General features: G+C 64.0%; 53 protein-coding genes (2 of these 53 only partly in view). 25 read left to right on the top strand and 28 right to left on the bottom strand.

Annotated features, from left to right (window positions below):
- Positions 1-213, top strand: the final stretch of a protein-coding gene (locus AC1DS6_RS12065; RefSeq protein WP_045237649.1) for an acetylornithine transaminase. Its footprint begins 975 nt before the window's first position; only the last 213 of its 1,188 coding nucleotides appear in the window; its start codon lies beyond the left edge, outside the window; its stop codon occupies positions 211-213.
- A gap of 102 nt (positions 214-315) precedes the next feature.
- Here AC1DS6_RS12065 and AC1DS6_RS12060 read toward each other — a convergent pair whose 3' ends face one another.
- From AC1DS6_RS12060 to AC1DS6_RS12030, 7 genes are all read right to left on the bottom strand, one after another.
- Positions 316-1,032, bottom strand: coding sequence for an ABC transporter ATP-binding protein (locus tag AC1DS6_RS12060; RefSeq protein WP_441626391.1), 717 nt, complete (start codon positions 1,030-1,032; stop codon positions 316-318).
- Positions 1,033-1,047: 15 nt separating this feature from the next.
- Positions 1,048-1,824 (bottom strand): ABC transporter ATP-binding protein, encoded by a 777-nt coding sequence (locus AC1DS6_RS12055; protein WP_045237647.1) that lies wholly within the window; start codon positions 1,822-1,824, stop codon positions 1,048-1,050.
- A 13-nt stretch (positions 1,825-1,837) separates the two neighbouring features.
- On the bottom strand, positions 1,838-2,998 hold the full coding sequence (locus AC1DS6_RS12050; protein ID WP_441626389.1) for an ABC transporter permease subunit: 1,161 nt from the start codon (positions 2,996-2,998) through the stop codon (positions 1,838-1,840).
- A 13-nt stretch (positions 2,999-3,011) separates the two neighbouring features.
- Positions 3,012-3,947: a branched-chain amino acid ABC transporter permease gene (locus tag AC1DS6_RS12045; protein ID WP_276287479.1), complete on the bottom strand. Its 936-nt coding sequence runs from the start codon at positions 3,945-3,947 to the stop codon at positions 3,012-3,014.
- Positions 3,948-4,155: 208 nt separating this feature from the next.
- Complete coding sequence (locus AC1DS6_RS12040; RefSeq protein WP_035867344.1) at positions 4,156-5,358, bottom strand: branched-chain amino acid ABC transporter substrate-binding protein; 1,203 nt, start codon at positions 5,356-5,358, stop codon at positions 4,156-4,158.
- Between the two features lie 767 nt (positions 5,359-6,125).
- Positions 6,126-7,088, bottom strand: a complete 963-nt coding sequence (gene ispH, locus AC1DS6_RS12035) for a 4-hydroxy-3-methylbut-2-enyl diphosphate reductase (protein WP_441626386.1) — start codon at positions 7,086-7,088, stop codon at positions 6,126-6,128.
- 46 nt (positions 7,089-7,134) lie between these two features.
- Positions 7,135-7,626 (bottom strand): FKBP-type peptidyl-prolyl cis-trans isomerase, encoded by a 492-nt coding sequence (locus AC1DS6_RS12030; protein ID WP_441626384.1) that lies wholly within the window; start codon positions 7,624-7,626, stop codon positions 7,135-7,137.
- Between the two features lie 90 nt (positions 7,627-7,716).
- Here AC1DS6_RS12030 and radC point away from each other — a divergent pair, with 90 nt between their 5' ends.
- The 4 genes from radC to nadB all read left to right on the top strand — a co-directional run bounded on the left by radC (position 7,717) and on the right by nadB (position 10,792).
- Positions 7,717-8,391, top strand: a complete 675-nt coding sequence (gene radC, locus AC1DS6_RS12025) for a RadC family protein (RefSeq protein ID WP_441626382.1) — start codon at positions 7,717-7,719, stop codon at positions 8,389-8,391.
- 188 nt (positions 8,392-8,579) lie between these two features.
- On the top strand, positions 8,580-8,813 hold the full coding sequence (rpmB, locus tag AC1DS6_RS12020; RefSeq protein WP_035867349.1) for a 50S ribosomal protein L28: 234 nt from the start codon (positions 8,580-8,582) through the stop codon (positions 8,811-8,813).
- A 13-nt stretch (positions 8,814-8,826) separates the two neighbouring features.
- Complete coding sequence (gene rpmG, locus AC1DS6_RS12015; RefSeq protein WP_006157508.1) at positions 8,827-8,997, top strand: 50S ribosomal protein L33; 171 nt, start codon at positions 8,827-8,829, stop codon at positions 8,995-8,997.
- A gap of 196 nt (positions 8,998-9,193) precedes the next feature.
- Positions 9,194-10,792, top strand: a complete 1,599-nt coding sequence (gene nadB, locus AC1DS6_RS12010; protein ID WP_441626380.1) for an L-aspartate oxidase — start codon at positions 9,194-9,196, stop codon at positions 10,790-10,792.
- A 96-nt stretch (positions 10,793-10,888) separates the two neighbouring features.
- On the opposite strand, the gene nadC is transcribed toward nadB, so the two are convergent.
- From nadC to purN, 6 genes are all read right to left on the bottom strand, one after another.
- Entirely contained in the window at positions 10,889-11,776 is an 888-nt protein-coding gene (nadC, locus tag AC1DS6_RS12005) for a carboxylating nicotinate-nucleotide diphosphorylase (protein ID WP_441626378.1), read from the bottom strand.
- Entirely contained in the window at positions 11,773-12,924 is a 1,152-nt protein-coding gene (gene nadA, locus AC1DS6_RS12000; protein WP_441626376.1) for a quinolinate synthase NadA, read from the bottom strand. The genes nadC and nadA overlap by 4 nt, the downstream gene beginning before the upstream one ends.
- A 149-nt stretch (positions 12,925-13,073) precedes the next feature.
- Positions 13,074-14,264 (bottom strand): DesA family fatty acid desaturase, encoded by a 1,191-nt coding sequence (locus AC1DS6_RS11995; RefSeq protein ID WP_441626374.1) that lies wholly within the window; start codon positions 14,262-14,264, stop codon positions 13,074-13,076.
- Positions 14,265-14,658: 394 nt separating this feature from the next.
- The gene (locus AC1DS6_RS11990; RefSeq protein WP_441626372.1) at positions 14,659-16,062 is read right to left on the bottom strand and encodes a mechanosensitive ion channel family protein; all 1,404 of its coding nucleotides are present in this window, start codon (positions 16,060-16,062) and stop codon (positions 14,659-14,661) included.
- 218 nt (positions 16,063-16,280) lie between these two features.
- The gene (locus AC1DS6_RS11985; RefSeq protein ID WP_035867358.1) at positions 16,281-17,681 is read right to left on the bottom strand and encodes an RsmB/NOP family class I SAM-dependent RNA methyltransferase; all 1,401 of its coding nucleotides are present in this window, start codon (positions 17,679-17,681) and stop codon (positions 16,281-16,283) included.
- Complete coding sequence (gene purN, locus AC1DS6_RS11980; RefSeq protein WP_441626368.1) at positions 17,681-18,334, bottom strand: phosphoribosylglycinamide formyltransferase; 654 nt, start codon at positions 18,332-18,334, stop codon at positions 17,681-17,683. Before purN ends, AC1DS6_RS11985 begins: the two co-directional genes overlap by 1 nt.
- Before the next feature lie 241 nt (positions 18,335-18,575).
- On the opposite strand from purN, the gene AC1DS6_RS11975 reads away from it, so the two are divergent.
- The gene (locus AC1DS6_RS11975) at positions 18,576-19,235 is read left to right on the top strand and encodes a response regulator (protein WP_441626366.1); all 660 of its coding nucleotides are present in this window, start codon (positions 18,576-18,578) and stop codon (positions 19,233-19,235) included.
- A gap of 82 nt (positions 19,236-19,317) precedes the next feature.
- Here AC1DS6_RS11975 and AC1DS6_RS11970 read toward each other — a convergent pair whose 3' ends face one another.
- Positions 19,318-21,147, bottom strand: coding sequence for a hybrid sensor histidine kinase/response regulator (locus tag AC1DS6_RS11970; RefSeq protein WP_441626364.1), 1,830 nt, complete (start codon positions 21,145-21,147; stop codon positions 19,318-19,320).
- Positions 21,148-22,423: 1,276 nt separating this feature from the next.
- On the opposite strand from AC1DS6_RS11970, the gene ltrA reads away from it, so the two are divergent.
- The 7 genes from ltrA (at position 22,424) to dut (ending at position 31,872) form a co-directional block, all read left to right on the top strand.
- Positions 22,424-24,127, top strand: coding sequence for a group II intron reverse transcriptase/maturase (ltrA, locus tag AC1DS6_RS11965; RefSeq protein ID WP_441626362.1), 1,704 nt, complete (start codon positions 22,424-22,426; stop codon positions 24,125-24,127).
- A 117-nt stretch (positions 24,128-24,244) separates the two neighbouring features.
- The gene (locus AC1DS6_RS11960; protein ID WP_441626360.1) at positions 24,245-25,252 is read left to right on the top strand and encodes a bifunctional riboflavin kinase/FAD synthetase; all 1,008 of its coding nucleotides are present in this window, start codon (positions 24,245-24,247) and stop codon (positions 25,250-25,252) included.
- Positions 25,253-25,396: 144 nt separating this feature from the next.
- Positions 25,397-28,276: an isoleucine--tRNA ligase gene (ileS, locus tag AC1DS6_RS11955; RefSeq protein WP_441626358.1), complete on the top strand. Its 2,880-nt coding sequence runs from the start codon at positions 25,397-25,399 to the stop codon at positions 28,274-28,276.
- Positions 28,276-28,806, top strand: a complete 531-nt coding sequence (gene lspA, locus AC1DS6_RS11950; protein ID WP_035867371.1) for a signal peptidase II — start codon at positions 28,276-28,278, stop codon at positions 28,804-28,806. Before ileS ends, lspA begins: the two co-directional genes overlap by 1 nt.
- 241 nt (positions 28,807-29,047) lie before the next feature.
- On the top strand, positions 29,048-30,244 hold the full coding sequence (coaBC, locus tag AC1DS6_RS11945) for a bifunctional phosphopantothenoylcysteine decarboxylase/phosphopantothenate--cysteine ligase CoaBC (protein ID WP_441626355.1): 1,197 nt from the start codon (positions 29,048-29,050) through the stop codon (positions 30,242-30,244).
- A gap of 49 nt (positions 30,245-30,293) precedes the next feature.
- Complete coding sequence (locus tag AC1DS6_RS11940; RefSeq protein WP_441626353.1) at positions 30,294-31,316, top strand: LLM class flavin-dependent oxidoreductase; 1,023 nt, start codon at positions 30,294-30,296, stop codon at positions 31,314-31,316.
- Positions 31,317-31,371: 55 nt separating this feature from the next.
- Positions 31,372-31,872, top strand: a complete 501-nt coding sequence (dut, locus tag AC1DS6_RS11935; RefSeq protein ID WP_035867378.1) for a dUTP diphosphatase — start codon at positions 31,372-31,374, stop codon at positions 31,870-31,872.
- Between the two features lie 19 nt (positions 31,873-31,891).
- Here the strand turns inward: dut and AC1DS6_RS11930 are convergent, their stop codons facing one another.
- The 4 genes from AC1DS6_RS11930 to clpS all read right to left on the bottom strand — a co-directional run bounded on the left by AC1DS6_RS11930 (position 31,892) and on the right by clpS (position 36,544).
- Complete coding sequence (locus AC1DS6_RS11930; RefSeq protein WP_441626402.1) at positions 31,892-32,734, bottom strand: VOC family protein; 843 nt, start codon at positions 32,732-32,734, stop codon at positions 31,892-31,894.
- 27 nt (positions 32,735-32,761) lie between these two features.
- Positions 32,762-33,775 (bottom strand): Bug family tripartite tricarboxylate transporter substrate binding protein, encoded by a 1,014-nt coding sequence (locus AC1DS6_RS11925; protein ID WP_441626351.1) that lies wholly within the window; start codon positions 33,773-33,775, stop codon positions 32,762-32,764.
- 151 nt (positions 33,776-33,926) lie between these two features.
- Complete coding sequence (gene clpA / locus AC1DS6_RS11920) at positions 33,927-36,221, bottom strand: ATP-dependent Clp protease ATP-binding subunit ClpA (RefSeq protein WP_276291161.1); 2,295 nt, start codon at positions 36,219-36,221, stop codon at positions 33,927-33,929.
- Positions 36,218-36,544: an ATP-dependent Clp protease adapter ClpS gene (clpS, locus tag AC1DS6_RS11915; protein WP_006157525.1), complete on the bottom strand. Its 327-nt coding sequence runs from the start codon at positions 36,542-36,544 to the stop codon at positions 36,218-36,220. Before clpS ends, clpA begins: the two co-directional genes overlap by 4 nt.
- Before the next feature lie 503 nt (positions 36,545-37,047).
- Here clpS and AC1DS6_RS11910 point away from each other — a divergent pair.
- Entirely contained in the window at positions 37,048-37,254 is a 207-nt protein-coding gene (locus tag AC1DS6_RS11910) for a cold-shock protein (protein ID WP_017229665.1), read from the top strand.
- A 244-nt stretch (positions 37,255-37,498) separates the two neighbouring features.
- On the opposite strand, the gene AC1DS6_RS11905 is transcribed toward AC1DS6_RS11910, so the two are convergent.
- From AC1DS6_RS11905 to icd, 3 genes are all read right to left on the bottom strand, one after another.
- On the bottom strand, positions 37,499-37,990 hold the full coding sequence (locus tag AC1DS6_RS11905) for an SRPBCC family protein (protein ID WP_441626347.1): 492 nt from the start codon (positions 37,988-37,990) through the stop codon (positions 37,499-37,501).
- Positions 37,987-38,289, bottom strand: coding sequence for an ArsR/SmtB family transcription factor (locus AC1DS6_RS11900; protein ID WP_477102537.1), 303 nt, complete (start codon positions 38,287-38,289; stop codon positions 37,987-37,989). Before AC1DS6_RS11900 ends, AC1DS6_RS11905 begins: the two co-directional genes overlap by 4 nt.
- Before the next feature lie 525 nt (positions 38,290-38,814).
- Positions 38,815-40,065: an NADP-dependent isocitrate dehydrogenase gene (gene icd, locus AC1DS6_RS11895; protein WP_477102529.1), complete on the bottom strand. Its 1,251-nt coding sequence runs from the start codon at positions 40,063-40,065 to the stop codon at positions 38,815-38,817.
- Between the two features lie 337 nt (positions 40,066-40,402).
- On the opposite strand from icd, the gene AC1DS6_RS11890 reads away from it, so the two are divergent.
- From AC1DS6_RS11890 to AC1DS6_RS11880, 3 genes are all read left to right on the top strand, one after another.
- Entirely contained in the window at positions 40,403-41,080 is a 678-nt protein-coding gene (locus tag AC1DS6_RS11890) for a pseudouridine synthase (RefSeq protein ID WP_441626398.1), read from the top strand.
- A gap of 105 nt (positions 41,081-41,185) precedes the next feature.
- Positions 41,186-41,416, top strand: coding sequence for a hypothetical protein (locus tag AC1DS6_RS11885; protein WP_035867390.1), 231 nt, complete (start codon positions 41,186-41,188; stop codon positions 41,414-41,416).
- Positions 41,417-41,629: 213 nt separating this feature from the next.
- Positions 41,630-42,079 (top strand): DUF192 domain-containing protein, encoded by a 450-nt coding sequence (locus AC1DS6_RS11880; RefSeq protein ID WP_276291158.1) that lies wholly within the window; start codon positions 41,630-41,632, stop codon positions 42,077-42,079.
- Positions 42,080-42,124: 45 nt separating this feature from the next.
- Here the strand turns inward: AC1DS6_RS11880 and AC1DS6_RS11875 are convergent, their stop codons facing one another.
- A complete protein-coding gene (locus AC1DS6_RS11875; RefSeq protein WP_035867396.1) occupies positions 42,125-42,610 on the bottom strand; it encodes a YajQ family cyclic di-GMP-binding protein in 486 nt (161 codons plus the stop codon).
- A gap of 169 nt (positions 42,611-42,779) precedes the next feature.
- On the opposite strand from AC1DS6_RS11875, the gene murB reads away from it, so the two are divergent.
- Complete coding sequence (gene murB, locus AC1DS6_RS11870; protein WP_441626343.1) at positions 42,780-43,796, top strand: UDP-N-acetylmuramate dehydrogenase; 1,017 nt, start codon at positions 42,780-42,782, stop codon at positions 43,794-43,796.
- A 19-nt stretch (positions 43,797-43,815) separates the two neighbouring features.
- On the opposite strand, the gene ppnP is transcribed toward murB, so the two are convergent.
- The 3 genes from ppnP to argF form a co-directional block, all read right to left on the bottom strand.
- Positions 43,816-44,127, bottom strand: a complete 312-nt coding sequence (gene ppnP, locus AC1DS6_RS11865) for a pyrimidine/purine nucleoside phosphorylase (RefSeq protein ID WP_045237620.1) — start codon at positions 44,125-44,127, stop codon at positions 43,816-43,818.
- Positions 44,128-44,279: 152 nt separating this feature from the next.
- Positions 44,280-45,509, bottom strand: coding sequence for an argininosuccinate synthase (locus tag AC1DS6_RS11860; protein WP_035867543.1), 1,230 nt, complete (start codon positions 45,507-45,509; stop codon positions 44,280-44,282).
- A gap of 196 nt (positions 45,510-45,705) precedes the next feature.
- Positions 45,706-46,629: an ornithine carbamoyltransferase gene (argF, locus tag AC1DS6_RS11855; RefSeq protein ID WP_035867400.1), complete on the bottom strand. Its 924-nt coding sequence runs from the start codon at positions 46,627-46,629 to the stop codon at positions 45,706-45,708.
- 397 nt (positions 46,630-47,026) lie between these two features.
- Here argF and AC1DS6_RS11850 point away from each other — a divergent pair, with 397 nt between their 5' ends.
- Positions 47,027-47,326 carry a DUF3579 domain-containing protein gene (locus tag AC1DS6_RS11850; protein ID WP_035867403.1) on the top strand — a complete coding sequence of 100 codons (300 nt, stop codon included), beginning with the start codon at positions 47,027-47,029 and terminating at the stop codon, positions 47,324-47,326.
- 259 nt (positions 47,327-47,585) lie between these two features.
- On the opposite strand, the gene rpsT is transcribed toward AC1DS6_RS11850, so the two are convergent.
- On the bottom strand, positions 47,586-47,852 hold the full coding sequence (gene rpsT / locus AC1DS6_RS11845) for a 30S ribosomal protein S20 (RefSeq protein WP_006157537.1): 267 nt from the start codon (positions 47,850-47,852) through the stop codon (positions 47,586-47,588).
- A 370-nt stretch (positions 47,853-48,222) separates the two neighbouring features.
- On the opposite strand from rpsT, the gene murJ reads away from it, so the two are divergent.
- Together murJ and AC1DS6_RS11835 are read left to right on the top strand one after the other, a co-directional pair.
- Positions 48,223-49,776 carry a murein biosynthesis integral membrane protein MurJ gene (gene murJ, locus AC1DS6_RS11840; RefSeq protein ID WP_045237619.1) on the top strand — a complete coding sequence of 518 codons (1,554 nt, stop codon included), beginning with the start codon at positions 48,223-48,225 and terminating at the stop codon, positions 49,774-49,776.
- Positions 49,777-50,001: 225 nt separating this feature from the next.
- Positions 50,002-50,850 carry a SirB1 family protein gene (locus AC1DS6_RS11835; protein WP_035867410.1) on the top strand — a complete coding sequence of 283 codons (849 nt, stop codon included), beginning with the start codon at positions 50,002-50,004 and terminating at the stop codon, positions 50,848-50,850.
- A 37-nt stretch (positions 50,851-50,887) separates the two neighbouring features.
- On the opposite strand, the gene AC1DS6_RS11830 is transcribed toward AC1DS6_RS11835, so the two are convergent.
- Entirely contained in the window at positions 50,888-51,529 is a 642-nt protein-coding gene (locus AC1DS6_RS11830) for a VTT domain-containing protein (protein WP_477102536.1), read from the bottom strand.
- A 140-nt stretch (positions 51,530-51,669) separates the two neighbouring features.
- Between AC1DS6_RS11830 and mutL the strand changes: the two genes are divergently transcribed.
- From mutL to AC1DS6_RS11815, 3 genes are all read left to right on the top strand, one after another.
- A complete protein-coding gene (gene mutL / locus AC1DS6_RS11825; RefSeq protein ID WP_441626337.1) occupies positions 51,670-53,685 on the top strand; it encodes a DNA mismatch repair endonuclease MutL in 2,016 nt (671 codons plus the stop codon).
- 51 nt (positions 53,686-53,736) lie between these two features.
- On the top strand, positions 53,737-54,717 hold the full coding sequence (miaA, locus tag AC1DS6_RS11820) for a tRNA (adenosine(37)-N6)-dimethylallyltransferase MiaA (protein WP_441626335.1): 981 nt from the start codon (positions 53,737-53,739) through the stop codon (positions 54,715-54,717).
- A 61-nt stretch (positions 54,718-54,778) separates the two neighbouring features.
- Positions 54,779-55,282 (top strand): GNAT family N-acetyltransferase, encoded by a 504-nt coding sequence (locus AC1DS6_RS11815; protein WP_441626333.1) that lies wholly within the window; start codon positions 54,779-54,781, stop codon positions 55,280-55,282.
- 76 nt (positions 55,283-55,358) lie between these two features.
- Here the strand turns inward: AC1DS6_RS11815 and purM are convergent, their stop codons facing one another.
- The gene (gene purM, locus AC1DS6_RS11810; protein WP_035867420.1) at positions 55,359-56,411 is read right to left on the bottom strand and encodes a phosphoribosylformylglycinamidine cyclo-ligase; all 1,053 of its coding nucleotides are present in this window, start codon (positions 56,409-56,411) and stop codon (positions 55,359-55,361) included.
- A gap of 278 nt (positions 56,412-56,689) precedes the next feature.
- Between purM and hda the strand changes: the two genes are divergently transcribed.
- Positions 56,690-56,891 carry the 5' portion of a DnaA regulatory inactivator Hda gene (hda, locus tag AC1DS6_RS11805; protein WP_035867422.1) on the top strand. It continues 506 nt past the right edge of the window, so 202 of the gene's 708 nt are visible here — the first part of the coding sequence; the start codon lies at positions 56,690-56,692; its stop codon lies beyond the right edge, outside the window.

Raw genomic sequence — 56,891 nt, 5'->3', positions numbered from 1 at the left:
GAACGCGGCGAAGGCCTGCTGCGCGCGCTGGTGCTCGACAAGGACATCGGCCCGCAGCTGGTGGAAGAAGCACGCGACATGCAGCCGGAAGGCCTGCTGCTGAACTCGCCGCGCCCCAACCTGCTGCGCTTCATGCCCGCGCTGAACGTGACCACGGAAGAGATCGACCTGATGATCGGCAAGCTGCGCACGCTGCTGAAGAAGCTGGCCTGAGTCTCATCTGCAGCCCGGCCCATCGCCGGGTCACACGTAAAGAAAAAGCCCCGCAAGCTGTTGCGGGGCTTTCTTTTTCAAACGTGAGTTAAACGGGCAGCATCACTCGCCCAGATACGCCGCGCGCACCTTCGGATCGTCCAGCATCTCCTTGGCGTCGCCGCTCATGGTGACCAGACCCGATTCCATCACATAGCCGCGGTGCGCGGCCTGCAGCGCCAGCCGCGCATTCTGCTCCACCAGCAGCACGGTCACGCCCAGCGCGGAGACGTCGCGCACCACCTCGAAGATCTTCGCGACCATGATCGGCGACAGCCCCATCGACGGCTCATCGAGCAGCAGCAGCTTGGGCTGGCTCATCAGCGCGCGCGCCATGGCCAGCATTTGCTGTTCGCCGCCCGACATGGTGCCCGCCAGCTGGTTGGCACGCTCTTTCAGGCGCGGGAAGACGCCGAACATGCGGTCGATGTCGGACTTGATGCCGGCCTCGTCATTGCGCGTATACGCGCCCATCTGGAGGTTCTCGGTGATGGTCATGCGCGCGAACACGCCGCGCCCTTCCGGCACCATCGCCAGCCCTTGCTTGAGCAGCGTGTAGCTGGGCACGCCCTTGATGGACTTGCCCATGTATTCCACGTCGCCGCCAGCCCAGCCCTGCAGCCCGGTGATGGCCTTCATGGTGGTGGTCTTCCCAGCGCCGTTGGCACCGATCAGCGTGACCAGCTCGCCTTCCCGGATCTCGAGGTCGATGCCCTTGACGGCCTGGATGCCGCCGTAAGCGACCTTCAGGCCGGATATCTTCAGTAGCGTTTGTTTCATTGTCTGTTTCCCCCGTCAGTGCGCCGGGGTACCGAGGTAAGCCTCGATCACCGCTGGATTGCTCTGAACTTCGTGCGGCAGGCCCTGCGCGATGACCTTGCCGTAGTCGAGCACGGTCAGGCGGTTGCACAAGCCCATCACCAGCTTTACGTCGTGCTCGATCAGCAGGATGGTCTTGCCGTCGGCGCGGATCTTGTCGAGCAAGCCACGCAGTTCCACCTTTTCGGTTGCGTTCATGCCGGCGGCGGGTTCATCCAGCGCCAGCAGCTTTGGCTCGGTGGCGAGCGCCCGCGCGATTTCCAGGCGGCGCTGATGGCCGTAGGAAAGGTTGCGCGAGGTGAAGTGGGCGTACTTGCCGATGCCGACATACTCCAGCAGGTCGTGCGCCCAGTCTTCCACCGACTCTTCTTCGCGCCGCACCGAGGGCGGACGGAATACCGCGCCGAGCAGGCCCGCCTTGGTGCGCACATGGCGCCCCACCATCACGTTTTCCAGCGCGGTCATCTCGCCGAACAGGCGGATGTTCTGGAAGGTGCGGGCAATGCCCGCCTTGGCGACTTCGTGTACGGCGGTGGGCTGGTAGGGCTTTCCGCCCAGCACGAACTCGCCGGAATCCGGCGTGTACAGGCCGGTGATCACGTTGAAGAAGGTGGTCTTGCCGGCCCCGTTGGGACCGATCAGGCCGTAGATTTCGCCCGGATTGATCTGCAGGCCCACATCGGACAGCGCCTGCAGGCCGCCGAATCGCTTGTTGACCCCCTGTACCGACAGGAGGAAATTCTCGTTGCTCATGATGTCCTCCGGGTCAGAAACGGCCAACGCTGCCCGGGCGGCGGATCACCGGCCGGTCTTCCTTGCGCGGCGACGGCCACAGGCCTGCCGGGCGATACAGCATCACGCCAACCAGGGCCAGCCCGAACAGCAACTGGCGCAGCACTTCGGCGTCGACGATGGTATGGCCGAAGAGCATGTTCTGCGCCGGCTCCGCCACGGCGCGCAGCAGTTCCTGGAAACCCACCAGCAAGATACCGCCGAGGATCACGCCGGGGATGTGGCCCATACCACCCAGCACCACGATGGCGAGGATGTAGATGGACTCCCACAGCACGAACGACTCAGGCGAGACAAAGCCCTGGAAGGCGCCGAACACCGCGCCCGAGGCACCACCAAACGACGCACCCATGGCAAAGGCCAGCAGCTTGATGTTGCGGGTGTTGATGCCCATCGCCTTGGCGGCGATCTCGTCTTCGCGGATGGCCACGAAGGCGCGGCCGATGCGCGAATTCTGCAGGCGCAGGCAGATGAACACGATGGCGATCACCAGCACCACCAGCAGGTAGTAGTACATGAACACCGGCGTGAACTTCAGCCCGAAGATCTCGTGCGACTTGGAGAAATCGAAGCCGAAGATGTGAACCGGGTCCACCGCCGTGATCCCCTTCGGGCCGTTGGTGATGTTGAGCGGACGGTCGAGGTTGTTCAGGAAGATGCGGATGATCTCGCCAAAGCCCAGGGTCACGATGGCGAGGTAGTCGCCGCGCAGCTTGAGCGTTGGCGCGCCAAGCAGCACGCCGAAGGTTGCCGCCACCAGCACGGCCAACGGCAGCACGAACCACATGGAAAGGTGCAGGCCATTCGGGAAAAGCTGGTGGATCCACTCAAACTGGTTGGCCAGGTGGGGCGAGCCCAGCAAGGCCATCATGTACGCCCCTACGGCGTAGAAAGCGATGTAGCCGAGGTCGAGCAGGCCGGCAAAGCCCACCACGATATTCAGGCCGAGCGCCAGCATGATGTAGATCAGCGCGAAATCAAGCACGCGCACCCAGTAGTTGCCGCCCAGCGTCTGCACGAGGAACGGCGCGCACAGGGCGATCACCAGGAAGGCCATCAGGGCGGCCATGGTCTTGGCCGGGGTCTTGGTTAGCGGCGCTGCCGGCGCCGCCGGGGATGGAATCGGGGTATTCATGGATTCTCTCTCCTCAGGCGCGTTCGGAAACCCGCTCGCCCATGATGCCGGACGGACGGAACACAAGGACGATGATCAGCACGATGAAGGCGAACACATCCTGGTAGTTCGAGCCAAATACGCCACCAGTGAGATCGCCGATATAGCCGGCGCCCAGCGCTTCGATCAGGCCCAGCAGCATGCCGCCGACCATGGCGCCCGCCAGGTTGCCGATGCCGCCCAGCACTGCGGCGGTGAACGCCTTCAGGCCCGGGATGAAGCCCATGTAGAAGTGCGCGTTGCCGTAGTTGGTCGCCATCATCACGCCGGCCAGCGCAGCCAGCGCGGCACCGATCATGAAGGTGGCCGAGATCACGAAGTTCGGGTTCACGCCCATCAGCCCCGCCACCTTCTGGTTCTCGGCGGTGGCGCGCATCGCGCGGCCGAGCTTGGTGCGGTTGACGAGAGTCAGCAGGCCCGCCATCACCATCAGCGCCATGCCGATGATGACGATTTCCTTGCCCGTGATGGTCGCGCCGGTGGCACCGATATCGATCGGCTCCGAGGGCAGCAGTTGCGGGAAGGTAAGGGGGTTACGCGACCAGATCATCATCGCCACGGTCTGCAGGATGATGGAAACGCCAATGGCGGTGATCAGCGGGGCCAGCCGTGGCGCGTTGCGCAACGGCCGGTAGGCCACCCGCTCGATGGTGTACGCCAGCACGGCGCAGACCGGCATGGCGATCAGCGTCGCGATCACCAGCGTGAGCCATTCGGGTAGCCCGGGGGCAAATTTCTGCAATCCCAGGATAGCTGTCAAAGCGGTCAGTGCGCCGATCATCAGGACGTCGCCGTGGGCGAAGTTGATGATCCCGAGAATGCCGTAGACCATGGTGTAGCCGAGTGCGATCAGCGCATAGATGCTGCCTAGCACCAGACCGTTCACGATCTGCTGGATAAGGATATCCATGAAAACTCCTTGCTTCCGTCCAATTTCCCTCGACATGGTGTGGATGCCGGGGGGACGTTGATATGTGGGTGGCTTGGTAGTGCGGTTGTTTGCTGGTAAGCGGCCTGCCTACTCCACCCATGGTAAGGATGCTGCATGTAAGGCAAGGCTAAAAAAACGGCACCGCAACATACTCGCGGTGCCGTTCGGATGGGCCGGTAAGCCCGGATTACATCTTCACGACGTCAAGGACGGTCTTCTTCTTGTCCTTGTACTCGTACAGCGTGATGGTGCCCTCCTTCATGTCGCCCTTTTCATCGAAGGCGATGGTGCCGATCAGGCCCTTGTAGTTCGTCTTGGGCATCTCGGCCAGGATGGCCGCCGGTTCGGTCGAGTTGGCGCGCTTCATGGCGTCGACGATGACCATCACGGCGTCATAGGTGAACGGTGCATAGATCTGCACCGGCGCATTGAAGCGAGCCTGGTAGCGCTTGTCGAAATCCGCTCCCTGCTCCATCTTCGACAGTGCCAGGCCAGCTTCCGAGCAGATGATGTTTTGCACGGCATCGCCGGCCAGCTCGGCCACCTTGTCGGTACATACGCCATCGCCGCCAACGATCTTGGAGGTGATGCCGAGTTCCTTGGCCTGCTTGGCGAACGGCCCGCCGGTGGCGTCCATGCCGCCGTACATGATCACATCAGGCTTCTTGCCCTTGATCTTGGTCAGAATGGCCTTGAAGTCGGTGGCCTTGTCGTTGGTGGCTTCACGCGCCACCACGTTCACGCCGGAAGCCTTGGCGGTCTTCTCGAATTCGTCGGCCAGGCCCTTGCCGTAGGCAGTGGCATCGTCAACGATGGCCACGCTCTTGGCGTGCAGGCTCTTGGTGGCGTAGTTGGCCAGCGCCGGACCCTGCTGGGCATCGGTGGCGACCACGCGGAAGGTCGTCTTGAACCCTTGCTTGGTGTAGTCGGGGTTGGTCGACGACGGCGAGATCTGCACGATGCCGGCATCGCTATAGATCTTGGAGGCCGGGATCGATACGCCCGAATTCAGGTGACCGACCACGGCCACGACCTTCGCGTCCACCAGCTTCTGCGCCACGGCGGTGCCGGTCTTCGGGTCGCCCGCATCGTCTTCGCCGACCAGTTCGAGCTTGACCTTCTTGCCGTTGACTTCCAGGCCGGCCTTGTTGACTTCTTCCACGGCCAGGCGAGCGCCGTTTTCGTTGTCCTTGCCAAGGTGAGCGATACCGCCGGTGAGCGGTGCCGCGTGGCCGATCTTGACTACAACTTCGCCGCCACCCGCTGCGGGCGCAGCCGCGGCAGGCGCCGACGCTGCCGGCTCGGCCGGCTTTTCTTCTTTCTTGCCGCAAGCAGTAACCAGCGCCACTGCGGCTGCGATCGGCAGAATCTTGGCAAACGTGATTTGCATGAGTGATCTCCTAGGATTCACATGATCAGGGTAAACCAACGCCCCCCGGACGTTTCCCCTGAACCGCCATAGTTTAGTTTCAATTTGAAACGCGCGAATTGTATTCCCTTTTTATACGGATGCAATATGCGACGCAACAACCTGAAGGATTAACCCACCAAATGAGCTAGGGAATTTCCCCAATGCACAAATTGGGGCAATTCCCGCCTACATGGAGGCTAGCCGTTGACACTAACAAGATTCGTGCCTACCGCAGGCCAGAGGCCGCATTTGCAGCGTTTGCATCACTCATTCAGGCGCCGTATTAAATAGGTGTTTCATTTAATATGGCCCACCTCATTCATATACAACGAGCGAGCACGCCGGCACCATAATAGGGAAATCCCCAATTACAGGGATTTCCCTTGGTTGTCTTTTAGTGCAGACAGGTACAAGGGCCGCGGCGGCAAGTATGCGCATTATCCAAGGAATACCGGGCTATATATCGATGCGATATATTGGTGCAACCGTGGCAATGGAGTGGTGCGAAGCAGGCCGCAACCAGTTGCACCAGCCTGGACTGGATTGCGACGGGCATGCCTGCGCGCGTGGACGGGCGTGGACGGGAAAGTGGGAAGCAAGACGAGCGCCAGCCGCAGCGGGCGCGCTGCGGCCCCGGCCAGGGGCCGGCACGGGGATGATGCACCAATCTGGAAAGGAGGGTCTGCGCCAGCCGGTGCCGGCAGCGCCATGAGACAGCCGCCGGCCGCTACGGAATCAGCAGCGAATCAGGCGGGAGTGACTTGCTGCAGGCCCCGCGGCAGGGGGAACGACATCTTCTCTTCGATGCCATCCAGCGCACGCACGTTGCGCACTCCCAGCAGGTGCAGGCGCTCGACGATGGACTGCGCCAGCGCCTCCGGTGCGGACGCGCCGGCTGTCAGCCCGATGCGGCGCTTGCCCGCGACCCACTCCGCACGCAGCTGATCCGGCGAATCGATCATGTAGGCCGGCACACCGAGGCGTTCGGCGAGCTCGCGCAAGCGGTTGGAGTTCGAACTGTTGGGACTGCCCACCACGATCACCACCTCCACCTGCGGCGCCATGAACTTGACGGCATCCTGGCGGTTCTGGGTGGCGTAGCAGATGTCCTGCTTCTTGGGTTCGCGGATCAGCGGGAAGCGCGCCTTGAGCGCAGCGACGATCTCCAGCGTCTCGTCGACCGAGAGCGTGGTCTGGGTCACGAAGGCGAGCCGCCCGGGGTCGGCCACCTGCAGCTTCGCCACATCTTCGGCGGACTCGACCAGCAGCATGCCGCCTTCGGCCTGCCCCATGGTGCCCTCGACTTCGGGATGGCCCTTGTGGCCGATCATGATGATCTCGCAGCCCTCGGCGCGCATCTTGCCGACTTCCACATGCACCTTGGTCACCAGCGGACAGGTGGCATCGAAGACGTTGAGGCCGCGCACCGTGGCGTCGGCACGCACTTCCTTTGATACGCCATGCGCACTGAAGATCACTGTGGAGCCCGGGGGCACCTCCTCCAGTTCCTGCACGAAGACAGCGCCCTTGCGGCGCAGGTCTTCCACCACGTAGGCGTTGTGCACAATTTCGTGGCGCACATAGATAGGCGCGCCGTAGCGTTCAAGGGCGCGCTCGACGATCTCGATGGCACGATCCACACCGGCGCAGAAGCCGCGCGGCTGCGCCATCAGGATCTCGGCATCGGTGGCTGTGGTGAGCTCAGACATGCAAGGATTCGATTCAAGGATGCCGGCGGTTGCCGGCCGGTGGTGCTTAGAGAATGCCGATCAGCTGGACATCGAACAGGATGGTCTGCCCGGCCAGCGGGTGGTTGAAATCGAACAGCGCCGACGTCGCCCCGATCTCCTTGAGCACACCGGCGTACTTTCCGCCTCCCGGCGCGTTGAACTCCACCAGGTCGCCCGGGGCGTAGTCTTCTTCGAACGAGCTGTTCTCGCGCAGCGTCGCCAGCGAAACCCGTTGCAGCAGCTCAGGGTTGCGCGGACCGAAGGCATGCTCCGCCGCCAGCCGGTAAGTCATGCGCTCGCCCTCCGGCATGCCCAGCAGGGCCTGCTCCAGGGTGGGCGCGAACTGGCCTTGCCCCAGCAGCAACGTGGCGGGCTTCTCGTCAAAGGTACTGATGATCTCAGTGCCATTCTCGAGGGAGATGCTGTAGTGAAGGGTCAGGAAGGAATCCGCCTGCACGGTCTTCCGACCGTCCGCGGCGCCGTCCTTCGGACCGGAAGCAATAGTTTGCAAATTCATGAGTGCTCAACCTGTCGACAACCCGTATTGTAAGCGACTCGACCGAGCGCCGCCTTGTCCGCGGTGCCATTGTTCCGGGGGGATCGTGTCATGCGTATTACCGACTGGCCCAGCAACGAGCGGCCACGCGAGAAGCTTCTCTGTAGCGGCGCCGCAGCACTCTCGGATGCCGAGCTGCTCGCCGTATTCCTGCGCGTGGGCGTCGCCGGAAAAAGTGCAGTGGACCTGGCATGCGAGCTTCTTAACCATTTCGGCTCGCTGAGCAGCCTGCTTTCCGCCAGCGCCGGGCAACTGGCCAGCATCAAGGGCATCGGCAGCGCCAAGTACGCGCAACTGCAGGCGGCGCAGGAACTCACCCGGCGCACGCTGGCTGAGCAACTGCAGTTGCCGGGCGCGCTGAACTCACCCACGGCTGTGCGCAACTACCTGCGCCTGACGCTGGCGAGGCTTCCCCATGAAGTCTTTCACTGCCTCTTTCTCGACGCGCGCAACGGGCTCCTGGCCAGCGAAGAACTATTTCGCGGCACCCTGACCCAGACCAGCGTCTACCCGCGCGAGGTAGCGCGAAAGGCACTTTCACACAACGCCGCGGCTGTGATCGTCGCCCACAACCACCCGTCGGGCAACGCCACGCCCAGCCCGGCCGATCTAGCCATGACCCGCGCGCTGTGCCGCTCCCTCGCCTTGATCGACGTACAGGTACTCGACCATTTCGTCGTGGCGGGCAGCAGCATTCACTCCTTCTCCGAGCACGGCCAGTTGTGACGCGACATGTGACGCCAACCGCATGAATGCACACCCCTGCACGGTAAACGACGGAAGGCATTGATTCATCATCGCTTTCCGGTCTATAATGCTCGTTTGCTGAAGTCTCAACCGCTGCAGTCCGGGCCAGCGCGCCTTTTGTTGATCTGTTGCGAACATTGTCCACGTAGAAGAGTTAGGAGTGCTTCATGGCACGCGTCTGTCAAGTGACCGGGAAAGCGCCGATGGTCGGCAACAACGTTTCCCACGCAAACAACAAGACCAAGCGCCGTTTTCTGCCCAACCTGCAGAATCGTCGTTTCTTTGTTGAATCGGAAAACCGCTGGGTGAGCCTGCGCGTCTCGAACGCCGGCCTGCGCCTGATCGACAAGAAAGGCATCGACTCCGTGCTCGTAGATCTGCGCGCACGCGGCGAAGTCTAATTAGGAGCACATCATGGCCAGCAAAGGCGGACGCGATAAAATCAAGTTGGAGTCGACTGCAGGTACGGGTCACTTCTACACGACCACCAAGAACAAGCGCACGATGCCGGAAAAGATGGAGATCATGAAGTTCGATCCCGTCGCCCGCAAGCACGTGTCGTACAAGGAAACCAAGATCAAGTAATTGATCCTGTCTTCCACATGCCGATCGCGCGGCATGTTAGTAGAAACCCCGCTCAGGCGGGGTTTTTGCTTTTTACGCGGCGCAAAAGCCGCATCACTGGCGCGACTCCGCAGCACTGCCCACGCAAGCGCGCCGCCGGTGTACACTTTCCAGCTTTCCTGCCTCCCGACCGCGCCACGCGCGCGTCTCTCGCATCATGAACTTCGATGTCGCCATTGTCGGCAGCGGACTGGCCGGTCTGACGGTCGCGCTGCAACTGGCCGACACCCATCGGGTTGTCATCATCTGCAAACGCGCCATGACGACGGGCGCCAGCGACTGGGCACAGGGCGGCATCGCCGCGGTGCTGGACTCGGGCGACAGCCATGACGAGCACCATCAGGACACCCTGGTGGCAGGCGCGGGCCTGTGCGATGACAGCGCAACGCGTTATATCGTCGAGCACGGGCGCGAAGCCATCCAGTGGCTGATCGACCGCGGCGTGCCGTTCACGCGCGACGACCAGGCCGAACTGGGCTACCACCTGACGCGGGAAGGCGGACACAGTCGGCGGCGCATCATCCACGCCGCGGACGCGACCGGCCACGCCGTCGTGTCCACCCTCACCGAGCAGGCACGCCAGCACCCCAACATCACGATCATCGAAGACCACTTCGCGGTGGACCTGATCACCTCGCGCAAGCTCGGCTTGCCGGGCAACCGCTGCTATGGCCTTTACGTGCTGGATGACGCCAGCGGCGAAGTGCAGACCATCACCGCTACGCACACCGTGCTGGCCACGGGTGGCGCGGGCAAGGTCTACCTCTACACCACCAATCCCGACACGGCCACCGGCGACGGCATCGCCATGGCCTGGCGGGCGGGTTGCCGTGTATCGAACATGGAATTCATCCAGTTCCACCCGACCTGCCTGTACCACCCGTACGCCAAGTCCTTCCTGATTTCGGAGGCAGTGCGCGGCGAAGGTGGCCTGCTCAAGCTGCCCGATGGCACGCGCTTCATGCCCGAGCACGACGAGCGCGCCGAGTTGGCTCCGCGCGACGTGGTGGCGCGCGCGATCGACTTCGAAATGAAGAAGCGCGGGCTGGACTACGTGCACCTCGACATCAGCCACCAGCCCGAATCCTTCCTGCGCGAGCACTTCCCGACCATCCATGCACGTTGCCTGGAGCTGGGCATCGACATTGCGCGCGAACCGATCCCGGTGGTGCCGGCTGCGCACTACACCTGTGGCGGCGTGGTGACCGACACGGCGGGCCGCACCGACCTGGCCAATCTCTACGCCGTTGGCGAAACCGGTTGCACCGGATTGCACGGCGCCAACCGCCTAGCCTCCAACTCACTGCTCGAGTGCATGGTGATCGGGCGCGCGGCGGCACTCGACATTGCCGGCCAGGACAAGGCTGGTCAGCCGGACATCACCCTGCCCGGCTGGGATGAAAGCCGGGTGGCGGATGCCGACGAGGAAGTGGTTGTATCGCACAACTGGGACGAGCTGCGCCGCATGATGTGGAATTACGTCGGCATCGTGCGCACCAGCAAGCGGCTTGAGCGCGCGCAACACCGTATCAGCCTGCTGCGCGAGGAAATAGCCGAATACTATGCCAACTTCCGCGTGACGCGCGACCTGCTGGAATTGCGCAACCTGGTGGAAGTCGCCTCATTGATCGTCGATAGCGCCTATTCGCGCCACGAAAGCCGCGGTTTGCACTTTAGCCGCGACTATCCGGAGACCTTGCCAAAAGCGCTGCCGACCGTGATGCAGCCGTTGTTCAAGCGCGAGCGGGCGAAGTAGCGTTCCTCGCTTTCCATCACGCAAAGAAAAAGCGCGCCTCGCAGCGCGCTTTTTCTTTCCGGACAGCCAATTTACCGATGTGCTTCAAACGCCAGATTACTCGATGATGCGCAACGAATAGTCCGTGGCGCGCACATCCTTGGTCAGCGCACCCACCGAGATCCGGTCGACACCGGTCTCGGCAAAGGCGCGAATGGTATCCGCATTGACGCCACCCGAGACTTCCAGCAACGCGCGCCCAGCATTGATACGCACGGCATCGCACATCATCGCCTCGGTAAAATTGTCGATCAGGATCGATTTCGCATCGGCCGCCAACGCCTCCTCCAGCTCCGCCAGGCTTTCCACCTCCACCTGCACCGACACGCCCGCATCGAGTGCGGCTGCTGCCCGCATGGCCGCGGTAATGCTGCCTGCCGCGGCGATGTGGTTCTCCTTGATCAGGATGCCATCGTACAGCGCCAGACGCTGGTTATCACCGCCACCGACCTTGACCGCGTACTTCTGTGCCAGGCGCAGGCCCGGCAAGGTCTTGCGGGTATCCAGCACGCGCGCGCGCGTCCCCTCGACCAGATCGGCATAACGGCGCGTAGCGGTAGCCACGCCGGACAGCAACTGCAGGAAGTTCAGCGCTGGCCGCTCCGCGGTCAGCAGCGAGCGGGCCGGTCCCGTGATCTCGCACACCACCGAGTCCGGTGCCATGCGGGCGCCTTCGGCTTGCTGCCAGCGAACCTGCAGCGCGGGATCCACCGCGCGCATGCAGGCCTCGAACCACGGCTGACCGCATAGCACGGCTTGCTCGCGCACGATCACGCGAGCCCGTGCGGACTTGGCTGCGGGCACCAGCAAACCGGTCAGGTCGCCGCTGCCGACATCCTCGGCGATGGCCGCGCGTACATTGGCTTTCAGGGCCTCGGCCAGCGCCGCGCCGTAGCTGTCGAAAACTGGATTGACGTTTGCGTTCACGTTTGCATTACTGCTCATGCCGGACCGATTCCCTTGAACAAAGCCTGCTCGCTGGCCAAATCGGCCTTGGGCCGCACATTGGCCTTCTGCCGCGCGGCGAAATCGAGCATGCGGTCGATGCAGATCACAGCCTGGCGGCCGATGGCGGCATCGACATGAATTTCGTTATGGCCGCGCTCAAGCACCTCAGCCAGGTTGGTCAGTGCATTCATCGCCATCCACGGGCAGTGCGCGCAACTCTTGCAGGTCGCACTGTTCCCGGCGGTGGGCGCCTCGATGAAATGCTTGTCGGGTGCGGCCAGCCGCATCTTGTGCAGGATGCCGTTATCGGTCGCAACGATGAATTCGCGGGCATCCAGCTCCTGGACCGCCGCGATCAGCTGCGAGGTCGAGCCAACCACATCGGCCTGCTCCACCACATTGGCCGGCGACTCCGGATGCACGAGGATCTTGGCCTTGGGGAACTCGCGGCGCAGCAGATCCAGCTCGATACCCTTGAACTCGTCGTGCACCAGGCAGGAGCCCTGCCACAACAACATGTCCGCGCCGGTCTGCTTCTGGATATAGCCGCCCAGGTGCTTGTCCGGTGCCCACAGAATCTTCTCGCCGCGTGCGTGCAGGTGCTCGACGATCTTCAGGCCGATGCTGGAGGTCACCATCCAGTCCGCGCGTGCCTTCACGGCCGCGCTGGTATTGGCGTAGACCACCACCGTACGGTCGGGATGCGCATCGCAGAACGCGGCGAACTCGTCGGCCGGGCAACCCAGGTCGAGCGAGCACGTCGCGTCAAGGTCGGGCATCAGGATGGTCTTTTCCGGACTGAGGATCTTGGCGGTCTCGCCCATGAAGCGAACGCCAGCCACCACCAGCGTCTTGGCCGGGTGGTCGCGGCCGAAGCGCGCCATTTCCAGCGAATCCGACACGCAGCCGCCGGTTTCTTCCGCCAGGTCCTGCAGGTCCGAATCGACGTAATAGTGCGCTACCAGCACCGCATTGCGCTGCTTGAGCAAATCCTTGATGCGCGCCTTCAGCGCCGTGCGCTCCTGTGCCGACAGCACCGGGGGCACCTTGGCCCAGGCATGGGCGACGCAGCTGCCGCCATCAGGGGACTCCGTCGACAGGTTCGGTTTCTCGAACTCGACGGTCTTGATCGTTTGGGGGGTCATCTCCGATACTCCTCTGGGGCCGCGCGCCTGGATTTCGCAGCCAGCCCTTACATTGGGGGAGTTTAGCGAAAACAAAAGCCCCGCCAGGGGCGGGGCTTTCGGGCGAGCTAAATTGTATCAGGCCACGCCGGGTCAGGCATCAAGCCTCATCAGGCATAGCGGCGCAGGCGCAGCGAGAAATCGTGCAGCGCCTCGATGCCGCTGGCCTCGGCGCGATGGCACCAGGCCTGCAACTGCTGCAGCAGCTGTTCGCGCGTCAAGTTGGAGCGGCCCCAGATCGCGGCCAGTTCGCGGCGCATTTCCACAAAAGTATGCAGCGACTTGTTCTGCTCGACGATGCTGGCCAGTTGCTGGCGTTGCGGATCGGCCAGCTTGGTTTCCTCGCGGTGGAACCACTTGCGGGCGGGCTTGAAGCTGCTGTACTCGGCCACGCGGGCTTCCTTCAGCTTTTCCAGTTCCTGCTTGTAGGCGCTCTTGACCGCCTTGGCATAGCGGGCCATCACGTCATAGCGATTGGCGATGATGGCTTCCAGCGTGTTGTGGTCGACCGGGCGAGCCTCCACCAGGCGTGCCTTCGGCGGGGTCTTCTTGACCCTGGCCAGGCCAACGGCCTGCATGGCGCGGATATAGCCCCAGCCGATATCGAACTCGTACCACTTGATCGAGAACTTCGCCGACGTCGGGTAGGTGTGGTGGTTGTTATGCAGCTCTTCGCCGCCGATGATGATGCCCCACGGCGAAACATTGGTCGAAGCGTCCTCGCAATCGTAATTGCGATAACCCCACCAGTGGCCCAGGCCATTGATGATGCCGGCGGCGTGGATCGGGATCCACAACATCTGCACCGCCCACACGGTCATGCCGATCACGCCGAACAAGGCGAGGTCGATGATCAGCATCAGGCCAACGCCCTGCCAGCCGAAGCGCGAGTAGACATTGCGCTCGACCCAGTCGTCAGGCGTGCCGTGACCGAACTTGGTGATGGTTTCCTTGTTCTTGGACTCGGCGCGATACAGCTCCGCGCCTTCCAGCAGCACCTTGCGGATGCCGCGAGTCTGCGGGCTGTGGGGATCGTCTTCGGTCTCGCACTTGGCGTGGTGCTTGCGGTGGATGGCGGTCCACTCCTTGGTGACCATGCCGGTGGTCAGCCACAGCCAGCCACGGAAGAAATGCGAAACGATAGGGTGCAGGTCCAGCGACCGGTGCGCCATGCAGCGGTGCAGGTATATCGTGACGCCCGCGATGGTGATGTGAGTCACCACCAGCGTGTAGATCACGATTTCCCACCAGGACCAGTTGGCGAGGCCGTTGGCGGCCCAGTCAAGAATAGTGTCGAACAAACTGTTCTCCGTCGATTAAACAGGGGGATTCAGTGCGGCACGACATGGCGGGCCACAAACAATGTGCAGAAAAAGGACTGCAAATTCAATGATTGCGTCATATGGCGCCTGCCTGAAACCCCGGCAATCGCCGGAGCCCCCAGGCATGCGCGTCTGGCGCCTTGGGCAACTGCTGCCTGCCGGCGGGACTGGACACGAGCCGCTGCAATCTGGCGGCTGTCTGGTGGGGGCGGGAGGTCGATAAACTCACCCGGACAAAATCCGATTCCGGACGAACCCGCAACTACCTCGGATTCTACCGCACCCGGATCGAGCGGACATCCGCTTTTACCCCGATTTTGACGTTAAGCAACACGGATCGTTCCACAAGGTGGCTCCAGCGCCGCGCGAAAAGTCAGGATTTGCTGCCCGCGGTGCCATCCAGCGGCGCAAGTAGCGCCTCATGATCCACGTCATCAGTCTCACCCCGTCCACCGGCGTCCGCCCTGCCCAGCACCCGCACTTCCCGCTGTGGATACGGGATCGAGATGCCATGCTCCCGGAATTTCCTCCATATGGCCCGGTTCAGTGCCGATTGCACGCCGAGCTTCCCGTTCTGGGGATCGGCGATGTAGCCAGCAAGCTCGTATTCGATGCCATTGTCTCCGAACAGCACCAGAAAAGCCGACGGCGCCGGCTCAACCAATAAACGCGGGATGTCTTGGGCCGCCTCGACCAGCAAAGCCAGCACCTTTTCGGGATCGGCCGCGTAATCGGCCTGCACACGCGTTGCAACACGCACATTGGTATTGGAGAACGAGTGGTTCTGCACGGCCTGCGCGACCAGTTGCTCGTTGGGCACCAGGGTTTCGCCATCACCATTGCGGACCACCGTGTAGCGCGTGCGAATCTGCGAGACGATGCCGGTGTACTTGTCCACGGTGATCTGGTCGCCCAGCTTGACCGAGTGGTCAAGCAGGATGATGAAGCCCGAAATATAGTTGCTGGCGATTTTTTGCAAGCCCAGGCCCAGACCCACACCCAGCGCGCCCCCAAATACGGACAGCACCGTGAGATCGATGCCTACCAGCGACAAGCTCAGCAAGAGCGAGACCAGCAGCAGCAATGCCTTGGAAAGCCTGGTCAAAACCACTTTCAGGTTGCTGTCCAGGCCGCTCGAGCGCATCAGGCGCTCTTCCAGCCACGAACCAAACCACATGGCCACCAGCACGGTGAGCAAGATCCATACGGCTGCCACCAGGGTGTCGGCGAGGTTGATCTTCTGCTTTCCGCCCAGCGAAAAGCGTACGGATTCCATCCAGTTCACTACATCAGACAGCAATCCCAGCACATATAGCGCCATTGCCACCCAAACCAGCGTCGTCAGTACCTTCTCCACCAGCAGCAGCATGCCGTGCAGCTGGCCACTGCCGGAGAGCACGCGGCGCAGTATATAGAAGGCGAAATAGAGGAACGTGATGCCAAAGAGCGGCACCAGCGCCAGACGCAGCACGCTGGTCGACATGACCAGTTCCAGCCCGTAGCGCGCGCCCATCACCAGCAGCCAGCCAAACAGTGGGAACATGGCGCGTTCCAGGCTGGCTGCGGCAAAGCGCAGCGCGAAGCTGGATCCGGCGTAGCCGGCTTCGACTCGCTTGACGACCAGCCTTGCCAGCGGCCATGCCAACGCGAGGCAGGCGGCGAGTACCACCAGTTGCCAGATAAAACCGGGGCCGCCCGCATCGCGGATCAGGTCATTGAGCATCTTGCCAAATGCCGGATGCGAGGCGTTGAGTTCGTTCAAGGGATTGGGATTCATGCTCTGGAATAACTGGGCGGCGCGCGCCGGGCGACAATCGAACGGCCCCGGCAAACACCCGATAACGGACCGCAAGAGCACAATGAGCAAGGCAACGCACCGCAAGCAGCGGGCCGGACACTTGTGGCCGGTCCCGCGCCGGAAATGCAGCCGGGACCGGGCGGTCCTCGGCATTGGAGCCGCCAGTCCCAAGCCGGGCACTGGCGGCGGTTCAGACGTTAGCTGACGCGTTCCAGTACCGCGGCGAAGAAGCCATCGGTCTGGTGCAGATGCGGGTAAAGCGCCAGCATCTCGGCATCTTCCGGCAAACCGGGCACCGTGATCTTTTGCTCGGCCAGCACCTGTGCGGCAGGGACCAGGCGGAAGGCAGGATGCGCGGCCAGGAAACCGCGCACGATGCCTTCGTTCTCGGCTTCCAGCACGCTGCAGGTCGCATAAACCACCCGGCCGCCCACCTTGACCAGACGCGCCGCGGATTCGAGGATGGCCGCTTGCTTGGCAGTCAGTTCCAGCACCGATTGCGGCGATTGGCGCCATTTCAGGTCCGGGTTGCGCCGCAGCGTACCCAGGCCGCTGCAGGGCGCATCCACCAGCACGCGATCGATCTTGCCGGCCAGACGCTTGATCTTGGCGTCATGCTCGGAGTCGATCAGTACCGGATGCACGTTCGACAGTCCGCTGCGCGCCAGGCGCGGCTTGAGGTTGGCCAGGCGCTTCTCGGACACATCGAACGCATACAGGCGCCCGGTGGAGCGCATCTGCGCCCCCAGCGCCAGCGTCTTGCCACCGGCACCCGCGCAGAAATCCACCACCATTTCGCCGCGCTTGGGCGCAACCAGGTTGCATAGAAGCTGGCTGCCTTCGTCCTGCACTTCGACCAGGCCGTTGACGAACAGCGGCAACTGGTTGAGCGCCGGCTTGCCGGCCAGGCGGATGCCGGCGGGGGCCATCGGCGTCGGCTCGGCCTTCAGGCCAGCGGCGGTCAGCTCGGCCAGCGCGGCTTCCTGGGTGGTCTTGACCAGGTTGGCGCGCAGGTCCAGCGGCGCGGGCCGCAGCCACGCGTCGCCCAGTGCTTCGACAAAGGCTTCGTCGTGGCGGGCGGCCAGCTGGTCGAACAGCCACTCAGGCAGGTTGGCGCGCACGCGCGGCGCCAGGCTGGCACGCTCGATTGTCGTCAGGCGATCGAGCCATTCGCCCTCTTCCGGCAGCAGGAACGGCGTCAGCGCATCCCGGCCCAGCGTGGCGGCTAGGCCGAGCAGGGCCAGTCGGCGCTGCGAGGCGCCCGTGCCGCTGGCAGCGAACTGCGAAAACTCGACACGCCGGCGCAATACGGCAAATACGGCTTCGGCGATGATGCCGCGTTCGCGATGGCCAAGCTTGGGGTTTTCGCGGAAGTAGTAGCTCACCACCACGTCGGAGGGGCGCGTGAACATCAGCACCTTGCCCAGCAGGCGGTCGATGTGCTGGATATGAACGGCGTGCAGGCCGCCATGCGGCCCGCGGCCCTGCTGCGGAGCATGGCTGTCGCCCGCGTCGCGCGGCCGGGCGGCCTGGCGGATCGGGGTACCCTTGTGCTTGTTGCGAACGGGCTGGCGCGCCCCTGCGGTATTCCGGCTCATTACTGCACCTCCGTAGCGGCAGCAAAGGCCGTAAATAACTGGGATTCGGGTGGTTCGACCCGGACTGCGCCGGCATGCACGCGCAGCCGGTCTTCGACAAACCAGCGCACCGCGCGCGGGTAGATCACGTGTTCGCTTGGCAACAGGCGCGTGGCCAGGCTCTCGGGCGTATCGTCCGGCAGCACGTCGAGCGCGGCCTGGACGATGACGGGGCCGTGATCGAGTTCCGGCGTGACGAAATGCACGCTGGCCCCGTGGACCTTGACACCCGCCTCGATGGCCTGCCGGTGCGTATGCAGCCCCGGAAAGCATGGCAGCAGCGAGGGGTGGATATTCAGCATGCGCCCGGCGTACTTGTCGACAAAGCCCGGCGTCAGGATGCGCATGAAGCCGGCCAGCACCACCAGGTCCGGCGCGAATGCGTCGATGGCCGTGGCCAGCGCCACATCGAAAGTGGCGCGATCAGCATATTGCGTGTGGTCCACCACACCGGTGGCCACGCCGTGCTCAGCGGCAAATTTCAGGCCTTCGGCGTCCGGCCGGTTCGACAGGACCGCCGCTACGCGCGCTGGCCAGCCTTCGGCGGCGCAGGCGCTGACGATGGCTTCCATGTTGGAGCCTCGCCCGGAAATCAGGATAACGATATTTTTCATCGCGCAATTCTACCAAGCCAGGGGCCGTACACGGCTAAAGCGAGCGCATTAGGCGCTTAAAACACGTGAAACCCTCATCGCAGCGCCGTTTCGCATGACCTATACGCAACGTAGGTACCCCTCCGACGGATTGTGACGCCTCGCCCGCTCTGCTAGAGTGGCTGCTATCGTCCACGCGCAGACCGTTAGCTCGGCTTTAAGTGACAACAAGGACGAACTGGGAAATTAGACGGGAAATCGCATGCCGAACGCTGCACCGACCTTGTTGGTGGTCGATGATCATCCTATGGCCTTGTCCGGCACTACCGCCTTCCTGGCGGAGGTGATGCCGGATGTCGCCGTCCATGCCGCCGGTAGCGCCAAGGAGGCGCTCAGTGCCTTGCAGCAAGGGCTCAGGCCTGACATCGTGCTGCTGGATATCTGGCTGACCGACGGTACCGGCTTCGACGCCATGCAGGCGCTCAAGACGCTGGTCCCTTCCGCCCGCTTTATTTTCATGTCGGCCGAGGCCACGCCCGAGATCGTAGGCCGCGCGCGGGCGCTTGCCGCCTACGGGTTCGTCGGCAAGCATCTCGATGCCAACGCATTCACAGCCGCCGTGCGCAAGGTGCTGGCAGGCGACACATCCTTTCCCTCCGACGAAGCGCTCAACGGCCGTGCCCAGTCCTTCGGACCGGCGCACGGCATTCCGGTCACGCCGGCGGAACTGGGACTGACCCCGCGCCAGGGCTCGGTGCTGGCGCTGGTACTGGAAGGGCTGCCCAACAAGGTCATCGCTCGGCGTCTCGGCCTGACGGAGAACACCGTCAAGGAACATGTCTCGGCGATCCTGCAGCGCCTCGGCGTACGCACCCGGATGCAGGTCATGTCGCGCATGGAGCGCTTCCGCCTGCGCCAGTAGCAGGCACCGCCGGCGCCAGCCGCCAATTGAAGACTCCGCAATGGGCCGGCGCGTTTGCGCCGGCCCATTTCGATTGTGCCTGTCAGGCCGCGTGCAGCCAGCGCCTGAGCAGCAGCCGCAACGCCGCCGGGTCGACGGGCTTGGGCAACACAAAGTAGCCAGCCTCCTCGGCTGCCGCCAGCGCGGCGGATTTCAGGTCGCCCGACAATAGGGCGCTACGTGCCTGCGGCTGTGTGTTCTGCCAGCGCTCCAGCAAGTCCAGGCCGTTCTCGCTGCCGGGCAGGCGCAAGTCGCAGAAGATGATGTCCGGCTTGAGCCCCTGGTGAAACAGCCGGTCCGCATCCGCGCCATGCGCCGCGCAGGCAACCTGGATGCCCCAGGCTTCCATCAGTGCAATCCACGCCTTGCGGATCTGGGTGTCGTCGTCGACCACCAGCACAGTGCCGCGCAAGTGATCGGGCTTGGCATCCTCGGCCAGCGCCGTAGCCCGCACGGCACGGATGGTGGCCACGGTCTCGGCCGGGACCGGCGCCAGCGAGAACCAGAATACCGAACCCCGTCCAGGCACCGAGCGCACGCCGTAGGTGCCGCGCATCAGGCGCACGCATTCCTTGAAAATCGCCAGCCCGAGTCCCAGGCCCTGGGACGGATCGCGCTGCGGGTTATGCACCTGGTAGTACGGGGAGAAGATGTCCGGCAGGTGCTCGGGCGTGATCCCGGCCCCGGTGTCCCAGACTTCCACGCGGATATGCTTGCGGCGCTCCCGCGCCGTTACCAGGACGCCGCCGCGCCGCGTATAACGCAGGGCGTTCTGCACGAGATTGAACAAGGCGCGGCGCAACAGCACCGGCTCGGCCATCGCGTACAACTCTTCGGGCACGCGCGGGGTCAGGGTCAGGCCGCTCTCTCGCGCGTCGGCGGCGAACTGGCTCATCACTTCGCTGATCAGGTGACTGAGTTCGCACGGCTCCAGCGTCGGCAGCACCTTGCGCCCTTCGAGCTTGGACAGGTCCAGCAGCGAGCGGAACAGCAGGTCGATGGTCTGGGTGCCGGCGGCCACCTGCTCGACCAGCGGATGGAGCGAGGAGGACTTGTTGCGGGCGCGCAGCGCCTCCACCAGCATCACCAGCGCGTGCACTGGCTGGCGCAGGTCGTGGCTGGCGGCGGCCAGGAAGCGCGATTTCTCCTCGCTGGCATGCAGCGCCCTCTCCTTTTCTTCCTGGAACTGCTTGGCCAGCCGCCGGCTCTCGCTTTCCAGCTGGATGGCCCGCACCAGCGTGCGCTGCAGGTTCAGGGCGTGGCGCGTAAGCATGATGGCGTAGACCACCAGCAGCAATTGCACGTAGGTGCCATGACCGGGAAATGCGTACTCGGCCAGCAGGATATTGGGCACCAGGATCGGTACGCCGGCATAGACCAGGTTGGACGGAACCGGAGACTGCGCGGTGACGCCGCCCGCCAGCACCCCGAGCGCCAGCAGGTACAGCACGCTGGAGAACACCGTGGAGCCGGAATACAGATGCAGCAGCGCCGAGCTGCCCCAGGTCAGCCCGGTCAGGAAGGCCATCGCGCGCATATTGGCCCACCATTTGCGCGTGTGCGCCGAGCGGCTCATGGTGGTGCCATCGCGCAGATAGCCAAAATAGAACCAGCTGGTGGCGGCGGTCAGCACCAGCATGACGCCGCACCAGCCGATCAGGGCGCTGTGGTCGGCGGCAGACCAGAAGGCGATCGCGGTCAGCGCCGGGAGCACCAGCGAGGCAACGATGGCGGTAGGGGAGACGCGATGGATGGTCGCCAGCAGCTTGGCCCGCGTTTCGGTATCGAGCGGAGGCCCTGGCGGCGGCAGGATTCGGTTAAGCAGCGCGTTCAAGGGAGGGCTGGGGGCAGCGAGTGCGATCCGCCGTATCATGCCGTCTTTTGTGGCATGGCGCCACGCCAAAGGGTCTATCCGTGCACAAAAACGCCAACCTCGGCGCCCACCGTGGTGCGGCCAGGCCAAACTTGTCCCCCATTCGCCTTATAATGCTCGCTTTAGTGCGACACGCACACTCGTGTCCGGGAAAAGAAGTAGCGCCCTAACGTAAGGGGCATCGACCTTGTTGGACCAGGGAAAGGGCTTCGGCCTGAACCTTGCAAGCCAACCTATCTCTTGCTTTGACGAACCTGGCCGGTAAAGCTAGGGAAGTCCGATGTGTTGAACGCCCGGCTGGCTAACGCCTGCCGCGTGTGTAGTACTTGCTATTGCTGGATAACCTCCAGCCATATCGCCCAAAGGCGGGGACGCTCGCCTTTGGGCGAATTCTCTGTAAACAGTCACTCGAAAGAGGAACTGGGTGCCCCAGCCATTCAGGTGGATGAGGCGCCACATAGCTTTTGTATCGGTCAGATTGACCGACGCTACGTTCTTTGGGGCCGATGGGAGCACCTTCGGGAGTTCGCGTCTGCCGAGTATGGTCATATTGAGTCGAGAGAACCCGGATGTAGAGCGAAAGCTCTACACGTTATGGTTCGGTCGTGCACGGTCGTGAGACTGCCACGATAGAGAACCTGCTATGCGACTAGCAGTAGCCTAGGGAGACATGCGTCACTGGTAACGGTGGGGTGTGAAGCTCTCCTGACAATGTAGCCCCCGCAAGGGTGCCTGTTTGCCGTGAGGCGGACTGGCAGAGATTCCGAGTAGCAACGGGTCGAGGAGCTAGGCTGGCTGGCATGGGTAACATATGTGAACTGCTGATAAACGTCGTAAGCATTGCGGTGCCAAAGCTGCTGATAGGCACTAACCAAACGGTACGTGGCTGGATACTTCGCTTGAAGCTCGAAGTACGTCGCTAGGAAGCCACCGGCGGAGAGGCAGACCCTAAACCGGTCCTGTAACGTGTAGGGAACGTGGTAAGCCCGTATGGCTGCCAGAGTGCAGTTAGCTCCGGCAGGCGAACCGCAAGGAACGCTGTTGGCTGTGCGGGTATGGGAGGTTGGAAAAAGCGAATGCCGGGCTGTAATGGTTCGGATAGGGGTTGAGACATCACCCCACGCGAAAGCGGGCAGACTTCCAACTGGTCAATCGTCGCAGGACGGCTGACAGATCTCGCTTGATGTATTTTTACCTTCCCTTGAGGGACAACATGTCCCTCAAGGGGCATGTTGTCTCCTGATTTTGGGAAGAATTCTCAAGATAGGAGAGCAGCATGGAAACATTGATCCGCAAGGATGAATCTGCGCTCTCCGGCGCACCACGAAGCTGGGCTGCCATCGATTGGCGGCGAGTGGAGCGGAACGTTCGGGAAATGCAGATTCGAATTGCGAAGGCAACACAGGAAGGAGACTGGCGCAGGGTGAAAGCCTTGCAACGATCTCTGACCCGCTCGTGGTCCGCCAAGGCATCGGCGGTGCGACGAGTGACGGAAAATCGTGGGAAGAAAACGGCAGGCGTTGATCGTGTGCTGTGGGATTCGCCTGAAACCCGGTGGGAAGCTATCGGGAAGTTGAAGCGCCGAGGGTATCGGCCCTTGCCATTGCGGCGGGTCTATATCCCTAAGGCCAATGGGAAGGAGCGCCCACTGGGCATTCCCACCATGTTGGATCGAGCCATGCAGGCGTTACACCTGCTGGCGCTGGAGCCGGTGTCCGAAGGGACGAGCGATCCGAACTCATATGGGTTTCGGATCAATCGTTCCACGGCGGACGCCATGTCCCAGCTGTTCCTGAACCTGTCCAAAAAGGCTTCGGCCCAGTGGATTCTGGAAGGGGATATCAAGGGCTGCTTCGACCATATCAGCCATGACTGGCTGGAAAGCAACGTCCGAATGGACCGCGCGATCCTTCGGAAGTGGTTGAAAGCTGGCGTGGTATTTCAGGGCCAGTTTCAGGCAACCGATGCTGGAACGCCGCAGGGAGGCATCATCTCCCCAACGCTGGCAAACGTGGCGCTGAACGGGTTGGAAAGGCAACTAGTGAAGTTCTTAGGGACAAAGCTGGGAGTCGCCAACACGAAGAAGCTGAAAGTGAATGTAGTGCGGTACGCGGATGACTTCGTGATCACCGGCAGTACGCCGGAAGTGTTAGAGCGCGAAGTGAAGCCATGGGTAGAGCAGTTCCTGGCGGTAAGGGGACTGACGCTATCGACGGAGAAAACGCGAATCGTCAACATCGCAGAAGGTTTCGATTTCCTAGGGTGGAATTTCCGGAAGTACTCGGGAACGCTGCTCATCAAGCCGAGCAAGAGGAACGTGCAGACGTTCTATCGCAAGGTAAAGGAGGTCATAAGCCGCCACAAAGCGGTAAAGCAATCGGAGCTAATCCGGTTGTTGAACCCGATGCTGAGGGGCTGGGCCCGGTATCACAGCCCTGTAGTAGCCAAGGCGACGTTCACCCGTCTGGAGCACGAGGTTTTTCGGGCTCTATGGCGGTGGGCGAAACGGAGGCATCCAAGGAAGAACCCCGGATGGGTACGCGAGAAATACTTCGCAACAGTTGGGGATCGGAACTGGGTGTTTGGAACCACAGTAGCGAAAGACGACGGCAGTAAGGAAGAGTGGGAGTTGTACTCGCTTGCGGGTACCCCCATTCAGCGGCACAAAAAGATCAAAGGGGATTTCAATCCCTTTGATCCGGCGCAGGAGATGTATGGCGAAACCTTGCGACAGGAACGCATGCTCAAGAGCATGGCGCACCGGAAGCAGTGGATCAAGCTGTACATTTCTCAACAAGGCCGGTGTGCTCTGTGTCAGTGCAAGATGACCAAAGAGACGGGGTGGCATGACCACCATATTGAGTACCGCATTGTTGGCGGTTCGGACGCTCTAGGAAATCGCGTGCTGCTGCACCCTAACTGTCACGTCCAAGTACACAACCACGGTATAACCGTTATGAAACCGGCCCCCTCAATTTGAGGGGATTTTGAAAGGCTTGAGCCGTATGCGGGGAAACTCGCACGTACGGTTCTTAGGGGGGGACGGGTCAGCAATGACCCTGTCCCTACCCTACCCCAAACGCTTGCTGCCGTCCTCGTGAAAGTCTTCCGTGGCCTGCCCAATGCCGAGAGCCGGGCGCCCTGCGCCCTCACCATCGGCAATTTCGACGGTGTGCACCGCGGCCACCAGTCGCTGCTTGCGCGCGCGCGCGCGGCGGCGGACGCACGCGGCCTGCCGCTGTGTGTGATGACGTTCGAGCCGCATCCGCGTGAATTCTTCACGCCTGACCAGGCCCCCACGCGCATTGCGCTGCTGCGCGACAAGCTCGAAAGCCTGCGCCGCAACGGCGTCGATCGCGTGGTCGTCGAGCATTTCAACGCGCATTTCGCCGCGCAATCTCCCCAGGCGTTCGTCGAGAACGTGCTCTGGCACGGCCTGCACACGCGCTGGCTGCTGGTCGGCGACGACTTCCGCTTCGGCGCCAGGCGCGCGGGCGATTTTGCCTACCTGCAGCAGGCCGGGCGCCAGTTCGGCTTCGACGTCGAGCAGATGGGCTCGGTGTCCGAAGGCGGCGTGCGCATCTCGAGCTCCGCGGTACGGCAGGCACTGACCGAGGGCGACCTCGAACACGCGCGCCGTCTGCTCGGCCACGGCTATGCCATCAGCGGCCATGTGGTCCATGGCCGCAAGCTCGGGCGCGACCTGGGCTTTCCCACCATCAACCTGCGCATCTCGCACAAGCGGCCGGCTGTCAACGGCATCTTCGTGGTACAGGTGCACGGGCTGGCCGAGCACGCGTTGCCGGGCGTGGCCAGCATCGGCGTGCGGCCGACCATCGAGGATGCCGGCCGGGTGCTGCTGGAAGTCCACCTGTTCGACTTCAATCAAAGCATCTACGGCAAGCTGGTGCGGGTCGAATTCATGAAAAAGCTCCGCGATGAAGCCCGCTTCGACAGCCTGGATGAACTGACCGCGGCCATTGCCAAGGACAGCGCGGACGCCCGCGCCTTCTTCGGCCTGACCGTGCCGGGCTCGCCCGAGGGCACGCCCCCGGCAGCGGGCGGCCGCGACTTCGCCACCTCCGCCACCGACCGAATTAGCTAGCGCCCCGTTCCCGCGAGGCGGGACCCGGGTCGCTACCCCACCCGAACCAGCCCGCGGCTCCGCCGCAGCCCGTCCACGCCATACCGCGCGCCGCGCCCAGCCGAGCTAGTGCCGCGCGCCAACCGAATTGCCCCGAGAATCGACATGTCCAACGACAAACGCGCCAAGCCCGAAAAAAGCAAGTATCCGGTCAACCTGCTGGAAACTCCCTTCCCGATGCGCGGCGACCTGCCCAAGCGCGAGCCGCTGTGGGTCAAGCAATGGCAGGACAAGCAGCTCTACAAGAAGATCCGGGCAGCTCGCAAGGGCGCCAAGAAATTCATCCTCCATGACGGCCCCCCGTACGCCAACGGCGACATCCATATCGGGCACGCGGTCAACAAGATCCTCAAGGACATGATCGTCAAGGCGCGCGGCCTGAGCGGCCTGGACGCCGTCTATGTGCCGGGCTGGGACTGCCATGGCATGCCGATCGAGATCCAGATCGAAAAGCAGTTCGGCAAAGGCCTGCCGGTGCAGGAGGTGCAATCGCGCGCCCGCGCCTACGCCACCGAACAGATCGCCCGCCAGAAGCTGGACTTCGAGCGCCTGGGCGTGCTGGGCGACTGGGAACATCCCTACATGACCATGAACTACAGCAACGAAGCCGACGAGCTGCGCGCGCTGGGCAAGATCATGGAGAAGGGCTATGTATTCCGCGGCCTGAAGCCGGTGAACTGGTGCTTCGACTGCGGCTCGGCGCTGGCCGAGGCCGAGGTCGAGTACAAGGACAAGACCGATCTCTCCATCGACGTGGGCTTCCCCTTCGCCGATACCGACAAGCTGGCTCACGCCTTCAAGGTGCCGCTGGAGCAGCTCGCGGCCAAACCCGGCTGGATCGTGATCTGGACCACCACGCCGTGGACCATCCCGTCCAACCAGGCGCTGAATGTGCACCCGGAAGTCGAATACGCGCTGGTCGACACCGCGCGCGGCTTCCTGCTGCTGGCCACCGAGCGCGTCGAGGAACAGCTCAAGGTCTACGAACTGGAAGGCAAGGTGCTGGCCACCACGACCGGCGCGGCGCTGTCGGAGATCCGCTTCCACCACCCGCTGTCCAAGATGGACGCGGGCTATGACCGCCTGTCGCCGGTCTACCTGGGCGACTACGTCACCACCGATACCGGCACCGGCATCGTGCACTCGGCGCCGGCCTATGGCGTGGAGGATTTCCAATCGTGCAAGGCGCACGGCATGCGCGACCACGACATCATCAGCCCGGTGATGGGCGATGGCGTCTATGCCAGCACGCTGCCGCTGTTCGGCGGCCAGAAGATCTGGGACGCCAATCCCAAGATCGTCGAAGTGCTGAAGGCATCGGGCAACCTGTTCAACTCGCACAAGTACACCCACAGCTATATGCACTGCTGGCGTCACAAGACGCCGATCATCTACCGCGCCACCTCGCAATGGTTCGCGGGCATGGACGTTGACCCTGTCGACAACGGCGCCACCTTGCGCGAAACCGCGCTGGCCGGCATCGAGGCGACGGAGTTCTACCCGGCCTGGGGCAAGCAGCGCCTGCATAACATGATCGCCAACCGGCCCGACTGGACCTTGTCGCGCCAGCGCCAGTGGGGCGTGCCGATGGCCTTCTTCCTGCACAAGGAAACCGGCGCGCTGCACCCGCGCACGCCGGAGCTGCTTGAGGAAATCGCCAGGCGCGTGGAACTGCACGGCATCGAAGCCTGGCAGGCGCTCGATCCCAAGGAACTGCTCGGCGAGGAAGCCGCGCTGTATGAAAAGAACCGCGACACGCTCGACGTCTGGTTCGACTCCGGCACCACGCACTGGAGCGTGATCCGCGGCTCGCACCGTGAAGACCTGTACGACCCGTCGGCCGACCTGCCCGACGGCCGCCTGGCAGATCTGTACTTGGAAGGCTCGGACCAGCACCGCGGCTGGTTCCATTCGTCGCTGCTGACCGCTTCGATGCTGTACGGCAAGCCGCCCTACAAGGCGCTGCTGACGCACGGCTTCACGGTGGACGGCGAAGGCCGCAAGATGTCCAAGTCGGTCGGCAATACCGTGTCGCCGCAGGACGTGTCGAACAAGATGGGCGCCGAGATCATCCGCCTGTGGGTGGCCTCGACCGACTATTCGGGCGAGCTGTCGATCTCCGACGAAATCCTGAAGCGCGTGGTGGAAGGCTATCGCCGCATCCGCAATACGCTGCGCTTCCTGCTGGCCAACCTGGCCGACTACGATCACGCGCAGCACGCGCTGCCGGCATCGGAATGGCTGGAGATCGACCGCTATGCGGTCGCGCTGACGGGGCGCCTGCAAAAGGAAGTCCTGTCGCACTACGACGGCTACGAGTTCCACCCTGTGGTCGCCAAGCTGCAGACGTTCTGCTCGGAAGACCTCGGCGGCTTCTACCTCGACGTGCTGAAGGACCGGCTCTACACGACCGCGCCCAACGCCAAGGAGCGCCGCGCCGCGCAGAATGCCGTGTACCACATCACCCAGGCCATGCTGCACTGGATGGCGCCGTTCCTGTCCTTTACCGCCGAAGAAGCGTGGCAGATCTTCGGCCATGGCACCGGGCACACCGACACCATCTTCACCAGCACCTACTACGACGTGCCGGAGATCGACCAGGCCGACGACCTGCTGCAGAAGTGGCACGTGATCCGCGAAGCCCGCGCCGAAGTCACCAAGCAACTGGAAGCGGTGCGCGTTGACGGCGAGATCGGCTCCTCGCTCCAGGCCGAAGTCACCATCCAGGCCGGCGGCCCGGTGCTGGCCGCGCTGCAGAGCCTGGAGGACGACCTGCGCTTCGTGCTGCTGACCTCCGCCGCCAAGGTAGCGCCGGCGCCGGAAGGCGGCGACCTGCTGGTCACGGTGACGCCGTCGGTGCACGCCAAGTGCGAGCGCTGCTGGCACTACCGTGCCGATGTTGGCCGCGATCCGGCCCACCCCACCCTCTGCGGCCGCTGCGACAGCAACCTGTTCGGCGCCGGTGAACACAGGAGCCATGCCTGATGGCCACCACCACCACGCGCTCCGCGCGCGGCACCAAGCGCGCCAGCAGCAAGGGCAGCAACACCACCCCGCTGCTGTGGATGGCGTTCGCCCTGCTGGTGATCGTGCTGGACCAGTTCTTCAAGATCGTAATCGTCAGGACCTTCGCCTACGGCGAATCGCGCCCCGTGACCAGCTTCTTCAACCTGGTGCTGGTCTATAACAAGGGCGCCGCCTTCAGCTTCCTGGCCGACGCCGGCGGCTGGCAACGCTGGTTCTTTACCGGCCTGGGCGTGGTGGTGGGCCTGTTCATCATCTGGATGCTGTACCGCCATACCGGGCAGCGTTTGTTCTGCTTCGCCATCTCGCTGATCCTCGGCGGCGCCATTGGCAATGTGCTGGACCGGGTGGTGTACGGCCATGTCGTCGACTTCCTCGACTTCCACATGCGCAACTACCACTGGCCCGCGTTCAACGTGGCCGACTGCGCCATCACAGTGGGTGCGGTGCTGCTGATCGTGGACGAGTTGCGGCGGGTCCGGAAGCACTGAAGCAGCAGTCACCTGCACCGCGCTCCTGGGTGCAAAACGTTCCAACTGCGCCCGCGTCATGCGGGCGTTTTCCATGGTGCCGCCGAATTCGCATGATGGCGACGCGCGAGGCACGGCGGCAGCGCCGCCAACGCGCGCGCGGGCAAGCCGGTATTATTGACGTTTCTCCGGCGCGGGGGGTAGCAAACGCTGCCAGCTGCCGCGGCACCCGGACCACAACCCTCAAGCGAAGAGCACATCCATGGATCTGCGAGGCAAGCATCTCGTCCTTGGCCTGACCGGCGGCATCGCCTGCTATAAATCGGCCGAACTGGTCCGCCTGCTGACCAAGGCCGGCGCGACCGTGCAAGTGGTCATGACCGAGGGCGCCACCCAGTTCATCACGCCTGTGACCATGCAGGCACTCTCCGGGCGGCCTGTCTTCACCTCCCAATGGGATGCGCGCGTGGGCAACAATATGGCCCACATCGATCTCTCCCGCGAAGCCGATGCCATCGTGGTTGCGCCCACCTCCACCGATTTCCTGGCGAAGCTGGCGCACGGCCTGTGCGATGACCTGCTGACCACCCTGTGCATGGCCCGCGACTGTCCGCTGCTGGTGGCTCCCGCCATGAACCTGCAGATGTGGTCGGCCCCCGCCACCCAGCGCAACGCCGCGCAACTGCGCGCGGATGGCGTAACGGTACTGGGCCCTGGCAGCGGCGACCAGGCTTGCGGCGAAGTCGGCGATGGCCGCATGCTGGAGCCGGCGGAACTGCTCGACGACATCATTGCGTTCTTCCAGCCCAAGCCGCTGGCCGGGCGCCGTGTGGTGATCACGGCAGGCCCCACCTTCGAAGCCATCGACCCGGTGCGTGGCATCACCAACCGTTCCTCGGGCAAGATGGGTTTTGCCATCGCGCGCGCGGCCCGCGAGGCCGGCGCCGACGTGATCCTGGTGGCCGGCCCGACGGCCCAGCCCACGCCGCGCGGGGTTGCCCGCACCAATGTGGAGAGCGCGCAGCAGATGCATGACGCGGTGCTGGCGGCCTTGCCCGGCGCCGACGTGTTTGTTGCGGTCGCCGCGGTAGCGGACTGGCGCCCGGCCGAAGTCGCCGGCCAGAAATTGAAGAAGGCCAACGACAGCGACACACCGACGCTGCGCTTTGTGCAGAACCCCGACATCCTCGCCACCGTGGCGGCGCGGCCCGATGCGCCCTACTGCGTGGGCTTTGCCGCCGAGAGCGAAAAGCTCGAGCAATACGGCGAACAGAAGCGCCAGCGCAAGAACGTGCCCTTGCTGGTGGGCAATATCGGCCATCACACCTTCGGCATGGACGACAACGAGATCGTGCTGTTCGATGCCCAAGGCATGACCCGCCTGCCGCGCGCCGACAAGCTGACGCTGGCGCGCGACCTGGTAGCGGCTATCGCCCGGCGCTTGCCCGCACCCCGTTGAGCCCGCGCTTGCTCCGCCTCCGAACGCCACCCCGCCCGAACCCCTGAACATGTCCGCAAGCAAACCCAAACTGCGCCTCTCCGTGCTCGACCAGAGCCCGGTCATTGCCGGTCATACCGCGCGCGACGCCCTGGCCGCCACCGTGGAGCTGGCTCAGGCCGCCGATGCGCTGGGCTACACCCGCTATTGGTGTGCCGAGCATCACGGCCTGCGCGGTGTGTGCAACCCGGCGCCGGAAGTCATGCTGGCGCGCCTGGGCAGCGTCACGCAGCGTATCCGCCTCGGCTCGGGCGGCGTGATGCTGCCCTATTACAGCCCCTTCAAGGTAGCGGAGCAGTTCCGCATGCTGGAGGGCTTGTTCCCGGGCCGCATCGATCTTGGCGTGGGACGCGCGCCGGGCGGCGACATGCGTACCGCGCAGGCGGTGGCGATGGGCCAGTACAACCGCGGCGACCAGTTCGCCGAGCAGGTACAGGACCTATCCTGGCTCTTCCGTGGCGAGGTGCCGCCGGGCCATATCGCCGAAGGCGTGGTGCTGCAGCCCGAGATCGATACCCGGCCCGAGCTGTGGGTGCTGGGCTCCAGCGACTACGGCGGCGCCCTGGCGGCACGCCTGGGGCTGCGCTTTGCATTTGCCCACTTTATCAATCCGCATGTCGGCCATGCCGTCGCTCAGCAGTACCGCCGCAATTTCGAGGCGGGCTACGACGAGCGGCCCTACAGCGCGGCGGCCATCTTCGTGATCTGCGCGGACAGCGAGGCCGAAGCGGCGGAACTGGAGCGCGCCGTGGACCTGCGCCGGCTGCAGATGGCCTACGGCGTCAACGCCCCGATCCCCTCGCTGGCGCAGGCCGCCCAGCACGAGCCCACCGAACGCGATCGCCTGATCGTGGAACGCGAGCGCCCGCGCACCATTTGCGGCACTCCGGAGCAGGTCGCGCAGCGCATGCTGGACCTGCGCGAGCGCTTCCTCGCCGATGAACTGGTCGTGCTGAGCGTGACCGCCAGCTATGCCGCGCGGCTGCGCACCTACGAGCTGCTGGCACAGGCGTTTGACCTGTCGGGCGGCTGAGCTCGGCTATCATCTCGGGTTGCCAACGTTTTTTGTTTTCCGGGACTGACCAGCCATGACCATCGAAGCCAACCCCACCGTCGAAATCAAGGTGCTCGACGCACGCCTGCACGAATGGGGCCTGCCGGCTTACCAGAGCGATATGGCGGCAGCGATCGACCTGCACGCCTGCCTGGACGCGGCACTCGTCATCGAACCCGGCACGCCGGCCCAACTGGTGCCGGCCGGCATCGCCGTGCACATGGCCAATCCCTATATGGCGGCCACCATCGCCCCGCGCTCGGGTCTCGGCCACAAGAAAGGGCTGGTGCTGGGCAACTCGATCGGTGTGATCGACGCCGACTACCAGGGCCCGATCATGGTGAGCGTGTGGAACCGCAACGCGCCCGGCACCGAGCCGATCGTGATCCAGCCGGGCGAGCGTATCGCGCAGATGATGTTTGTACCGGTGCTGCGGCCCGTATTCAAGACCGTGGAAGACTTTTCGGAAGACACCGTGCGCGGCGCGGGCGGTTTTGGCTCCACCGGCGTCCACCACGCCAAGAACGGCGCCTGAGCCAGGTCAGGGGGCGCGCTCAGCGCGCCTGTTCGAACAGCAGCGCCACGCCGCCGGCAACGGAGGCGGGGATAAGGCTTTCGTCGGGACCAAGATCGAGCGCGCCCACACGCGCGGCGCGCCAGCCCTGACGGGCCGCGGCCAGATCGCTGGTACGCAGCCGGATGGCTGCATAACCAGGCACGGCACGGCGCACGTGTTCGGTGCCGGTGGCGGCGGCCAGCGCCTGTGGCGTGGTCACCACCAGCGTGGCGCCATCCAGCGCCAGGCTGCAGATGTGATCGCTCAACTGCGTCATCTCGCCGCCGGTGAGTTCGGCATAAGCGCGGCCAGCCGCCTCGACCAGGCACGGCGCCACCACCAGGAACATCGCGGCGATGCCGGTCGCGCCGTTGGCATGCGTGGTCCACTCTGGCCGCCACAGCAGCTCCGGCGTACGGTGCTCGCAGATAAAAAAGCGCGCGCCGGGCGCATCGTCGATCGCCGCGACACGGAAGGTGGCGGGCTGCTCGGTGCCATCGTCCAGCCGCACCGGCCGCGAGAACTCGATCGGGTCCGATGTGTGCCAGCCATCGGCGCGCAACTGCGCCGCGGCGGTGAAGGTATCGCTGCTCTTGCAGGACAGCGCGGCGCAGCCGCCTCCGGCTTCCTGCGCATCCCAGTAATACTGCCGCGTCGGGCTGGGTGCGGTGACGTGCAGCAACTCGAGATAGTCGCGCGCCAGCATCACGCAATGGTTCTGCGAGCCGAGCGTGTGATAACCGCGGGGGGTCAGCGTGAAGCCAAACCCGCGCCAGGCTTGCGCCGAAGCGTCAAGGTCGGGACACACCATCACGGCGTGGTCTAGCAGTTCCATCGTCATCGCTACCTCTACCTCTCGCTTCACACTTCAATCGAACTGGATATTGGCCTTGCGCGCCACCGCCTGCCATTTATCGTGCTCGTGCCGTACCAGGCTGGCCAGCTCGGCAGGCGAGCCGCCCACGATCTCGAATCCCTGCATGGCCAGCGCATCGACCACGCGCTGCTGCCGCAAGGATCGGACCAAGGCATCGTGCAAGCGCGCCACGGTCGGCTCCGGCAACCCGGCCGGGCCAAACACCCCGATCCAGGAATAGGCCTCGAAGCCCCGATATCCCTGCTCGGCCACGGTGAGCAACTGCGGGAACTGGCGCAGGCGGGTAGTACCGGTCACGCCAAGCAGCTTGACCGTCTTGGCTGCCACATGCGCCTGTACCGCCGCATAGCTGGAGAAAAATACGTCGACTTCATTCGATAGCACGGCCTGCACCGCCGGGCCGCCACCTTTGTATGGAACATGGAGAAAGCGCACGCCGGCCTCGGTCGCCAGCGCCTCGGCGGCAAGCTGGTTCAGGCTGCCGATGCCGGACGAAGCGTAGTGAATGCTCTCCGGCTTCTGCCGCGCCATGGCGACCAGTTCCTTCACATTGGAAGCTGGCAACGAGGGGTTGGCCGCGATCACCAGCGGAAAGCGGACCAGTTGCGTGATCGGCGTGAAGTCGCGGAAGGTGTCGTACGGCAGGTTTTTGTAGGCAAACGGGTTGATGGCGTGCGTGTCGAACGCCATCAACAAGGTGCTGCCGTCCGGCCGGGCACGCGCCACCGTACTCGACGCGATCAGGCCTCCCGCGCCGGGCTTGTTGTCGATCACCACCGTCTGGCCGAGCCCGCTCTTGAGGCCGGGCTGCAACTGGCGCGCCACGATATCGACGCTGCCCCCTGGCGGGAACGGCAGCACCATGGCAATGGGGCGACTGGAACCGGCGGCAGTGGCATCGCCACCCAGGGCAGCCATGCCGGGCACGGGAATCAGGGGCATCGCGCCAAGCGGCAACGATTTGAGCAGCAGGCGGCGCAGCCGCGAGCATTCGGATCGGGACATCGGGTACTCAGGCGAATGGCGGGAACACAGCTGCGGCGGCAACCGCACCCGGCCAAAACAAAAAGGGCGGCATCGCTGCCGCCCTGTATTTTGCCCGAGGATAGCACGAATTGCAGGCAAGGTCCGCTCTGCCCACCCTCCGCACTTCGTCCTAGACTTCCGCCTTCTCGTTTTCCGGCGATTCCGGCGGTTCCGCGGCAGCCTCGGCAAAGTCCAGCTTGATCTGGTCCTGCTCGTCGAGATCCACTACCACCCTGCCACCGGATACCAGCTTGCCGAACAGCAGTTCGTCGGCCAGCGCCTTGCGGATCAGGTCCTGGATCAGGCGTTGCATCGGCCGCGCGCCCATCAGCGGGTCGAAGCCCTTCTTGGCCAGGAACTTGCGCAGATGCTCGCTGAAGCTGGCTTCCACCTTCTTCTCGTGGAGCTGCTCCTCGAGTTGCATCAGGAACTTGTCGACCACGCGCAGGATGATTTCCTCATCGAGCGAACGGAAGCTGATCATCGCATCGAGCCGGTTACGGAACTCCGGCGTGAACATCCGCTTGATGTCAGCCATCTCGTCGCCCTGCTCGCGCGAGGACGTGAAGCCGATGGTGGCGCGGTTCATGGTTTCCGCTCCCGCATTGGTGGTCATGATGATGATCACGTTGCGGAAGTCAGCGCGGCGGCCGTTGTTATCGGTCAGCGCGCCATGGTCCATCACCTGCAGCAGGATATTGAAGATATCCGGATGCGCTTTCTCGATTTCGTCCAGCAGCAGCACACAGTGCGGCTTCTTGGTAACGGCCTCGGTCAGCAGGCCGCCCTGGTCGAAGCCGACATATCCCGGCGGCGCGCCGATCAGCCGGCTCACCGCATGGCGCTCCATGTATTCGGACATGTCGAAGCGCAGCAATTCGATGCCCATGATGAAGGCAAGCTGCTTGGCGACTTCAGTCTTGCCCACCCCGGTCGGACCGGAGAACAGGAAAGAGCCGATTGGCTTGTCGGTCTTGCCCAGGCCGGCGCGCGACATCTTGATGGCCGAAGCCAGCGCCTCGATGGCCGGGTCCTGGCCGAACACCACGGACTTCAGGTCGCGGTCCAGGGTCTGCAGCTTGCTGCGGTCGTCCTGGTTGACGCTCTGCGGCGGGATGCGTGCGATGCGCGAGACGATATCCTCTATCTCGCCCTTGCCGATGGTCTTCTTCTGCTTGGACTTGGGCAGGATGCGCTGGGCGGCGCCAGCCTCGTCGATGACATCGATGGCCTTGTCCGGCAGGTGGCGGTCGGTGATGAAGCGCGCCGACAGTTCGGCTGCCGCGGTCAGGGCCGCCGCCGCGTACTTGACGCCATGGTGCTCCTCGAAGCGCGACTTCAGGCCGCGCAGAATCTGCACGGTCTGGTCGACCGACGGCTCCACCACGTCGATCTTCTGGAAACGGCGCGACAGGGCCGCGTCTTTTTCGAAGATGCCGCGATATTCGGTGAAGGTGGTGGCGCCGATGCACTTGAGCTGGCCCGACGACAGTGCCGGCTTGAGCAGGTTGCTGGCGTCCAGCGTTCCGCCCGAAGCGGCGCCCGCGCCGATCAGCGTGTGGATCTCGTCGATAAACAGGATCGCGTTCGGATTGTCCTTGAGCGATTTGAGCACGCCCTTCAGGCGTTGCTCGAAATCGCCCCGGTACTTGGTGCCGGCCAGCAGGGCACCCATGTCGAGCGAGTACACGACCGCCTTTTCCAGGATGTCGGGCACTTCGTTCTTGGTGATGCGCCAGGCCAGCCCTTCCGCGATCGCGGTCTTGCCGACTCCAGCCTCGCCCACCAGCAACGGATTGTTCTTGCGCCGGCGGCACAGCACCTGGACCACCCGCTCGACTTCGCTCTCGCGGCCGATCAGCGGATCGATCTTGCCGGCCTTGGCCAGCGTGTTCAGGTTCTGGGTGAACTGCTCCAGCGGGCTTTCCTTGCCATCGCCGCCTTCACCCTCGGCCGTGCCGTCGCCATGCTTGGCGGGCTCGGCCTGGTCCTTGCGGATGCCGTGGCTGATGAAATTGACCACATCCAGCCGGGTCACGCCCTGCTGCTGGAGGTAGTACACCGCGTGTGAGTCCTTCTCGCCAAAGATCGCCACCAGGACATTCGCCCCGGTCACTTCCTTCTTGCCGTTGGAAGTGGACTGGACATGCATGATGGCGCGCTGGATGACGCGCTGGAAGCCCAGCGTAGGCTGGGTATCCACCTCGTCGGTGCCAGGCACCACGGGCGTGTTGTCCGCGATGAAGTTCTTCAGACTGGTGCGCAAATCCTCAATATTGGCTGCGCAGGCGCGCAAGACTTCCGCTGCCGTGGGGTTGTCAAGCAACGCCAGCAGCAGGTGCTCCACGGTAATGAACTCGTGGCGTGCCTGCCGGGCTTCAACAAACGCCATGTGCAGGCTGACTTCCAATTCTTGCGCAATCATGCTTCCTCCATCACGCATTGCAACGGATGACCCGCCTGCCGTGCGTGGGTTGACACCAGCTCGACCTTCGTCGCCGCGATATCCCTGGTATAGATACCGCAGACTCCCTTACCTTCCCGGTGGACGGTGAGCATGATCTGCGTCGCCGTCTCCCGGTCCCTGCTGAAATACTGCTGCAGGATCATCACGACGAACTCCATCGGGGTGAAGTCGTCATTCAGCAGCAACACCTTGTACATGGCGGGCGGTTTGAGCGCCTGCTCTTTCCGCTCCAGTACGGTGCCTGCTTCGCGTTGTGGGACATTTGCCAGCCGTGTAGCCATGGCTTTATTCTAACCCTTACGCACAACTCTGCAATTTGGGGAAAAGACGCCGGATTCAAGAGGCCGATGCAGCGGCCATCCAAATTCCGGAGATGCCGAAGGCATCCGGGTTCACCTCTTGGGCTGGACGCAGTTGCTGTGCAGCCCTCCCCTCCAAAATACCATCTACAGCCGTTCCTTTCCCGCCACACCCTACCGGGAGTGGGGAATCTGCCAACTTGACAGTGCGCAGGTTTGACAGAAGAATCGTTCGCACATTCACGTCTGGTTACGCGAGCCAAAGCAATAAGCCGGACCTGGGTGATCCGTGAGCAGGGAGGCCCACGAATCCGGCGGCGGCGAGTCAGCACATGAAACTGGCCGCTACGCGGTGTCCGCAAAGTCGTGTCATCGTACCTGGCCCGGTTCCACCGGACTGGGGCGCATGGCCAGGCACGCCGGGCACCCGGCTGGCCGCGGCGCTTTCCCCCGCTCGTATCGTGCTTTTTTTGTTGGGGGAGTTTATGGCAAGCGGTATCGTCAAATGGTTCAATGACGCCAAGGGCTTTGGGTTCATCAAGCCGGACGACGGCGAAGAAGAGCTGTTTGCGCACTTTTCGGCCATCCAGATGAGTGGCTTCAAGACCCTGAAAGAGGGTCAGCGCGTGTCCTTCGAAATCATCCAGGGTCCCAAGGGCAAACAAGCCACCAATATCCAGGACGGCGCCTGAGGGCAAGGTGCGCGACCGCACCAGCCGACAGAGCTTGAGGCGGTCACGACAGGATGCGGGGGAATCATCCCCGGAACGGGATCGGCCTGCCGCCCCCCGGACATCGCCTGGCCTCCATAGCCGGCGCGCCGTGTCCAGACCAGCAAGCTGAACAGCAGCACGTAGCGCATCCGACAAAAAGCCCGGTCAGGTCAATGCCGGGCTTTTTGTTTGCCAATTGGCTGGCATCGGCTACTGTCCGTCCTCATGGCATGGGCGCAGCATCCGCGCTCGCCGCCTGCCCCCGGTAGGCTGCCAGCAACGCCTGCCACCACTCGCCATTCCGTTGCAGAAATACGCCTTCCGGGAAGCCGTGGCGCGCCACATGCCCTTGCGGCACGCTATCCCAGCCGCGATGTTCGACGGTGACCCTGGTCTGATCGCCCACCGCGGTGAAACTGACCTCGACCTGGGTGGCCTGGTCCGGCCCGAAGTTCGCCTGCCGCCAGCCAAAGGCCAGCCGCACGCCGGGCTCCCAGGCCGTAACGGTGCCAATCGCGAATACCGATCCATCGCGGCATGTCTCGACCAGCCGGCCGCCCTCGCCCGGTTCGAACGACAGCACGCCGGGCCTGCCTGGCCCGACCTGGAACAGCATATTGGGGCGCCACCACAGTGCGATATCACGGGTGAACACCTCGAAAGCGCGCCGCGGCGTAGCCGTCACCCGCAAGGAAACCTGCACGCACGCGCTCATTCTCCGGCCTCCAGATGGGCCTTGAAGGCCGTGAGTTGCTCCGCCCAGAGCTGCTCTGTCTGCTCCAGCCAGGCCTTGAGTTCACTCATCGGCCCTGCCCGCAGGGCATAGATGCGCACACGGGCATCGAAGCCCGATGGCGACTGATGGGATTCTTCGATCAGCGCGCCCCCCTTGAGCACCCGCAGATGCCGGCTCATCGCCTGCGGGCTGAGGCCGGTGGCCCGCGCAATCTCGCCGGCGCGCATTGGCCGCTCGCGCAACAAATCCACTACCTGGCGCCGGCTGGGATCGGCCAGCGCCGCCAGGGTGCGGTCAAGCGAAGCAACGAAACTTCCTGCAGCTGCGAGTCGAACCGGGGATGGCGCGCACGCAGCGTACAGAAGTCGAGGCGAATCGAATGGTGTGCGTGGCAGTGTCCGGTGCGCAGACCTCCGCGACAGCGCCGGGACTATTCTCCCGCGAGACACACGCAACGGCGCGCATTGACTCGGCGGAATACCGGATGAAATTGGTCGACGTGAGCGCGGCAAGTACCGCTTTCATCCGCGCCAGGCCGGATGCCATCGCAAACGCGGGCCGTGCGCTAGGTAGTCCCAAACCAGAGCAGGAACCACCTGATTTGTGCGCAAAACAGCACCAAAATCAATCGGACATTTCTGCACGTGCTGTGAGCATTTTCATTATGTGCCCCATTCGTACTTTTCCCATGTCGATCAGGGTCCGCTTGCCGCGCAGTACGTCCTGATTCGGGATGAAAAAAACCCCGGCGACCTTTGAGTCGCCGGGGTTTTCGGTTCAGGCTGAGACGGCCTGATCTGCGCTTACATATTGTCGATCATCACCTGCCCAAAGCCCGAGCACGACACCTGCGTCGCACCCTCGAGCAGGCGGGCGAAGTCATACGTGACCCTCTTCGACAGGATGGACTTCTCCATCGACGAGATGATCAGGTCGGCGGCTTCGGTCCAGCCCATGTGGCGCAGCATCATTTCGGCGGAGAGGATTTCGGAACCCGGGTTCACGTAGTCCTTGCCGGCGTACTTCGGCGCGGTGCCATGGGTGGCTTCGAACATGGCCACGGAATCGGACAGGTTGGCGCCCGGGGCAATGCCGATGCCGCCAACCTGCGCCGCCAGCGCGTCGGAGATGTAGTCGCCGTTCAGGTTCAGCGTCGCGATGACCGAGTACTCCGCCGGGCGCAGCAGGATCTGCTGCAGGAACGCGTCGGCGATGGCGTCCTTGATCACGATTTCCTTGCCGGTCTTCGGATTCTTGAACTTGCACCACGGGCCACCGTCGATCAGTTCGGCACCGAATTCCTGCTGGGCCAGCTCGTAGGCCCAGTCACGGAAGCCACCTTCGGTGAACTTCATGATGTTGCCCTTGTGCACGATGGTCACCGACGGCTTGTCGTTGTCGATCGCATACTGGATGGCCTTGCGCACCAGGCGCTTCGTGCCTTGCTTGGAAACCGGCTTGACGCCGATGCCCGAGGTGTCCGGGAAACGGATCTTCTTCACGCCCATTTCGTTCTGCAGGAAGGCGATCAGCTTCTTGGCCTGGTCGCTTTCCGCTTCCCACTCGATGCCGGCGTAGATGTCTTCCGAATTCTCGCGGAAGATCACCATGTCGATTTTTTGCGGCTCGCGCACCGGCGAGGGCACGCCCTTGAAGTAAGCCACCGGGCGCAGGCAGACGTACAGGTCGAGTTGCTGGCGCAGTGCGACGTTGAGCGAACGGATGCCGCCACCGACCGGCGTGGTCAGCGGGCCCTTGATCGACACCACGTATTCCTTCAGGACCTCAAGGGTTTCGTCAGGCAGCCACACATCGGGGCCATATACCTTGGTCGACTTCTCGCCAGCATAGATCTCCATCCAGGAGATCTTGCGCTTGCCGGCGTAGGCCTTGGCCACGGCAGCGTCGACCACCTTGATCATCACCGGGGTGATATCCAGTCCCGTACCGTCGCCTTCGATGAAAGGGATGATTGGATTGTCCGGAACATTCAGCGAAAAATCCTGGTTGACCGTGATCTTCTCGCCGGCCGGCACCTTGATGTGTTGATACATGACGTCTCCAGTACGGAACGGGGGTTCGTAACGTGCCGCCCAGGTTCGTGACCGGACGGCGAGATGTGAGTGGCGCGCGGGCATTTTAGCGGGGTTCGATGCGGTTACGATGCCGCACCGCAACACGCGCCGCCTGCCCAGCCAAGCGTCAGAGGCAATTCAGTCTTATATAAGACACAAGACCGTTTTGTATTATGCAGCAAAATTTCATGATCCGCTATCCTGCCGGAACCCGCGCCGCCACGCGGGCTGCGGCATACTGGCGCCCGTGATGCCCTGGGGCCCGGCCATCGGCACGGCCCTGGCGTTGCCTACCCCGACTCGCTTCCCGCCCCTGATGACGCTGATTGCCCTGAACAAACCCTTCGGCACCATGAGCCAGTTCTCCGCGCACCCTACGCGCCCTACGCTCGCCGACTGCGTGCAACGCCCCGGCGTGTATCCGGCGGGACGGCTCGATGCCGACAGCGAAGGCTTGCTGCTGCTGACCGACGACGGCGCCCTGCAGGCGCGCATTGCCGACCCGCACCACAAGCTGCCGAAGACCTATCTGGCGCAGGTGGAAAACAGACCGGACGAAGCCGCGCTCGCGCGCCTGCGCGGCGGAGTCGATCTCGGCGACTTCCGCACGCTGCCGGCGCGAGCACAGTGCATCGATGAACCCGGCTTCCTCTGGCCGCGCAATCCTCCGGTGCGGTTTCGCGCAGCCATTCCAACCCAATGGCTGGAAATCGAAATCCGCGAGGGTAAAAACCGCCAGGTACGGCGCATGACGGCGGCTGTGGGCTTCCCCACCTTGCGCCTGTTGCGCGTACAGATCGGCGCGCTAGATCTGCGCACGCTCGGACTCGCGCCTGGGCAATGGTGCGAGATCGATCCGGCGATGCTCGGCATCGAGGCTGTCACGGCGCCGCGTGCCAACGCACCGGTGCGCCGCGCGCGCGCGGGTGGGGCAGCGAATCCGCAAGGCCCGCAGCGCCATCCACGCCCCCGCTCAAGAAGTTACAAAAATTAACAGTTCGTGAGTCAACGGCTCACCGGTCCGTTTCGTTTTTGACACTGACGCGTCGTATAACGAGTCAACTCTTCCGAATCGATTTCACCTTCCGAGGTAGATAGCATGAACAAACTGATCGCTGCTCTGGTTGCCGGCCTGTTCGCCACCGGCGCTTTCGCCCAAGCCGCCGCTCCGGCACCGGCAGCTCCGGCTGCTGCAGCGCCCGCCGCTGAAGCCCCGGCTGCAAAGCCCGCGACGAAGAGCACCAAGAAGTCCACCAAGAAGCACGCTCACAACAAGACCAAGGCTGCCCCGGCTGCCCCGGCTGCCAAGGCCGACGCTGCAACGAAGTAAAGATTTGCAGGCAGGCCGGGCATTGCGCCCGGCTAGCAAGGCAGGCTGCCCGCAAGGCGCCTGCTTTTTTTTTGCCTGCGATGGCCAGGCGCCAAAAGCGCGCGCCCGTCACCGTAGCCTGCAGCAACAAATGCGAACTATCCGATGGCGCCGCTCGCCCGATAGCTGCGCTATGCTGGCGGGTCCCGAACCGTCCAAATCGCCGTTCCTTCCATGCGCCCTGTCATCAAAAACCTGCTCGCCGGCGGCTGCGCCCTTGCCGCCCTGACGTCCGCCTCTGCCCAGTCGCCGGCTAGTTTGCCGGTCCGGCAACTCAGCGCGGGCATGTACGCCATCAAGGCGGAAATCGCCGCTACGCCGGAAGCCCGGGAACGCGGCCTGATGTATCGCAAAACCATGCCCGCCAACGAGGGCATGCTGTTCGTCTTCGATGAGAAGGCCGGACATTGCTTCTGGATGAAAAATACCGACCTGCCGCTGTCGATCGCCTTCCTGGCCGATGACGGCTCCATCGTCAATATCGAGGACATGGCGCCCCAGACCGAGGACAACCACTGCCCGCGCGCAGCGGTGCGCTACGCGCTGGAGATGAACAAGGGATGGTTCGCGCAGAAGGGCCTGAAGGCCGGCGCGAAGATCGGCGGCCTGCCGCAGCCCAGATGATGGCCAAGCGCGGCAGCACGGCTGCCGCGCCAATTTGCGACAAGGTCAGTCGCGGAAGTTATTGAAGTCCAGCGGGGCTTCCGGAACATCCTTGCGCAGCAGCGCGATCACGCTCTGCAGATCGTCGCGCTTGGTACCGGTAACGCGCACCGCGTCGCCCTGGATGCTGGCCTGTACCTTGATCTTGCTGTCCTTGATCATCTTGACGATTTTCTTGGACAGGTCACCGGTGACGCCCTTCTTGATGGTGATGACCTGCTTGACCTTGTCGCCACCGATGCGCTCGGTCTTGCCGTAGTCCAGGAAGCGCACGTCGACATTGCGCTTGGCCATCTTGCTGATCAGCACGTCCTTGACCTGGCCGAGCTTGAAATCGTCATCGGCGAAAGCCGTGAGTTCGTTCTCCTTGTGCTCGACCCGCGAATCCGAACCCTTGAAGTCAAAGCGGTTCGTGATTTCCTTGTTGGCCTGCTCGACCGCGTTCTTCACCTCGATCATGTTCGCTTCGCACACTACGTCAAACGACGGCATTGCATTCTCCTTGTCTTGCTGCGTGTTGCTGTGTATTGCCACTTGCCCGCGGCAGTCCCGCAGGCTTTGTCCTGGGCGCGCGCCGGCTGGCGGCGGCGCTTACGTATAATCCAGCCTACCCTGCAGTCCGGTGCCGTCGACCACGGCGGCCGCCTCACCTTTCCCTTGCATGGCTGATTTCCACGAATTTTATCCCCTGCGCCGCCACAATTCATTCGGATTCGACGTACGCGCGCGCTTTGCGGCGCACGTGCGCAGCGAAAGCGACCTGCTGTGCGCGCTGGCCGATCCGCGCGCGCATGGCCTGCCCCTGGTTGTGCTTGGCGGCGGCAGCAATGTGGTCCTGACGCGGGACATCGACGCGCTGGTGCTGTTGATGGAAATCCCCGGCTACGCGGTGGCCGCCGGCGACGATGCCCACCTGGTGACGGCCGGCGCCGGCGAGAACTGGCATGCACTGGTCTGCCGCACCATTGCCGACGGCCTGCCAGGGCTCGAAAACCTGGCCCTGATTCCCGGCACCGCAGGCGCAGCGCCGATCCAGAATATTGGCGCCTACGGCGTTGAACTGCGCGAGCGCTTCGACAGCCTGCGCGCCTTCGACCGGCACAGCGGCGAATTCGTCCGCCTGACGCTGGAGCAATGCGAGTTTGCTTACCGGGACAGCCTGTTCAAGCGCGAGGGGCGTGACCGCTACATCATTACGGCTGTCACCCTGCGCCTGCCGCTGCCCTGGCAGCCGGTGCTGGGCTATGCGGAACTGGCGCGCGAACTGGCACAAGAGTCAGCCGCGGTGCCCACGGCGGATCGCATCCGCGAAGCGGTGATCGCGATCCGCACGCGCAAGCTGCCCGACCCTGCCCAAATCGGCAATGCAGGCAGCTTCTTCAAGAATCCCGTGGTTGCCCCCGGCCAGCGCGACGCGCTGCTGGCGCAGTACCCCAACCTGGTCAGCCATGTCCAACCCGATGGCAGCTACAAGCTGGCGGCCGGCTGGCTGATTGACCAGTGTGGATTCAAGGGGGTGAGCGACGGCCCGGTGGGCGTCTACGGCAAGCAAGCCCTGGTGCTGGTGCACCACGGCGGCGGCACGGGGCAGGACCTGCTGGCGCTGGCGCGTCGCATCGCCGATGCCGTGCAGGCCCGCTTCGGCGTGCGCATTGAGCCCGAGCCGGTGGTGCTTTAAGCCGCCCGGGCCATCGTACTCAGGCGAAGTGGCAGACGTAGTCCAGCGTTTCGGTCACTTCGATATCAAAGCTGCTGTCGCCGGGCACATTGAACTGCTGGCCGGCGCCATAGGTATTCCACTGATCTTCGCCAGCCAGCTTCACGCGGCACACGCCGGCATTGATTTCCATGATTTCCGGAGCGCCGGTGCTGAAGGTCAGCGCGGCGGGGAAGATGACGCCCAGCGTCTTGCGGGTGCCATCCGGGAACAGCACCGTGTGGCTGACGCACTTGCCGTCGAAGTACAGGTTGGCTTTCTTGACGACGGATACGTTGTCGAACTGGCTCACGCTATTTCTCCTTGATGCTTGGTTCTTGATGACTGGAATCTGGAATGTTCAATGGCGAGGCGGCGCAAAAAAGGGGCCATGACGGCCCCTCTTCTGCTGAGTGCTGACTGCCAGGGCCACGGTCCGAATTGGGCCGGGGCCTGAAGCCCGCCTTACTCGCCGCGCTGGCGGCGTGCGTTCTCGGCGATGCGCATGCGCAGCGCGTTCAGCTTGATGAAGCCGCCGGCGTCGGCCTGGTTGTAGGCGCCGCCATCATCGTCGAAGGTCGCGATGGTCTTGTCGAACAGCGTGTCCTTGGAGTCGCGCGCGACCACGATCACGTTGCCCTTGTACAGCTTGACGCGCACCCAACCGTTGACCTTGGCCTGCGTGTGGTCGATCAGCACCTGCAGCGCGCGGCGCTCCGGGCTCCACCAGTAGCCGTTGTAAATCAGGCTGGCGTAGCGCGGCATCAGGTCGTCCTTCAGGTGAGCCACTTCGCGGTCGAGCGTGATCGACTCGATGGCGCGGTGGGCCTTCAGGATGATGGTGCCGCCGGGGGTTTCATAGCAGCCACGGCTCTTCATGCCGACGTAGCGGTTTTCCACCAGGTCCAGGCGGCCGATGCCGTGCTTGCCGCCCAGGCGGTTCAGCTCGGTGAGCACTTCGGCCGGGGTCATGCGCTTGCCATTCAGGCCGACGATGTCGCCGCCCTCGAATTCGACGTCCAGGTACTCGGCCGCGTCCGGTGCGTTCTCGGGCGACACGGTCCAGCGCCACATGTCTTCCTCGGCCTCGGCCTTGGGGTCTTCCAGGTGGCGGCCTTCGAAGGAGATGTGCAGCAGGTTGGCGTCCATCGAGTACGGGGCGCCGCCCTTCTTGTGCTTCATGTCGATTTCGATGCCGGCCTTTTCAGCGTAGGCCAGCAGCTTTTCGCGGGACAGCAGGTCCCACTCGCGCCACGGCGCGATGACCTTCACGCCCGGCTCCAGACCGTAGTAGCCCAGTTCGAAGCGAACCTGGTCATTGCCCTTGCCGGTGGCGCCATGCGACACGGCGTCGGCGCCGGTGCTGCGCAGGATCTCGATCTGGCGCTTGGCGATCAGCGGACGCGCGATCGAGGTGCCCAGCAGGTACTCGCCTTCATAGACGGCGTTGGCGCGGAACATCGGGAAGACGAAATCGCGCACGAATTCTTCGCGCAGGTCGTCGATAAAGATGTTCTCCGGCTTGATGCCGAACTTGAGCGCCTTCTGGCGGGCAGGTTCGAGTTCCTCGCCCTGGCCGATGTCGGCGGTAAAGGTGACCACCTCGCATTGATAGGTGTCTTGCAGCCACTTCAGGATCACCGAAGTGTCCAGCCCGCCGGAGTAGGCGAGCACGACTTTCTTGATATCGCTCATGTTCGACTCGATGCGCAAAGTAAGCGTGGCCGGCGCTGACGCCGGACACGCGAAAAAGAATGCGGAAAAACCGCTATTTTGACACGTCCGCTCCGGCTTGGGCGGCACTTGCCGCCTTCATCCAGCGCTCAGCCAGCCTTCTGGCACCGGGTTGGCGTGCCGCATGTGCGCCAAACTTGGCGCGGTACGCTCAGGATCAGTAGCGCCCGCAGAGCAGGAATTCCATCAGGGCCTTCTGCACGTGCAGGCGGTTCTCGGCCTCTTCCCACACCACGCTCTTCGGGCCGTCGATGACAGCCGCCTCGACTTCCTCGCCGCGATGCGCCGGCAGGCAGTGCATGAAGAGCGCGTCGGGGTTGGCGCGATCCATCATGGCGGTGGTCACCATCCAGTTCTGGAAGGCGCGCTTGCGCGCGTCGTTCTCGGCTTCGTAGCCCATGCTGGTCCACACATCGGTGGTGACCAGGTCCGCGCCCTGGCAGGCGGTCAGCGGATCGTCGAACACCTTGACCAGGTGCGCGGCCGACGCCGGCACCATGGCCGGGTCGAGCTGGTAGCCGGGAGGCGCCGAGAAGTGGAAAGTAAAGCCGAGGCGCTCGGCCGCCTGGATCCAGGTGTAGGCCATATTGTTGGCGTCGCCGATCCAGGCCACCGTCTTGCCGCGGATGCTGCCGCGCTGCTCGATATAGGTGAAGACGTCGGCCAGCACCTGGCAGGGATGGTATTCATTGGTCAGCCCGTTGATCACCGGCACCCGCGAATGCGCGGCGAAACGCTCGATGATGTCCTGGCCGAAGGTGCGGATCATGATGATGTCGACCATGCGCGAGATCACCTGCGCCGCGTCTTCGATCGGCTCGCCGCGCCCGAGTTGCGAGTCGCGGGTATTGAGGAAGACGGCATGGCCACCCAGCTGGTGGATGCCGGCCTCGAACGACAAGCGCGTACGAGTCGAGTTTTTCTCGAAGATCATGGACAGCGTGCGGTCGTGCAGCGGATGCCATGTCTCGTAGTTCTTGAACTTGGTCTTCAGAATCCGTGCGCGGTCCAGCAGGTACTCGTACTCATCGGGAGTCAGGTCGCTGAACTGGAGGTAATGCTTGATCGAAGTTGGGCTCATAAAACAAAGAAGGCGGCTCGGTGGTGGCTTGGCCGCCATGAAGGGTTCATGACCTGACCGTGCCGCGGAGCCGCCTTTCGCGTCGCTTACGCAATTTAACTGTAAGAATCATAAGGGATTATTGTGGCTTTGGCGAGCGTGGGCCGCGTGCCGCACGGCACGGAGGCTTATGCGCGAGTCTTATATAAGATATAATACTGGCTGATTCACGCGGGGCCCGGCATATCCATGCCACCGCCCGCTGCCGGCATCAAAAGTGCCCCCGCCGACACCGACGCCCCGCCGCCATGGCCTGGAATGAAACGAACCAATTGTTTCCTGGCCGCGTCAAACGGGCTCCCGTTTGGTCAGTCTGGCGGGTTTACCGTCGAGTCAACCGTACTATCCCCGCAGTCCAATGAATCCCACAGTTCGCGAATATTTCATCCAAGGCATCACCAAGGAAGGCAAGACCTTCCGTCCAAGCGACTGGGCTGAACGGCTGTGCGGCGTGATGGCGCAATTCCGTCCCGAAGGCGACACCGGCGATCCCCGCATCACCTATTCGCCTTACGTGCGGCCCATGATCGCGGGCGGCGTGAAAAGCGTGGTGGTCGATGCGCGACTGCGTGACATCGAGCCCAAGGCGCTCGACTTCGTCCTCAACTTCGCCCGCGACAACAACCTGCAACTGGTCGAAGCCTGCTCACTGGAGTAAGCCCGCACCGCCGCATGCCGCGGCTGCACCGCGGCCCTCCCGCACCGGCAGCACCGGTAACGCGCGGGCCAAAGCAGAAGACAAAAAAAGCTCGTCAGATGACGAGCTTTTTTTCGGGTAAGTCATCGCTAGACGACGCACCCCACCAACGGACTACCGGGCCAAGCCCCCGACAGCCACCGAAGCGACGCGGTAAGGCAAAATGCCCGGCATGCCGCCGGAAGGCGCCTGGCACTTGGCCCGGCGCCGGCAACTGCTATCAGGCAGCCATCGACTTGATGGCGGACGACAGGCGCGACTTGTGACGTGCAGCCTTGTTCTTGTGCACGATCTTCTTGTCGGCGATAGCGTCGATGATCGATTGCGAGTTCTTGAAGATCTCGGCAGCAGCAGCCTTGTCGCCGGCTTCGATAGCCTTGCGGACAGCCTTGACAGCGGTACGCAGACGCGAACGCAGGCTGGAGTTGTGGGCGTTCTGGGCGACGGCCTGGCGCGCGCGCTTGCGAGCTTGTGCGGAATTTGCCATTTAAGTAGATTTCCTGAATTCAGATGCGTGCCCAACGGAAGGACGGAGCAAACCGCGGACACAATTAAGTGCACATCAAGCGACCCGGGATGCACTGGCACACGAATCCGGAACGCAACTAGCCTTGTGAATCGGCAATTATACACACAAGAAAAAGCGGCTGGCAAGCCGAGCCACGACCCATGTGAGACGGGGTGACGCAAAGGCCAATATACGGGCACCAGCGAGGCCGAACCGTATAATACGCGCCACACCGGCCCCGCCCTGCGTGGCCTCGATGCAACTTTGGGACGTGCCCGACGTCTGAACCCGGTTCGCACCGGCGGTCCGATCCAAGCTGCCGCCGCCTCCCCTTTGCCGCCGACCGATCTTGAACCTGCTCAAAGCGCTCGCCACCATCAGCAGCCTGACGATGCTGTCGCGCATCACCGGCCTTATCCGCGAGATCCTGATCGCCCGTGCCTTTGGCGCTTCGGACATGACCGACGCCTTCAACGTGGCGTTCCGCATTCCCAACCTGCTGCGCCGCATCTTCGGCGAGGGCGCATTCTCGCAAGCCTTCGTGCCGATCCTGGGTGAATACCATAGCAAGCGCGGCGAGGCCGAGACCCGTGCGCTGATCGATTCGGTTGCCACGGTCATGACCTGGGTCCTGATGGGCGTCTCGCTACTCGGCGTGATCGGCGCCCCGCTCGTGATGATGGTGGTCGCCACGGGCTTCCGCCAGCATGGCGGCGAAACCTACGACGCCGCGGTCTTCATGACCCGCGTGATGTTTCCCTACATCGGCCTGATCTCGCTGGTGGCGCTGGCCTCCGGCATCCTCAATACCTGGCGCCGCTTCGCCATGCCCGCCTTCACGCCGGTGCTGCTCAATCTCTGCCTGATCGTAGCCGCGCTGTTCGTCGGCCCGCATATGGCGCAGCCGATCTACGCGCAGGCCTGGGGGGTGCTGGTGGGCGGCATCCTGCAACTGGCGGTGCAGATTCCGGCGCTCCGGCGGCTGGGCGTGATGCCGCGCCTGCGCTTCAACCTGCGCGCGGCCTGGGCCGAACCAGGCGTGCGCCGCGTCATGCGGCAGATGGCACCGGCGCTTCTGGCGGTCTCGGTGGCTCAGATCAGCCTGATCATCAATACCAACATTGCCTCCCGCCTGGCCGCCGGCAGCGTGTCCTACCTGACCTACGCCGACCGCCTGATGGAATTCCCGACGGCGCTGCTGGGCGTGGCGCTGGGCACCATCCTGCTGCCGAGCCTGTCGAAAGCCAGCGCCGAGGACAACCGGGCCGAATATTCCGGCCTGCTCGACTGGGGCCTGCGCCTGACGTTCCTGCTGGCCGTGCCGTGCGCGGTCGGACTGTTCGTCTTTGGCGCGCCGCTGACCGCGGTGCTGTTCAACTATGGCAAGTTCGACGCCCATGCGGTGGAGATGACCCGGCAGGCGCTGGTTTCCTACGGCACCGGCCTGCTCGGCCTGATCCTGATCAAGATCCTGGCGCCGGGCTTCTATGCCCGCCAGGACATCCGCACCCCGGTCAAGATCGCCTTGCTGGTGCTTGTGATCACGCAGTTGTCCAACTACGTCTTCGTGCCGCGCTTCGGCCACGCCGGCCTGGCGCTATCGATCAGCTTCGGCGCCACTGTCAACGCCCTGCTGCTGTTCCTGGGACTACGCAAGCGCGGCTTCTACAAGCCGGCCAAGGGCTGGTGGCTGTTCCTTGCCCAGTTGCTGACCGCCGTGACGCTGCTGGCCGGCATGCTGCTCTGGTTCGCCCGCAACTTCGACTGGGTCGGCCTGGGCGCCACGCCGTTGCTGCGCATCGCGCTGCTGGCCTCGTGCCTGGTACTTGCGGCGGTCGTCTACTTCGGTACACTGTGGCTCATGGGGCTGAGATACTCCGCTTTCAAGCGGAGAGCCGGCTAAGAGGCCCCCGCCTGCCAATCCAGCCAGTCGCGCCAGCGCGGCGCAAGGGCTGCGGCAGCGCGCGGTGCAGGGTCAAGGCAACTGAGGTTGTGTCAGAATGAGACGAAGCGGTTCTGCCCAGCAGGCAGGCGGACGCGGACGATGCCAATGCACCGTCCGGGAACGCCAGCCATGCCGCCAGTTTCGATCTCGAACAGCCGCCAGGCCGCATTCAGGAAAGCCGCAATGACAACCACGAAAGTCCTGGAATACTTTGCCAGTCTCGTGGCGGACGAGGACGGTATCCCGCTTACCGAGACGGTGCTCTCGATCGCCCAGGACGCCTACCCGGACCTGGACCTGCAAGCCGAACTGGCCATGCTCGACATGCTCGCGGTTCGCCTGAAGCGACGGATCGCCGAAGGCACGCCGGCCATCCAGCGCATGCGCCTGCTCAACCATTTCTTCTACCGCGACCTGGGCTTCGGCGCCAACGCGAACGACTATTACGATCCCGACAACTCCTACCTGAACGTCGTGCTCAAGCAGCGGCGCGGCATCCCGATCTCGCTGGCGGTGCTCTATATGGAGTTGGGCCAGCATATCGGCCTGCCGCTCAAGGGCGTGTCCTTCCCCAACCATTTCCTGGTGCGGATGTCGATTCCCGCCGGCGAGGTGGTGGTGGACCCGCTCACCGGCGAGACGCTGTCGAAGGAGCAGTTGCAGGAGATGCTCGACCCGCACCTGGAGCGCGAGGGCATCGCCGATCCCAACGAGGTGCCGCTGGGCCTGTTCCTGCAGGTGGCGAGCCACCGTGAGATCGTGGCGCGCGTGCTGCGCAATCTCAAGTCGATCTATCTGCAGGAATCGCGCTGGCAGCGCTTGCTGGCGGTACAGAACCGCCTGGTGATCTTGTTGCCAGGCTCGATCGAGGAAGTGCGGGACCGCGGCCTGGCCTATGCCAACCTGGAGTGCTTCCGGCCGGCGCTGGCCGACCTGGAAGCCTACGTGATGGCGCGCCCGGATGCGGCCGATACCACCCAGATCCGCGACCGCATGCCAGCGTTGCGCATGATGAGCCGCAGCGTGAACTGAAGCCCGGGCAGGGGCAGGCCCCGGCCTGCCCCGTCGCTCAGGAAGGACGGCGCTTGCCGCCGCGCACGAGCTTCCACAACCCGCCCAGCACCAGCGGCACGACCGCCGCGCCGATGCCAGCCAGCACAATCAGGTTCAGGTATTGCTTGATGAACGGCAGGTTGCCGAAGAAATAACCGGCAAACACCAGGCCCAGGACCCAGGCCATCGCACCAATCACGTTGAACATCTGGAACTTGGCGAACGTCATCTGCGACACGCCGGCGACGAACGGCGCAAAAGTACGCACGATCGGCAGGAAACGGGCCATGACCAGCGTCTTGCCACCGTGGCGCTCGTAGAAATCGTGGGTTTTGCGCAGTGCCTGCTGGTCCAGGAAGCGCCAATGGCCGTCGAACACCTTCGGGCCGACCCAGCTTCCCACCAGGTAGTTGACCGTATTGCCGCCAATCGCCGCCACCAGCAGCAGGCCGACCAGCACCCACTCATTCATGGCATGCGTGGCGCAAAAGGCGCCGGCGATGAAGAGCAGTGAATCGCCCGGCAGGAAAGGCAACACCACCAGGCCTGTCTCCGCAAGGACAATGGCAAAGAGGATGGCATAGACCCACGCACCGTAGTTCTCGATGACGGTGCCGAGGTATTTGTCGACATGCAGCAACATGTCTAGAAACTGCAATACGATATCCAATTCGATCCCCATTCTGAATTCAGCCGACATCATACAAGACCGGACCGACTCCAAAGTCACCTGATCCGACGCCAATGTGCTTGTCCCGCGCGCGCGGGCCTGCAGCGCGCCCACGTATAATTCCGCCCATGCCTGCCCAAGACCCGCGCCCCGCCCAGCCACCCCGTCCTATCCGCCCCCTGCCCGACCAGTTGATCAGCCAGATCGCGGCCGGCGAGGTGGTGGAACGCCCCGCCTCGGTGGTCAAGGAACTGCTCGAGAACGCGCTGGACGCCGGCGCCACCCAGCTCAATATCCGGCTGGAAGAAGGCGGTGTGCGGCGCATCGTGATCGCGGACAACGGCTGTGGCATCCCTGCCGCCGAACTGCCGGTCGCGCTGATGCGCCACGCCACCAGCAAGATCGCCTCGCTGGACGAACTGGAATCGGTGCTCACGCTGGGCTTTCGCGGCGAGGCGCTGGCCTCGATCGCTTCGGTTTCCGAATTGACCCTGACCAGCCGCACCGCCAGCGATTCGCATGCGACACAGGTGATCGCCGACACCGGCGAAGTGCAGCCCGCGTCCGGCGGCGTGGGCACCACCGTCGACGTGCAGCACCTTTACTTCAACACGCCAGCGCGCCGAAAGTTCCTTAAATCGGAACAAACCGAGTTCGGCCATTGCCTGGAGATGGTGCGGCGCGCGGCGCTGGCACGGCCGGACGTGGCCATCTCGGTCCATCACAATGGCAAGCCGATGGAGCACTGGAATGCCGGCGATGTCGCCACGCGCACGGGCCAGGTGCTCGGCGCCGACTTCGCCAACGCCCGCCTGCCCCTGGATGAGGAAGCCGGCAACCTGCACCTGTACGGATTTGCCGGGCTGCCCACCGCCTCGCGCGGGCGTCCCGACCAGCAGTTCTTCTTCGTCAACGGCCGCTACGTCCGCGACAAGCTGCTCACCCACGCCGTGCGCAGCGCCTACCAGGACGTGCTGCACGGCGATCGCTTCCCGTCCTACGTGCTGTGCATGGACCTGCCGCCCGAGATGGTGGATGTCAACGTGCACCCGTCCAAGATCGAAGTGCGTTTCCGTGAATCGCGCGCGGTGCACCAGTTCGTCTACCACGCCGTGCAGCGCTGCCTGGCGCGCCAGGCGGGCGAACAGGGCGACAGCCTGCATACCGCGTCCGATGTGGACGATACTCCCGCGGGGGAACGCCTTGGCGGCCCCGGCGGTTTCCCGGGCGCACGCGGCATTGGCGGTGGTTCCGGAGCTTCCGGCGGCTTCGGTGGATCAGGCAGGAGCGGCGGCATGGGTGGCGGTGGCGCCAGCCCGCGCCCGTGGGTGGACTACACGGCCACCGCGCGCCAGACCGAACTCGGCGTTGCCCAGCCCCGCCAGGCCTACCTCGGCATGGTCCGCGATGCGATCCAGCCGGGCAACGGATTTTCGCGCGCCTCCGCCGGCCCTGCCAGCACGCCCCCGGCCTGGATGGCCGATGCGCAGGCCGCCCGCGAGAACGACCCGCCTGGCCTGCTCGAGCAGCTTCCACGGCAGGAATTCACCGAGGACGATGCCAGCCCGCTGGGCTATGCCATCGCGCAGCTGCACGGCATTTATGTACTGGCGCAGAACGCGCGCGGCCTGGTGCTGGTGGATATGCACGCCGCCCACGAGCGCATCCTGTACGAGCAGATCAAGACCGCTCTGGAAACGCGTGAGCTGGCGGTGCAGTCGCTGCTGATCCCGGTCACGCTGACGGCCAGCGCGGTGGAGATCGGCACTGCCGAGGAGCACCAGGAAACCCTCACCCTGCTCGGCTTCGACATCGCTCAGGTCTCGCCCACCACGCTGGCGATTCGCGCCATCCCGTCCCTGCTCAAGCAGGCCGACACTGAAGCCCTGGCGCGCGACGTGCTGCGCGACCTGCACGCCTTCGGCGGCTCGCGCGTACTGGTCGAACGCCAGAACGAACTGCTCGCGACCCTGGCCTGCCACAGCGCGGTGCGCGCCAACCGCAAGCTCACGCTGGAAGAGATGAACGCGCTGCTGCGCCAGATGGAACAGACCGAGCGCGCCGACCAGTGCAACCATGGACGGCCCACCTGGGTGCAGTTGTCGGTGGCCGAACTCGACCGCCTGTTCCTGCGCGGCCAATAGACTGCCGTGCCACAGCCCGCCGCCAGTTCCGCCACCCCGGTTCCCTCCGCCTTGAACGCCGCACCAGCTCCCGCAAGCCTCGGCGCAGACCACCCGCCCGTGGTCTGCCTGCTCGGCCCTACCGCCTCCGGCAAGACCGCCGCCGCGCTGGCGCTGGCGGCGCAAGCCCCGATCGAGATCATCAGCCTGGACTCGGCGCTGGTCTACCGCGAGATGGACATCGGCACCGCCAAGCCCTCGCCGGCCGAGCTCGCCGCGGTGCCGCACCACCTGATCGACATCATCGACCCGGCCGACAGCTACTCCGCCGCCCAGTTCGTCACCGATGCCGAGCGGCTGATCGGCGAGATCCGCGCGCGCGGCAGCGAGCCGCTGATTGTCGGGGGGACCATGCTGTACTACAAGGCCCTGACCCAGGGCCTGAACGACCTGCCGCAAGCCGACCCGGCGCTGCGCGCGGAACTCGACGCGCTGGCCGCCGAGCGCGGCTGGCCGCTGCTGCACGCCATGCTGGCCGAAGTCGACCCGGTGACCGCGGCACGGCTGGCGCCCAACGATGCCCAGCGCATCCAGCGCGCGCTGGAGATCCACCGGCTGTCCGGACAACCAATGTCGGCGCTGCTGGCACGGCAAGCCGGCGAACGCACCTTTGCCGGCGCCGCCGACCGCCGCTATCGCGTGATCGCGCTGGAGCCTTCCGACCGCGCGGTACTGCACGCGCGCATCGCCACCCGCTACGATGCCATGCTGGCCGGCGGCTTTATCGACGAAGTGGAACGGCTGCGCGCGCGCGGCGACCTGCAGCCGACGCTGCCATCCATCCGCTGCGTAGGCTACCGCCAGGTGTGGGAGTACCTGGATGGCGAGACCGACTTCGCCACCATGCGCGAACGCGGCCTGGCGGCTACCCGCCAGCTCTGCAAGCGCCAGCTCACCTGGCTGCGCAGCACGCCCGAGCGCGAAGTGGTGGACTGCCTGGCGACGGATTACGTCACGCAAGTGGCACGACTGGCAAGGATTGGGCAGGCATAGGCCAGATGTGACGAATAGGCGATAATCGCGTTTTATTACCTGCCGATGCGTCAAACCCGCCATGCCCACCTCCGATTTCGTACTACGCCCCGCCACGCCTGACGACTGCGAAAGCTTGCTCGCGCTGATCACGGGACTGGCCGAATACGAGAAACTCACCCACCTGATCGAAGCCACGCCGGAAAAACTGCGCGAAGCCCTGTTCGGCGCGCGCCCGCATGCCGAGGCCGTGCTGGTGGAGGTGCCGGGCGCGCAAGGCGCGAAGGCGGTGGGCTTTGCCTTGTTCTTCCACAACTTCTCGACCTTCCTGGCCAAGCCCGGGCTGTATCTGGAAGACCTTTATGTCGACCCGGCCTGGCGTGGCCACGGGCTGGGCAAGATGTTGCTCAAGCATCTTGCGGCGCTGGCGGTGGAACGCGGCTGCGGCCGCTTCGAATGGAGCGTGCTGGACTGGAACACGCCGTCGATCGAGTTTTACCGCGCGATGGGCGCGGACGTGATGCCGGACTGGCGGATTTGCCGGGTTACAGGGGAGGCGCTGACGAAGCTGGGCGCGGCCGGGTAGGGCCGCCACTGCGCCCCGCGCAAACGAAAACGGCACATGCCCAAGCATGTGCCGTTTTGCGTTGGAAGCAGACCGCTCAGACGACGATGGTCTGCGCCTGGCCTTCTTCGCGCTCGCGGATCTCGCCGATCTGCCACACGGTTTCACCAGCCGCCTGCAGATGACGGATGGCGCGGTCGGCGTCTTCCTTGGCAACGATCACCACCATGCCGATGCCGCAATTGAACACGCGGTGCATTTCGTCGTCGGCCACGTTGCCTTGCGCCTGCAGCCACTGGAACAGCGGCGGCAAGGTCCAGGCGTCGCGCTGCAGCACGGCGGTCACGCCCTGCGCCAGCACGCGCGGCACGTTTTCGGTCAGGCCGCCGCCGGTGATGTGAGCCATGCCCTTGACCGGCAGCGTCTCGATCAGCGACAGCAGCGGCTTCACGTAGATGCGGGTGGGGGCCATGATGGCGTCCTGCAGGCGCTGGCCGTGGAAGTCGGCGTTCAGGTCCGGCTTGGCCACTTCGATGATCTTGCGCACCAGCGAGTAGCCGTTGGAGTGCGCGCCCGACGAAGCCAGGCCCAGCACCACGTCGCCCGGCACGATGGTGCTGCCGTCGATGATGCGGCTCTTTTCCACCGCGCCGACTGCAAAGCCGGCCAGGTCGTATTCGCCGTCGGGGTACATGCTCGGCATCTCGGCGGTCTCGCCGCCGATCAACGCGCAGCCGGACAGCTCGCAGCCCTGGGCGATGCCCTGGATCACGGTAGCGGCGGTATCCACGTCCAGCTTGCCGCAGGCGAAGTAGTCGAGGAAGAACAGCGGTTCGGCACCCTGCACCAGGATGTCGTTGACGCTCATGGCCACCAGATCCTGGCCCACGGTGTCGTGGCGGTTAAGCTGGAAGGCCAGCTTGAGCTTGGTGCCGACGCCGTCGGTGCCGGACACCAGCACCGGCTCCTTGTACTTCTTGGACAGTTCGAAGAGCGCGCCGAAGCCCCCGATGCCGGCCATCACGCCCTCGCGCATGGTGCGCTTGGCGAACGGCTTGATGCGGTCGACGAGCGCGTCGCCCGCGTCGATATCGACGCCGGCATCGCGGTAGGAAAGGCCTGCCTGGCCGGAAGTGGGGGATGCGCTCATGGGAACCTGCTTTTCCTGGAGTATGAAGTGAGTAATGCGGCGCTCACGACGGCGATTTGCGGCCGCGAGTCCAGTAGAATCGCAATTTTAACGGATACAGGCTTCCGGCTTCCAGTTTCCGGTGTCCCGCGTCATGAAGTGTTGCCCCCAGCCCTTACCGATGAAGACAATTTTGGCAGCCTCCCGCCGTCCCGCCAGCGCCATCCAGATGGTCAGCGCCGGACTGCCGCGACGCGTTTACCCGATAGCTGACCTTTACCCCAAGTAACCGATAAGCCATGTTTCCCCGCCCCAAGCAGCTTTCGCTTGAACTTGGCAGTCCGCCGCCGTCGACCTTCGAGAATTTTTTCGTGGCCGCCAACCGCGAGCCCGTGCAACGCCTGCACGATCTCGCCGCCGCGGTGGCCCAGGAGCGCGCCGCCGACCGCCTGATCTACCTGTGGGGCGAGGTGGGCTCGGGCCGCACCCATTTGCTGCACG

The sequence above is a fragment of the Cupriavidus sp. 05L310 genome (genome assembly GCF_056398185.1).
The sequence above is the reverse complement of the archived record's forward strand: the minus strand, read 5'-3'. Positions and strand labels throughout refer to the sequence as shown.

Bases quoted from the DNA above. Each gene is read 5' to 3' on its own strand.
- AC1DS6_RS11880 (WP_276291158.1), top strand. From the start codon at position 41,630: ATGCGCCCTGTCATCAAAAACCTGCTCGCCGGCGGCTGCGCCCTTGCC.
- AC1DS6_RS12045 (WP_276287479.1), bottom strand. From the start codon at position 3,947: ATGGATATCCTTATCCAGCAGATCGTGAACGGTCTGGTGCTAGGCAGC.
- rpmG (WP_006157508.1), top strand. From the start codon at position 8,827: ATGGCCAGCAAAGGCGGACGCGATAAAATCAAGTTGGAGTCGACTGCA.
- AC1DS6_RS11905 (WP_441626347.1), bottom strand. From the start codon at position 37,990: ATGAGCGCGTGCGTGCAGGTTTCCTTGCGGGTGACGGCTACGCCGCGG.
- ltrA (WP_441626362.1), top strand. From the start codon at position 22,424: ATGGAAACATTGATCCGCAAGGATGAATCTGCGCTCTCCGGCGCACCA.
- AC1DS6_RS11885 (WP_035867390.1), top strand. From the start codon at position 41,186: ATGAACAAACTGATCGCTGCTCTGGTTGCCGGCCTGTTCGCCACCGGC.
- coaBC (WP_441626355.1), top strand. From the start codon at position 29,048: ATGGATCTGCGAGGCAAGCATCTCGTCCTTGGCCTGACCGGCGGCATC.
- mutL (WP_441626337.1), top strand. From the start codon at position 51,670: ATGCCTGCCCAAGACCCGCGCCCCGCCCAGCCACCCCGTCCTATCCGC.
- rpsT (WP_006157537.1), bottom strand. From the start codon at position 47,852: ATGGCAAATTCCGCACAAGCTCGCAAGCGCGCGCGCCAGGCCGTCGCC.
- AC1DS6_RS11875 (WP_035867396.1), bottom strand. From the start codon at position 42,610: ATGCCGTCGTTTGACGTAGTGTGCGAAGCGAACATGATCGAGGTGAAG.
- AC1DS6_RS11930 (WP_441626402.1), bottom strand. From the start codon at position 32,734: ATGACGATGGAACTGCTAGACCACGCCGTGATGGTGTGTCCCGACCTT.
- AC1DS6_RS11850 (WP_035867403.1), top strand. From the start codon at position 47,027: ATGAATCCCACAGTTCGCGAATATTTCATCCAAGGCATCACCAAGGAA.
- AC1DS6_RS11975 (WP_441626366.1), top strand. From the start codon at position 18,576: ATGCCGAACGCTGCACCGACCTTGTTGGTGGTCGATGATCATCCTATG.
- AC1DS6_RS11990 (WP_441626372.1), bottom strand. From the start codon at position 16,062: ATGAATCCCAATCCCTTGAACGAACTCAACGCCTCGCATCCGGCATTT.
- clpA (WP_276291161.1), bottom strand. From the start codon at position 36,221: ATGATTGCGCAAGAATTGGAAGTCAGCCTGCACATGGCGTTTGTTGAA.
- AC1DS6_RS11910 (WP_017229665.1), top strand. From the start codon at position 37,048: ATGGCAAGCGGTATCGTCAAATGGTTCAATGACGCCAAGGGCTTTGGG.
- icd (WP_477102529.1), bottom strand. From the start codon at position 40,065: ATGTATCAACACATCAAGGTGCCGGCCGGCGAGAAGATCACGGTCAAC.
- AC1DS6_RS12055 (WP_045237647.1), bottom strand. From the start codon at position 1,824: ATGAGCAACGAGAATTTCCTCCTGTCGGTACAGGGGGTCAACAAGCGA.
- AC1DS6_RS11835 (WP_035867410.1), top strand. From the start codon at position 50,002: ATGACAACCACGAAAGTCCTGGAATACTTTGCCAGTCTCGTGGCGGAC.
- nadB (WP_441626380.1), top strand. From the start codon at position 9,194: ATGAACTTCGATGTCGCCATTGTCGGCAGCGGACTGGCCGGTCTGACG.
- AC1DS6_RS11890 (WP_441626398.1), top strand. From the start codon at position 40,403: ATGACGCTGATTGCCCTGAACAAACCCTTCGGCACCATGAGCCAGTTC.
- purM (WP_035867420.1), bottom strand. From the start codon at position 56,411: ATGAGCGCATCCCCCACTTCCGGCCAGGCAGGCCTTTCCTACCGCGAT.
- nadC (WP_441626378.1), bottom strand. From the start codon at position 11,776: ATGAGCAGTAATGCAAACGTGAACGCAAACGTCAATCCAGTTTTCGAC.
- argF (WP_035867400.1), bottom strand. From the start codon at position 46,629: ATGAGCCCAACTTCGATCAAGCATTACCTCCAGTTCAGCGACCTGACT.
- AC1DS6_RS11860 (WP_035867543.1), bottom strand. From the start codon at position 45,509: ATGAGCGATATCAAGAAAGTCGTGCTCGCCTACTCCGGCGGGCTGGAC.
- AC1DS6_RS12050 (WP_441626389.1), bottom strand. From the start codon at position 2,998: ATGAATACCCCGATTCCATCCCCGGCGGCGCCGGCAGCGCCGCTAACC.
- ileS (WP_441626358.1), top strand. From the start codon at position 25,397: ATGTCCAACGACAAACGCGCCAAGCCCGAAAAAAGCAAGTATCCGGTC.
- dut (WP_035867378.1), top strand. From the start codon at position 31,372: ATGACCATCGAAGCCAACCCCACCGTCGAAATCAAGGTGCTCGACGCA.
- AC1DS6_RS12040 (WP_035867344.1), bottom strand. From the start codon at position 5,358: ATGCAAATCACGTTTGCCAAGATTCTGCCGATCGCAGCCGCAGTGGCG.
- purN (WP_441626368.1), bottom strand. From the start codon at position 18,334: ATGAAAAATATCGTTATCCTGATTTCCGGGCGAGGCTCCAACATGGAA.
- AC1DS6_RS11970 (WP_441626364.1), bottom strand. From the start codon at position 21,147: ATGATACGGCGGATCGCACTCGCTGCCCCCAGCCCTCCCTTGAACGCG.
- nadA (WP_441626376.1), bottom strand. From the start codon at position 12,924: ATGACCCCCCAAACGATCAAGACCGTCGAGTTCGAGAAACCGAACCTG.
- lspA (WP_035867371.1), top strand. From the start codon at position 28,276: ATGGCCACCACCACCACGCGCTCCGCGCGCGGCACCAAGCGCGCCAGC.
- murB (WP_441626343.1), top strand. From the start codon at position 42,780: ATGGCTGATTTCCACGAATTTTATCCCCTGCGCCGCCACAATTCATTC.
- ispH (WP_441626386.1), bottom strand. From the start codon at position 7,088: ATGTCTGAGCTCACCACAGCCACCGATGCCGAGATCCTGATGGCGCAG.
- AC1DS6_RS11925 (WP_441626351.1), bottom strand. From the start codon at position 33,775: ATGTCCCGATCCGAATGCTCGCGGCTGCGCCGCCTGCTGCTCAAATCG.
- AC1DS6_RS12060 (WP_441626391.1), bottom strand. From the start codon at position 1,032: ATGAAACAAACGCTACTGAAGATATCCGGCCTGAAGGTCGCTTACGGC.
- AC1DS6_RS11815 (WP_441626333.1), top strand. From the start codon at position 54,779: ATGCCCACCTCCGATTTCGTACTACGCCCCGCCACGCCTGACGACTGC.
- AC1DS6_RS11940 (WP_441626353.1), top strand. From the start codon at position 30,294: ATGTCCGCAAGCAAACCCAAACTGCGCCTCTCCGTGCTCGACCAGAGC.
- AC1DS6_RS11985 (WP_035867358.1), bottom strand. From the start codon at position 17,681: ATGAGCCGGAATACCGCAGGGGCGCGCCAGCCCGTTCGCAACAAGCAC.
- rpmB (WP_035867349.1), top strand. From the start codon at position 8,580: ATGGCACGCGTCTGTCAAGTGACCGGGAAAGCGCCGATGGTCGGCAAC.
- clpS (WP_006157525.1), bottom strand. From the start codon at position 36,544: ATGGCTACACGGCTGGCAAATGTCCCACAACGCGAAGCAGGCACCGTA.
- AC1DS6_RS12030 (WP_441626384.1), bottom strand. From the start codon at position 7,626: ATGAATTTGCAAACTATTGCTTCCGGTCCGAAGGACGGCGCCGCGGAC.
- radC (WP_441626382.1), top strand. From the start codon at position 7,717: ATGCGTATTACCGACTGGCCCAGCAACGAGCGGCCACGCGAGAAGCTT.